59 protein-coding genes (2 of these 59 cut by a window edge) are annotated in these 55,320 nt (G+C 68.6%); 27 read left to right on the forward strand and 32 right to left on the reverse strand.

Going from position 1 to position 55,320, the window contains the following annotated elements; genetic code table 11:
* Together OG947_RS11760 and OG947_RS11765 are read right to left on the reverse strand one after the other, a co-directional pair.
* Positions 1 to 565, reverse strand: the beginning of a protein-coding gene (locus OG947_RS11760) for a stealth family protein (RefSeq protein ID WP_373425307.1). Its footprint begins 869 nt before the window's first position; only the first 565 of its 1,434 coding nucleotides appear in the window; it begins with the start codon at positions 563 to 565; the stop codon falls past the left edge of the window.
* 286 nt (positions 566 to 851) lie between these two features.
* Positions 852 to 1,550 carry a FadR/GntR family transcriptional regulator gene (locus tag OG947_RS11765; protein WP_027506059.1) on the reverse strand — a complete coding sequence of 233 codons (699 nt, stop codon included), beginning with the start codon at positions 1,548 to 1,550 and terminating at the stop codon, positions 852 to 854.
* A 189-nt stretch (positions 1,551 to 1,739) separates the two neighbouring features.
* Between OG947_RS11765 and OG947_RS11770 the strand changes: the two genes are divergently transcribed.
* Positions 1,740 to 2,729, forward strand: coding sequence for a malate dehydrogenase (locus OG947_RS11770; RefSeq protein WP_027506060.1), 990 nt, complete (start codon positions 1,740 to 1,742; stop codon positions 2,727 to 2,729).
* Here the strand turns inward: OG947_RS11770 and OG947_RS11775 are convergent.
* Positions 2,701 to 3,276 (reverse strand): hypothetical protein, encoded by a 576-nt coding sequence (locus tag OG947_RS11775; protein ID WP_027506061.1) that lies wholly within the window; start codon positions 3,274 to 3,276, stop codon positions 2,701 to 2,703. The genes OG947_RS11770 and OG947_RS11775 overlap by 29 nt on opposite strands.
* 63 nt (positions 3,277 to 3,339) lie before the next feature.
* On the opposite strand from OG947_RS11775, the gene OG947_RS11780 reads away from it, so the two are divergent.
* Both OG947_RS11780 and OG947_RS11785 read left to right on the forward strand, forming a co-directional pair.
* Positions 3,340 to 3,939 (forward strand): TetR/AcrR family transcriptional regulator, encoded by a 600-nt coding sequence (locus tag OG947_RS11780; RefSeq protein ID WP_027506062.1) that lies wholly within the window; start codon positions 3,340 to 3,342, stop codon positions 3,937 to 3,939.
* An 11-nt stretch (positions 3,940 to 3,950) separates the two neighbouring features.
* On the forward strand, positions 3,951 to 4,331 hold the full coding sequence (locus OG947_RS11785; RefSeq protein ID WP_328811906.1) for a YchJ family protein: 381 nt from the start codon (positions 3,951 to 3,953) through the stop codon (positions 4,329 to 4,331).
* On the opposite strand, the gene OG947_RS11790 is transcribed toward OG947_RS11785, so the two are convergent.
* The 3 genes from OG947_RS11790 to OG947_RS11800 are packed head-to-tail and all read right to left on the reverse strand — an operon-like array spanning position 4,313 to position 7,235.
* Positions 4,313 to 5,239, reverse strand: coding sequence for an alpha/beta fold hydrolase (locus OG947_RS11790; RefSeq protein ID WP_222646409.1), 927 nt, complete (start codon positions 5,237 to 5,239; stop codon positions 4,313 to 4,315). The two genes, OG947_RS11785 and OG947_RS11790, sit on opposite strands and share 19 nt — an antisense overlap.
* 41 nt (positions 5,240 to 5,280) lie before the next feature.
* Positions 5,281 to 6,357 (reverse strand): PDR/VanB family oxidoreductase, encoded by a 1,077-nt coding sequence (locus OG947_RS11795; protein WP_328811907.1) that lies wholly within the window; start codon positions 6,355 to 6,357, stop codon positions 5,281 to 5,283.
* The gene (locus tag OG947_RS11800; protein ID WP_328811908.1) at positions 6,354 to 7,235 is read right to left on the reverse strand and encodes a metal-dependent hydrolase; all 882 of its coding nucleotides are present in this window, start codon (positions 7,233 to 7,235) and stop codon (positions 6,354 to 6,356) included. The genes OG947_RS11795 and OG947_RS11800 overlap by 4 nt, the downstream gene beginning before the upstream one ends.
* 215 nt (positions 7,236 to 7,450) lie before the next feature.
* On the opposite strand from OG947_RS11800, the gene OG947_RS11805 reads away from it, so the two are divergent.
* Complete coding sequence (locus OG947_RS11805; RefSeq protein ID WP_027506067.1) at positions 7,451 to 8,047, forward strand: Rv1733c family protein; 597 nt, start codon at positions 7,451 to 7,453, stop codon at positions 8,045 to 8,047.
* 23 nt (positions 8,048 to 8,070) lie between these two features.
* Here OG947_RS11805 and OG947_RS11810 read toward each other — a convergent pair whose 3' ends face one another.
* Entirely contained in the window at positions 8,071 to 8,946 is an 876-nt protein-coding gene (locus tag OG947_RS11810) for an alpha/beta fold hydrolase (protein ID WP_328811909.1), read from the reverse strand.
* Positions 8,947 to 9,001: 55 nt separating this feature from the next.
* On the opposite strand from OG947_RS11810, the gene OG947_RS11815 reads away from it, so the two are divergent.
* Positions 9,002 to 9,481: a MarR family winged helix-turn-helix transcriptional regulator gene (locus OG947_RS11815; protein ID WP_231476362.1), complete on the forward strand. Its 480-nt coding sequence runs from the start codon at positions 9,002 to 9,004 to the stop codon at positions 9,479 to 9,481.
* A gap of 18 nt (positions 9,482 to 9,499) precedes the next feature.
* Here OG947_RS11815 and OG947_RS11820 read toward each other — a convergent pair whose 3' ends face one another.
* A complete protein-coding gene (locus OG947_RS11820) occupies positions 9,500 to 9,976 on the reverse strand; it encodes an alpha-isopropylmalate synthase regulatory domain-containing protein (RefSeq protein WP_027506070.1) in 477 nt (158 codons plus the stop codon).
* A 239-nt stretch (positions 9,977 to 10,215) separates the two neighbouring features.
* On the opposite strand from OG947_RS11820, the gene OG947_RS11825 reads away from it, so the two are divergent.
* A complete protein-coding gene (locus OG947_RS11825; RefSeq protein WP_307108085.1) occupies positions 10,216 to 11,403 on the forward strand; it encodes an AAA family ATPase in 1,188 nt (395 codons plus the stop codon).
* 32 nt (positions 11,404 to 11,435) lie between these two features.
* On the opposite strand, the gene OG947_RS11830 is transcribed toward OG947_RS11825, so the two are convergent.
* Both OG947_RS11830 and OG947_RS11835 read right to left on the reverse strand, forming a co-directional pair.
* On the reverse strand, positions 11,436 to 12,644 hold the full coding sequence (locus OG947_RS11830; protein ID WP_328811911.1) for an acetyl-CoA C-acetyltransferase: 1,209 nt from the start codon (positions 12,642 to 12,644) through the stop codon (positions 11,436 to 11,438).
* Complete coding sequence (locus tag OG947_RS11835; RefSeq protein WP_051613430.1) at positions 12,641 to 13,246, reverse strand: TetR/AcrR family transcriptional regulator; 606 nt, start codon at positions 13,244 to 13,246, stop codon at positions 12,641 to 12,643. The genes OG947_RS11830 and OG947_RS11835 overlap by 4 nt, the downstream gene beginning before the upstream one ends.
* A gap of 223 nt (positions 13,247 to 13,469) precedes the next feature.
* Here OG947_RS11835 and OG947_RS11840 point away from each other — a divergent pair, with 223 nt between their 5' ends.
* From OG947_RS11840 to OG947_RS11855, 4 genes are all read left to right on the forward strand, one after another.
* Positions 13,470 to 15,716, forward strand: coding sequence for a putative bifunctional diguanylate cyclase/phosphodiesterase (locus tag OG947_RS11840; protein ID WP_222637903.1), 2,247 nt, complete (start codon positions 13,470 to 13,472; stop codon positions 15,714 to 15,716).
* A 92-nt stretch (positions 15,717 to 15,808) separates the two neighbouring features.
* Complete coding sequence (locus OG947_RS11845) at positions 15,809 to 16,792, forward strand: NADPH:quinone oxidoreductase family protein (RefSeq protein ID WP_027506074.1); 984 nt, start codon at positions 15,809 to 15,811, stop codon at positions 16,790 to 16,792.
* Between the two features lie 41 nt (positions 16,793 to 16,833).
* A complete protein-coding gene (locus OG947_RS11850) occupies positions 16,834 to 17,175 on the forward strand; it encodes a carboxymuconolactone decarboxylase family protein (protein ID WP_222638096.1) in 342 nt (113 codons plus the stop codon).
* Positions 17,176 to 17,184: 9 nt separating this feature from the next.
* Positions 17,185 to 17,949: a deoxyribonuclease IV gene (locus OG947_RS11855; protein ID WP_027506076.1), complete on the forward strand. Its 765-nt coding sequence runs from the start codon at positions 17,185 to 17,187 to the stop codon at positions 17,947 to 17,949.
* Position 17,950: 1 nt separating this feature from the next.
* Here OG947_RS11855 and OG947_RS11860 read toward each other — a convergent pair whose 3' ends face one another.
* The 6 genes from OG947_RS11860 to OG947_RS11885 form a co-directional block, all read right to left on the reverse strand.
* Positions 17,951 to 19,174: a multidrug effflux MFS transporter gene (locus OG947_RS11860; RefSeq protein ID WP_328814012.1), complete on the reverse strand. Its 1,224-nt coding sequence runs from the start codon at positions 19,172 to 19,174 to the stop codon at positions 17,951 to 17,953.
* 89 nt (positions 19,175 to 19,263) lie between these two features.
* Positions 19,264 to 19,749, reverse strand: a complete 486-nt coding sequence (locus OG947_RS11865; RefSeq protein WP_222632303.1) for a DUF309 domain-containing protein — start codon at positions 19,747 to 19,749, stop codon at positions 19,264 to 19,266.
* A 10-nt stretch (positions 19,750 to 19,759) separates the two neighbouring features.
* Positions 19,760 to 20,707: an aldo/keto reductase gene (locus OG947_RS11870; RefSeq protein WP_328811912.1), complete on the reverse strand. Its 948-nt coding sequence runs from the start codon at positions 20,705 to 20,707 to the stop codon at positions 19,760 to 19,762.
* Between the two features lie 61 nt (positions 20,708 to 20,768).
* On the reverse strand, positions 20,769 to 21,287 hold the full coding sequence (locus OG947_RS11875; RefSeq protein ID WP_027506079.1) for a VOC family protein: 519 nt from the start codon (positions 21,285 to 21,287) through the stop codon (positions 20,769 to 20,771).
* Positions 21,288 to 21,462: 175 nt separating this feature from the next.
* Positions 21,463 to 22,425: a DNA-3-methyladenine glycosylase family protein gene (locus OG947_RS11880; protein WP_442973059.1), complete on the reverse strand. Its 963-nt coding sequence runs from the start codon at positions 22,423 to 22,425 to the stop codon at positions 21,463 to 21,465.
* Positions 22,415 to 23,446, reverse strand: coding sequence for an oxidoreductase (locus OG947_RS11885; protein ID WP_328811913.1), 1,032 nt, complete (start codon positions 23,444 to 23,446; stop codon positions 22,415 to 22,417). Before OG947_RS11885 ends, OG947_RS11880 begins: the two co-directional genes overlap by 11 nt.
* Positions 23,447 to 23,582: 136 nt before the next feature.
* Between OG947_RS11885 and OG947_RS11890 the strand changes: the two genes are divergently transcribed.
* Positions 23,583 to 24,068 carry a ribonuclease H family protein gene (locus tag OG947_RS11890; RefSeq protein WP_328811914.1) on the forward strand — a complete coding sequence of 162 codons (486 nt, stop codon included), beginning with the start codon at positions 23,583 to 23,585 and terminating at the stop codon, positions 24,066 to 24,068.
* Between the two features lie 9 nt (positions 24,069 to 24,077).
* Here the strand turns inward: OG947_RS11890 and OG947_RS11895 are convergent, their stop codons facing one another.
* Positions 24,078 to 24,344: a hypothetical protein gene (locus tag OG947_RS11895; RefSeq protein WP_056695702.1), complete on the reverse strand. Its 267-nt coding sequence runs from the start codon at positions 24,342 to 24,344 to the stop codon at positions 24,078 to 24,080.
* Positions 24,345 to 24,392: 48 nt separating this feature from the next.
* Positions 24,393 to 24,950 (reverse strand): DUF4190 domain-containing protein, encoded by a 558-nt coding sequence (locus tag OG947_RS11900; protein ID WP_235578862.1) that lies wholly within the window; start codon positions 24,948 to 24,950, stop codon positions 24,393 to 24,395.
* Positions 24,951 to 25,068: 118 nt separating this feature from the next.
* On the opposite strand from OG947_RS11900, the gene OG947_RS11905 reads away from it, so the two are divergent.
* The 4 genes from OG947_RS11905 to OG947_RS11920 all read left to right on the forward strand — a co-directional run bounded on the left by OG947_RS11905 (position 25,069) and on the right by OG947_RS11920 (position 30,808).
* Complete coding sequence (locus tag OG947_RS11905; protein WP_328811915.1) at positions 25,069 to 25,884, forward strand: alpha/beta fold hydrolase; 816 nt, start codon at positions 25,069 to 25,071, stop codon at positions 25,882 to 25,884.
* A 43-nt stretch (positions 25,885 to 25,927) separates the two neighbouring features.
* Complete coding sequence (locus OG947_RS11910) at positions 25,928 to 26,323, forward strand: OsmC family protein (protein WP_222632294.1); 396 nt, start codon at positions 25,928 to 25,930, stop codon at positions 26,321 to 26,323.
* Between the two features lie 191 nt (positions 26,324 to 26,514).
* Positions 26,515 to 28,833 carry an endopeptidase La gene (lon, locus tag OG947_RS11915; protein WP_328811916.1) on the forward strand — a complete coding sequence of 773 codons (2,319 nt, stop codon included), beginning with the start codon at positions 26,515 to 26,517 and terminating at the stop codon, positions 28,831 to 28,833.
* A 100-nt stretch (positions 28,834 to 28,933) separates the two neighbouring features.
* Positions 28,934 to 30,808, forward strand: a complete 1,875-nt coding sequence (locus OG947_RS11920) for an ABC transporter ATP-binding protein (protein WP_328811917.1) — start codon at positions 28,934 to 28,936, stop codon at positions 30,806 to 30,808.
* A 10-nt stretch (positions 30,809 to 30,818) separates the two neighbouring features.
* Here the strand turns inward: OG947_RS11920 and OG947_RS11925 are convergent, their stop codons facing one another.
* The gene (locus OG947_RS11925; protein ID WP_328811918.1) at positions 30,819 to 32,027 is read right to left on the reverse strand and encodes a lipase family protein; all 1,209 of its coding nucleotides are present in this window, start codon (positions 32,025 to 32,027) and stop codon (positions 30,819 to 30,821) included.
* 193 nt (positions 32,028 to 32,220) lie between these two features.
* Positions 32,221 to 34,494, reverse strand: a complete 2,274-nt coding sequence (locus OG947_RS11930) for an ATP-dependent DNA ligase (RefSeq protein WP_328811919.1) — start codon at positions 34,492 to 34,494, stop codon at positions 32,221 to 32,223.
* A gap of 109 nt (positions 34,495 to 34,603) precedes the next feature.
* Here OG947_RS11930 and OG947_RS11935 point away from each other — a divergent pair, with 109 nt between their 5' ends.
* A complete protein-coding gene (locus tag OG947_RS11935; protein ID WP_056442173.1) occupies positions 34,604 to 35,032 on the forward strand; it encodes a type II toxin-antitoxin system Rv0910 family toxin in 429 nt (142 codons plus the stop codon).
* Here OG947_RS11935 and OG947_RS11940 read toward each other — a convergent pair whose 3' ends face one another.
* From OG947_RS11940 to OG947_RS11950, 3 genes are read right to left on the reverse strand one after another with little or no spacing between them, the layout of a single operon-like run.
* The gene (locus OG947_RS11940) at positions 35,033 to 35,473 is read right to left on the reverse strand and encodes a hypothetical protein (protein WP_222637914.1); all 441 of its coding nucleotides are present in this window, start codon (positions 35,471 to 35,473) and stop codon (positions 35,033 to 35,035) included. It lies immediately after the preceding gene.
* A complete protein-coding gene (locus tag OG947_RS11945; RefSeq protein WP_027506091.1) occupies positions 35,466 to 35,846 on the reverse strand; it encodes a hypothetical protein in 381 nt (126 codons plus the stop codon). The genes OG947_RS11940 and OG947_RS11945 overlap by 8 nt, the downstream gene beginning before the upstream one ends.
* Before the next feature lie 12 nt (positions 35,847 to 35,858).
* Complete coding sequence (locus tag OG947_RS11950; RefSeq protein WP_328811920.1) at positions 35,859 to 36,755, reverse strand: DUF3626 domain-containing protein; 897 nt, start codon at positions 36,753 to 36,755, stop codon at positions 35,859 to 35,861.
* Positions 36,756 to 36,925: 170 nt separating this feature from the next.
* On the opposite strand from OG947_RS11950, the gene OG947_RS11955 reads away from it, so the two are divergent.
* The 8 genes from OG947_RS11955 to OG947_RS11990 are packed head-to-tail and all read left to right on the forward strand — an operon-like array spanning position 36,926 to position 44,353.
* Positions 36,926 to 37,450, forward strand: coding sequence for an MSMEG_0572/Sll0783 family nitrogen starvation response protein (locus OG947_RS11955; protein ID WP_328811921.1), 525 nt, complete (start codon positions 36,926 to 36,928; stop codon positions 37,448 to 37,450).
* A 12-nt stretch (positions 37,451 to 37,462) separates the two neighbouring features.
* Positions 37,463 to 38,566 (forward strand): MSMEG_0568 family radical SAM protein, encoded by a 1,104-nt coding sequence (locus OG947_RS11960; protein WP_328811922.1) that lies wholly within the window; start codon positions 37,463 to 37,465, stop codon positions 38,564 to 38,566.
* 1 nt (position 38,567) lies between these two features.
* Entirely contained in the window at positions 38,568 to 39,965 is a 1,398-nt protein-coding gene (locus tag OG947_RS11965; protein WP_328811923.1) for an MSMEG_0567/sll0787 family protein, read from the forward strand.
* Positions 39,962 to 40,870, forward strand: coding sequence for a carbon-nitrogen hydrolase family protein (locus OG947_RS11970; RefSeq protein WP_328811924.1), 909 nt, complete (start codon positions 39,962 to 39,964; stop codon positions 40,868 to 40,870). Before OG947_RS11965 ends, OG947_RS11970 begins: the two co-directional genes overlap by 4 nt.
* A complete protein-coding gene (locus OG947_RS11975; RefSeq protein WP_307097080.1) occupies positions 40,863 to 41,147 on the forward strand; it encodes an MSMEG_0570 family nitrogen starvation response protein in 285 nt (94 codons plus the stop codon). Before OG947_RS11970 ends, OG947_RS11975 begins: the two co-directional genes overlap by 8 nt.
* Positions 41,144 to 42,397, forward strand: coding sequence for an MSMEG_0569 family flavin-dependent oxidoreductase (locus tag OG947_RS11980; RefSeq protein ID WP_328811926.1), 1,254 nt, complete (start codon positions 41,144 to 41,146; stop codon positions 42,395 to 42,397). Before OG947_RS11975 ends, OG947_RS11980 begins: the two co-directional genes overlap by 4 nt.
* 7 nt (positions 42,398 to 42,404) lie before the next feature.
* The gene (locus OG947_RS11985; RefSeq protein WP_056441078.1) at positions 42,405 to 43,268 is read left to right on the forward strand and encodes a carbon-nitrogen hydrolase family protein; all 864 of its coding nucleotides are present in this window, start codon (positions 42,405 to 42,407) and stop codon (positions 43,266 to 43,268) included.
* Positions 43,250 to 44,353: an MSMEG_0565 family glycosyltransferase gene (locus tag OG947_RS11990; protein ID WP_328811927.1), complete on the forward strand. Its 1,104-nt coding sequence runs from the start codon at positions 43,250 to 43,252 to the stop codon at positions 44,351 to 44,353. The genes OG947_RS11985 and OG947_RS11990 overlap by 19 nt, the downstream gene beginning before the upstream one ends.
* On the opposite strand, the gene OG947_RS11995 is transcribed toward OG947_RS11990, so the two are convergent.
* Entirely contained in the window at positions 44,354 to 44,503 is a 150-nt protein-coding gene (locus tag OG947_RS11995) for a hypothetical protein (protein WP_222637918.1), read from the reverse strand.
* A 199-nt stretch (positions 44,504 to 44,702) separates the two neighbouring features.
* Between OG947_RS11995 and OG947_RS12000 the strand changes: the two genes are divergently transcribed.
* Together OG947_RS12000 and OG947_RS12005 are read left to right on the forward strand one after the other, a co-directional pair.
* Positions 44,703 to 46,118 carry a sugar porter family MFS transporter gene (locus OG947_RS12000; protein WP_328811928.1) on the forward strand — a complete coding sequence of 472 codons (1,416 nt, stop codon included), beginning with the start codon at positions 44,703 to 44,705 and terminating at the stop codon, positions 46,116 to 46,118.
* Positions 46,119 to 46,155: 37 nt separating this feature from the next.
* The gene (locus OG947_RS12005; RefSeq protein WP_027506099.1) at positions 46,156 to 46,512 is read left to right on the forward strand and encodes a universal stress protein; all 357 of its coding nucleotides are present in this window, start codon (positions 46,156 to 46,158) and stop codon (positions 46,510 to 46,512) included.
* A 25-nt stretch (positions 46,513 to 46,537) separates the two neighbouring features.
* Here OG947_RS12005 and OG947_RS12010 read toward each other — a convergent pair whose 3' ends face one another.
* Entirely contained in the window at positions 46,538 to 47,143 is a 606-nt protein-coding gene (locus tag OG947_RS12010) for a lipocalin family protein (RefSeq protein ID WP_027506100.1), read from the reverse strand.
* The gene (locus OG947_RS12015) at positions 47,140 to 49,272 is read right to left on the reverse strand and encodes an MMPL family transporter (RefSeq protein ID WP_231476366.1); all 2,133 of its coding nucleotides are present in this window, start codon (positions 49,270 to 49,272) and stop codon (positions 47,140 to 47,142) included. Before OG947_RS12015 ends, OG947_RS12010 begins: the two co-directional genes overlap by 4 nt.
* Positions 49,273 to 49,455: 183 nt before the next feature.
* On the opposite strand from OG947_RS12015, the gene OG947_RS12020 reads away from it, so the two are divergent.
* Positions 49,456 to 49,887 carry a MarR family winged helix-turn-helix transcriptional regulator gene (locus OG947_RS12020; RefSeq protein WP_051613432.1) on the forward strand — a complete coding sequence of 144 codons (432 nt, stop codon included), beginning with the start codon at positions 49,456 to 49,458 and terminating at the stop codon, positions 49,885 to 49,887.
* Here OG947_RS12020 and OG947_RS12025 read toward each other — a convergent pair whose 3' ends face one another.
* From OG947_RS12025 to OG947_RS12050, 6 genes are all read right to left on the reverse strand, one after another.
* Positions 49,888 to 50,322 carry a VOC family protein gene (locus OG947_RS12025; protein WP_222646389.1) on the reverse strand — a complete coding sequence of 145 codons (435 nt, stop codon included), beginning with the start codon at positions 50,320 to 50,322 and terminating at the stop codon, positions 49,888 to 49,890.
* A 9-nt stretch (positions 50,323 to 50,331) separates the two neighbouring features.
* The gene (gene thrC / locus OG947_RS12030) at positions 50,332 to 51,777 is read right to left on the reverse strand and encodes a threonine synthase (RefSeq protein ID WP_328811929.1); all 1,446 of its coding nucleotides are present in this window, start codon (positions 51,775 to 51,777) and stop codon (positions 50,332 to 50,334) included.
* Between the two features lie 110 nt (positions 51,778 to 51,887).
* A complete protein-coding gene (locus OG947_RS12035) occupies positions 51,888 to 52,733 on the reverse strand; it encodes a type IV toxin-antitoxin system AbiEi family antitoxin domain-containing protein (RefSeq protein ID WP_328811930.1) in 846 nt (281 codons plus the stop codon).
* Positions 52,734 to 52,821: 88 nt separating this feature from the next.
* Positions 52,822 to 53,625 carry a DNA-formamidopyrimidine glycosylase family protein gene (locus OG947_RS12040; protein ID WP_328811931.1) on the reverse strand — a complete coding sequence of 268 codons (804 nt, stop codon included), beginning with the start codon at positions 53,623 to 53,625 and terminating at the stop codon, positions 52,822 to 52,824.
* A 1-nt stretch (position 53,626) separates the two neighbouring features.
* Entirely contained in the window at positions 53,627 to 54,718 is a 1,092-nt protein-coding gene (locus tag OG947_RS12045) for a spore photoproduct lyase family protein (RefSeq protein WP_222632262.1), read from the reverse strand.
* A 9-nt stretch (positions 54,719 to 54,727) separates the two neighbouring features.
* On the reverse strand, positions 54,728 to 55,320 hold the 3' portion of the coding sequence (locus tag OG947_RS12050; protein ID WP_051613418.1) for an adenylate/guanylate cyclase domain-containing protein. It continues 457 nt past the right edge of the window; the window shows 593 of its 1,050 coding nt (coding positions 458-1,050); its start codon lies off the right edge, out of view; the stop codon is at positions 54,728 to 54,730.

Consider the following 55,320-nt stretch of genomic DNA (forward strand, 5'->3'; position numbering starts at 1 on the left):
CCTCACGCAGCATCGCCGCGCGTTCCGCCTGCCACTCCACGTCGGTGCCGTCGACCCAGGAGAAGATCAGGTCGATGTCGAAGTCGATGTCCGACGCGTGGTCGGCGAACATGTTCTCGATGGTCGGCCAGTGTCGGCCGAAGCGCTCGACCGTGCCACGAACCGCCTCGTCCTGACGGATGGTGCGTCGGGTCAGCGAGTTCTCGACGGGGAGAACGATCGTGTCGTCCGAGAACTCCCACAGTTCGATCTGGATGCCCTTGCCGGATCCGTAGAAGAGCCCGCTCGGGCGGTGCGCACGAGGGCGGAACAACCGGAAGATCCGCGCCTGCGTGGCCGACGCCAGGAGCCCGTCCGCGATGAGCAGGGCCGGGGATCCCTTGACGTCCATCGGCTTGGAGTAGAACGGCTCGTCCGCGCAGGCCGCGACCAGGGCGTCGCGCAACGTCGGCCTGTCGTGCCTGTCGATGGCGATGACGGGCCGCTCGTCGTTGCCGCGGACGAGCAGGTACTCGATCGCGGTCGCGTCCAGCACATCGCGGACGAACAGGAGGTCCTCCACCATCGCCTCGTGGGGCGTCGTGGTGGTGATGGACAGTGCGAACTTGTCCTTGACCCACACGATGTCGGAGCGCTCGGTCAACCGATGTCGGGACGCCGCGGACGCGACGCGCGCCCGTTCGATCTCGCCGCTGTCGGGCGGGACGAGGTAGACATCGGGCGTCTCGACGTTCTGCAGGGCTGGCGGCTGTGTGATGGTGGACCTTCCCGACGTGCTGGTGGGCGAGCCTGTACGGCGCTGTGACCTGCTCATTCTAAGTGATGCCGAGGGTGGGTCCGGACCACGGGAGTCATCGGCCGCGAAGCTGGCCGAGTGCGTCCTGCACGTGCGTCAGGTGTCGGCTCATCGCCTCGGACGCGGCCTCGCCGGACCCCGAGTCGATGGCGTCGACGATGCTCTCGTGCTCGACGTTGGACCGGTGCCGACGGTCGGGCAGCAGGTTCACCATCTCGGACTGCTGCGACAGGGCCTCGCGGATCTCGGTGATGACGGCGGCGAAGACGTCGTTGCCGCTCGCGGTCGCGATGAGCAGATGGAACTCCGCGTCGAGACGGACCCACTCCTTGGGATCGTTCTCGGCGATCATCCGATTCAACAGGCTGCGGATCGCGTCCATCTGCTCCGGAGTCCGCCGTTCGGCAGCGAGTGCGGCGGCAGGAATCTCGATGTGCGGGCGGGCCTCGCGCAGGGACTCGACGGAATGGTTGCCGAAGACTCTGTCGGTCTCGACGGTCTTCGCCAGGACGAACGTTCCCTTGCCGGTGTGCGTCTCCGTCAGTCCGAGAGCCGTGGTCGAGCGCAGTGCCTCGCGGACCACCGACCGGCTCACACCGAAGCGCGTCGCGAGAGCGGCCTCGGACGGGAGCTTGGTGCCGACCTCGAGTTCGCCGCTCTCGATCGCCGAACGCAGCTCGCGCAGGACGGCCTCGGCCGCCCCCACGCGCGTCACCGTGGCCTGTTTGCTGGCCCAACTGTCCGACAGGGTCATGGCGTCACTGTGAACGAGGAATGGTGGTCAGGCAAATCGGACGTGCGCAGGACGATATTCATGTTTCTAGTCGCATCGCTAGAGAGCGAGAGAGAGCCCGATGGAACGGTGATCGGGTGCAGTCCGACACACATCCGTGCACTCGGTCGACTGCCGGATCTACGGTCGAGGGGGAACGAAGGAGTTCACATGGCGCACAGCATCGTCACCGTCACAGGCGCGGCCGGCAGCATCGGCTACGCGGCACTGTTCCGCATCGCATCGGGTGCGATGCTCGGTCCGGACACGTCCGTCACATTGCGGCTTCTCGAGATCCCGCCGGCACTGCGCGCAGCCGAGGGCACGGCCATGGAACTGCACGACAGTGCGTTCCCCCTGCTGCGGTCGGTGGAGATCCACGACGATCCGGTCGACGCCTTCGACGGCGCGAACGTCGCGCTGCTGATCGGCGCTCGCCCTCGTACCGCGGGGATGGAGCGCGCCGACCTGCTCGAGGCCAACGGGTCGATCTTCGGGCCGCAGGGCGCCGCTCTCGAGGCGGGCGCCGCGTCCGACATCCGGGTGGTCGTCGTGGGCAATCCCGCCAACACCAACGCGGCCATCGCCGCGGCGCACGCACCCAGCATCCCCGCCGATCGGTTCACCGCGCTGACCCGGCTCGATCACAACCGCGCCGTCGCGCAACTGTCCGCTCGTGCGGACGTCCCGGTGGGTGAGATCTCGCGGGTCAGCATCTGGGGCAACCATTCCGCCACGCAGTACCCGGACATCTTCCACGCGCGAGTCGGTGACCGGTCGGGCGCCGAGTTCGCCGCGGACACCACCTGGCTCGAGGACGTCTTCGTGCCGACGGTGGCGCGCCGCGGTACCGCGATCATCGAGGCGCGCGGTGCGTCGTCCGCTGCCTCCGCGGCGAACGCCACCATCGATCATGTGCGCGACTGGGTCCTGGGCACTCCCGCCGACGACTGGACATCCGTCGCACTCCCGTCGACGGGTGCGTACGGCGTGCCCGAGGGACTGGTGTCCTCGTTCCCCGTGCGGTCCTCCGGCGGCGCCTGGCAGATCGTGGAGGGCCTCGAGATCGGCGAGTTCTCCCGGCGCCGTATCGACGCATCCGTCGCGGAACTGCAGGCCGAGCGCGAGGCCGTCACGAGACTCGGGATGCTGCCGAACTGACTCGACCGTCCATGTCCCGCCGTCGAGGCTGTCGTGGCCACACCGTGTAGGTGATCGCGGCGACGACGTCGACGGCGAGCACGACGAGGGGCACGGGCATAAAGGCCGTCAGCGCCTCGGTTCGCTCGGGAGACCCGACCAGCGCGACGAGGCCGGCGAGCAGCCCGACGGTGACGGCCACGGCGATCAGGGTTCTGACCACGTCCGCCCAGCACGCTCTCGCATAGGCAGCGCCGTGGAGACGAACCGGCGCGGGCCCGCCGCGGAAGTGGTGGGCCACTCGCACGTCTGCCCAGCGAATCATGCGGTGTCCGTATGCGATCGAGAAGCCGATGTAGGCAGCGGCCAGCGCGTGATGCCACGTGGCGGTACTGCCCGACCGCAGGTCGATGACGGTGGCGCAGAGCAGGACGAGATCGACGACCGGGGCGCAGGCCAGAACCACGGCACCGGCACGAGGGCGCCGTGCGCCGTACCGGAGCGTGAGGCCGGCGGCGATGGCCACCCAGAATCCGATCTCGCACGCGACGATGACTGCCAGAACCATGAGCGCTCCTTGTTGGTACGATCGTGTTCACAACAAAGTAGCACAACTGTGTACATTCAGGGAGTGCCGAAACTGATCGATCACGACCAGCGGCGACGCGACGTCGCCGACGCCGCCTGGCGCATCATCGGTCGAGACGGCCTGCTCGATCTGTCGGTGCGCAACGTGGCCGAGGAGGCCGGGCTGGCGACGGCCTCCCTCCGTCGCTCCTTTCCCACTCAGGACGACCTGCGAGCGTTCTGCCTCGAACACGCAGCCGAACGCGTCGTCGAACGCCTGGAGCGCATCGACCCGCAGCTGTCACCCCGCGAGTACTGCGAGGCGAGCCTGCGAGAGTTGTTGCCGCTCACCGACGAGAGTCGTCTCGAGATGGAGGTGCAGATGTCGCTGGGCGCTCTCGCCTTCACGAACGCCGCGATGCGCGTCGCCTACGACCGGGCGCACCAGTACCTGGCCGCGGGGTGCAGGCGACTGGTGAACCTGCTCGCCGAGAACGACACCGACTACGCGTCACTGTCCGACCGGGTACCCGACGAGGCGCGTCGACTTCATGCATTCCTGGACGGACTCGCGCTGCACCTGGTCCACGCGCCACACGACGAGAACCGCGCGTGGGCCGAGGCGGAGCTGGCGGCACATCTCGACTCGCTGCGAGGGCCGTAGGGTCTACAGCCATGCCCGACACCTGCCCGTGCGGCACTCCCCTACCGACGTCCGAGTGCTGTGGACCCTTGCTCGAGGGACGGATCGGTGTGCCGACCGCCGAGCGGCTCATGCGCTCGCGGTACACCGCCTTCACGGTGCTCGACGCCGAGTATCTGCTGCGCACATGGCATCCCGATACTCGACCGTCGGCGCTCGACCTCGACGACCGCCGCCGGTGGACCGGGCTCGAGATCCTGGGCACCACCGGAGGCGGCATGCTGCACACCACGGGCACGGTCGAGTTCGTGGCTCACTTCCGTGACGCGGGTGCCCGGCGACCGGGTTCGCAGCGGGAGAACAGCACGTTCTCCCGCGTCGATGGAGCCTGGGTCTACGTCGACGCGGTCTGACGCCGCGACTCGATGCCGTCGACGAACTCGGACGTGATGCGCGCGATGTCCCAAGGATGCGACAGCGGCGACCAGTGTCCTGCATCGAGATCGGTTCGCGACAGGTCGGCCACCCAGCGCGGCGTGTCCTCGTAGTGGAACGGACGCACCGCCGCGTCACGGGTGTTGACGATCAGATGCACGGGCACGGTGACGTAGCGACGCCGCGGCGAGGTGAAGCGCGGCAGAAGATTTGCTCGATAGATGCGCAGGCCGTTCCACGCGTCGTCGAGAAGTGTCGGTGACTCCTCCACCATCGCGGCGGGGACGTCGGAGAACTCGCCGATGAACTGGGTCCAGCCCTTGCGCTTCATGCGGTACATCCGCACCCGAGCCAACGGCGGGACGTGGAAGGTGACCGTGTACCAGGACGCTCTCGTCTGGGCGAACACCTGTGCCAGGTTGCGCGGTGTGGGCCTGCGGAGTCGCGAGCGGGCCCACAGTGCGAGGTGGTCGAGGTTGGGTCCCGACACGGACGTGTAGGACGAGATGCGGAGCGGCGCATCGGCTTCGGCGACGAGCTCCCAGGCCTCCACCGCGCCCCAGTCGTGACCGAGCACGTGGACCGGGGCGTCGGGACTGACCGCGTCGATCACCGCTCGCAGATCGGAGGCCATCGCGTCGAGTCGGTACCCGCGGGTCTGTGCGGGGACCGTGGAGTCACCGGCGCCGCGTGAGTCGTAGGTGACGACGCGGTAGCGGTCGGCGAGCAGTCCGACGACGTGGTTCCAGAGGGTGTGGTTGTCGGGCCACCCGTGCACCAGCACGAGAGTGGGGCCGTCGGACACGCCGGCGGTGTACACGGCGAGCTCGACGTCACCGTTCCGCACGGTGGAACGCTCGGACTCGAACGGGCGGGTGACGGTCATGGACGCTCCGGAATCGGTGGACGTGGGGTGTGCGGGGGACATCAGACGTCGAGCGTGAGGTGGTCGGAGTCTGCCCGAGACACGCACGGCAGCATGTGTTCCTGCTGCTCGGTGGGACTCAGTCGAGTCTCGCGGTGCTCGGGCGTCCCCGCGAGAACACGCACCTTGCAGGTGCCGCAGAAGCCTTGGCGACACGAGTACGCGACTGTCGGGTCCTCGTCCACGATGACGGACAGTGCAGACCTGTCGGCGGGAACTGTCAGCGTGCGACCGCTTCTCGCGAGAGTGACCGTGAACGGCCGACCGCCCACCACGGGTGGGGCCCCGAAACGTTCGAAGTGCAGAGCAGACGCGCCGCAGCCCGCGAACGACGTGCGCACGGTGTTCAGCATCGGCGTCGGTCCACAGCAGTACACCGCGCCGCCACGGGCGGCCGGACCCAGAAGGTCCGTGACAGTGGGCAGTCCGTCCTCGACGTCGGTGCGGACGGCGACACGCGGCGAATTCCAGCTCTCGATCTCGTCGAGAAAGGGCATGCTCTCGCGGGAGCGTCCGCAGTAGACGAAGGTCCAGTCCAGGCCGAGATCGCGAGCGGCGCGGACCATCGGCAGGATCGGGGTGATGCCGATGCCGCCGGCGACGAAGTGCACCGAGCGTTCCTGCGCGAACAGGAAAGCGTTGCGGGGACCGCGCACCGTCACCGTGTCGCCGGGGCGCAGGGCGTGCATCCGCTCCGAGACGGTGCCGATGCGTCGGACGGCGATGCGGTACCGCGTCGTGTCGTCGGGGTCGCCGCACAGCGAGTACTGCCGCCGGAGCGGTCCCGACGTCGCGTCGCCCTCCAGGTGCACATCGATGTGGCAGCCCGGCTGCCAGCCCGGCAGTGACGATCCGCCCGCATCGACGAGATCGATCTGCGCGACATCGCCGTCGCTGGTCACCGGCGTGACACTCGCGACCGTCAGCGTGGCCGCGGTGTCCGGGGGACGCAGGGCCACCCGAGGGTCGTAGGGGACACGCGACATCGCACCGAGGTAGTTGCCGACGACCAGGCCGATCAGGCCGAGGGCCCGGTCGCCACGAGGCCGTCCGCGGAGGTCGCGTGGTGCGTCGATCATCGCGACGCTGCCCGCGCCGCGGGCGAGGAGGCCAGATAGGCGACGGCCTGCGCCGTCGAGCCCTCCTGACTGGGGTGGTAGCTGCGACGGAAGTAGCGCGAGAGCCGCAGGCCGAGATCGACAGGCCCCGGCACGGTGCCCTTCTTCGCCGCGCGGCGCCAGGCGAATGGCGTGGGACGGCGCCGGGACGCCGGTCCGTCGGCGAGAAGCGGATCGTTCTGCATGAGGAAGCGGGTTCCGCGGATCCACAGGTAGACCAGCAGCGGTGCCGCGAGTGCCTGGGTGCGAAGGCGTCGGACCTCGCGGCGATCGAAGTAGCGCATCGTCTCGTAGGCGACAGAGCGGTGCTCGACCTCCTCGGACCCGTGCCATCGCAGCAGGTCGAGCATGGTCGGGTGGATGTTGGCGCGGTCGAGCCCCTCGGCGTTCAGAACCCAGTCGCCGAGAAACGCGGTGATGTGCTCGATGGCCGCGATGATCGCCAGGCGCTCGACGAGGTAGTTCTTCTCGCGGCTGCTGGTGATGGGTCGAGGGCCGATGACCTTGCCGAAGACCCAGTTCATCTGGTCGGTGAACGGCGTCGGATCGAGTCCGCTGCGCTGCAGGTGCTCGAGGACGCCGGAGTGCGCCGACGAGTGCATGGCCTCCTGGCCGATGAACCCGATGACGTCCTCGCGGAGCTTCTCGTCCTCGATGAACGGGAGCGCCTGGCGGAACGTCTCGACGAACCATTCCTCCCCGGCGGGGAGGAGCAGGTGCAGCACGTTGAGCGCGTGTGTGGAGAACGGCTCACCCGGGATCCAGTGCATCGGCAGGTCGTCCCAGTCGAAGTGCACGTCGCGCGCCTGCAGCACGAGATTGTCGGCATCGGCGGTCATGTCGGGTCCTTCCGGTGTGGCTTCGTTCACACAAATCTTAGTATGACAACTGGTAACAGTAAAGCACCTCGGGTAAGCGAGAACACATGTGACGTGACGCGAACGACCTTGCCGAGGTCACACGCTGCGCGGACGCTGGACAGAAGGTCGGACACGCAGGACACCCGCCGCCGTCACGGCGCACGGGGTCCGTGACGCAGGCAGGACACGAGACGATGGCGGACAATTCCAAGAGGGCGGAGCGCGGGACCGACGACACTCGGCGGCCCGTGGCGCGCACACCGCGCAACCCGCTCGTTCGAGGCGTCGACCGCGCGGAGGCTCGACTGCACCGTCTTCTCGTGACGCTGTTCCTGCTCGCCGTCCCGTTCGTCGCCGTGATGGGCGTCAGCCTCTACCACGATCAGCAGACCATGGCGGCCGACGCCGTGACGTCGTCCTCGTCGGTGCTCGCCACGACCACCGCGGACGCCGTGGCGCCGGTGGCGTCGGACGAATTCGCGGCGGTCACTCCCACCGTGTTGGCTCCCGCGACCTGGTCCTCCGACGGCGTGAAGCACGTCGGGTCGGTTCCTGTTGCGGCGCAGAGTCCGTCGGGTACCGAGGTGACCATCACCGTCGACGCGGACGGTCGTCGCATCGCACCCCCGCCCACCGGGGTCGACGTCGTGGTGGTCAGCATCTTCGGCGCTGCAGCACTTCTCGCGCTCGTGGCGATCGTGCTCGTGATCGTGCGCAGCGTCTTCGCCCGCGTCTACGACCGTCGTCGGGACCGGGAGTGGGACGACGCGATCGCGCGATTCCTGTCCTGACGGACGTGTGCAGACGGCTGTCGCTACCTCGTCAGAGCGTCGTGAATCGCGACGCCGAGTTCTGCTCTCGGTGAGTCCGGGAACGTGTGATGGGTGGCGCCGTCGAGGATTCGGGTACTGATCGACGGCCAGTTCTTCTGGATGCGATCTCGCACCGCAGCACTGTCGTGAATCCGGCTGGACCCGGCGAGAACGACCGTCGTGGTCGCCTGGAGCGAGTGCAGCGCCGAAGAACTCGGCCGCCTCGGAACGATGGGCCGACGACGAGGGTGATGGGCTGTTCCGAGTTCGGACAGTCGGGACAGGTCGGCGTCGAGAACTGCGTCGCCCGTCTCCCACGCCGTGAATCGTCTCTGTCGCTCTTCCGACGGTCGCAGCAGGAGCGGTATCGCATGAGCCAGGTAGGCGGCGCGCATGCCGGCGAAGCACGAATTCGGATCGAGCAGGACGAGGCGGTCGACGTCGGCCGGCCGACGGAGAGCGAACGCCAGAGCGATCATCGCGCCGTACGAGTGAGCGAGAATCGACGGTCGCCGCAGTGCCGACCCGGCGAACACATCGTCCAACCACAGCATGAGGTCGTCGACGTTCCTCGCGGGTTCACCCGCCGGAACCGATCGCCCCACGTCACCGAGAATGTCCACCGCGACCACTCGGTGGCGACGACTCAGTTCGGTCGCCTGGCCGGTCCAGGCCATCGAGGTCGCCCCGGATCCGGGGAGCAGTACGACAGGACGACCGTCGGTGGGACCGGCCGAGGTGACATGGGTGTCGCCGAATCGTGTCGGCACCATCGTCGTGGTCGTTCCCGCCGGCCACGTTCCGAGGACGCGGTCGTAGGCAGCAGCGAACTCCCGCCCCTCGGGCGATCGATGGAACGTCTGCATCGCGTCTGTCATGCGGCACCCCGTTGTCTCGATGGTCGAGTAATACGATAGGTGACATACTGATGCCGTGGACGAAGTCGATGCAACCCCCTCGGTGGACACGGACGTCATGGACCTGGTGCACGGCCTGCGTGCGCTCGTCGTCGAGCTCGATCTGCTGGGTGCGGGATTCGCCGAGAAGCACCGCATGCACAGCACCGACGTGCGGGCATTGATCGTTCTTCTCGATGCTGCTCGTGCCGGTCGAACGGCTACTCCGTCCTGGCTGCGGACGCAGCTGGGAATCACCTCGGCGACCGCGACGGCACTCGTCGACAGGCTCGAACTCGCCGGCCACGTCGAACGGCAGTCGGTCGTCGGTGACCGCCGCAAGGTGGCCCTGAGGGTCACCGACAAGGCGCAGCGACTGGGCACAGAGTTCTTCGGCCCGCTGATCCTCAGGGCGGCCACGCAACTCTCCGAGTTGTCGGACGACGACCGAGCAACCATCCGTCGGTATCAGTCCGCGATGCTGGCAGCCATCAGATCGACTGCGCCGGGCTCGTGAGAGCGGTGTGATCGCCGACTACTGGTTCTGCATCCGATTAGCCGCAGCGACAAGGGCTTTGGCGGTCGACTCTGTCGGATCCGAGCCCGTCCCCATGGCCCACGCGGTGCGGTGATCCTGCTGTCCGCGGATGTAGGTGACGTATCCCGTCTCGGTGATCTGCTGGTGGAACGACAAGATCTCGAGGTTGACGCCGGCGTCGTAGAGCATCGACGTCATGGCCTCGGCGGGCCCGTGGCAGACGATCGACGAACTGCGGATGGTGTCGCCGATGGCGAGGGTGGCCGTGAACTCGAACCTGCCCGCACCCTTCGGCGCGCACTCTGCGGAACCGAGCCGGATGGGGCCCGAGGTGGGCGAGTAGGTGTGGACGAACTCCGCGAAGGACATGCCGTCAGCCTCCGCGCGCAACCCGTGCGGCAGAGCCGACGAGGCGTGAATGGCAGCGGAACTGTGTGAGAAGTGTTCGGTGAGGGAATGTGCGCTGGTGCTCATGTCGCTGGGGTCTTTCCGGTGAGAGGAAGGACCGACGGGCGCTCGTTCGACCCGCAGCGGGGGGTCGGTCCGAGATCAGACCCCGCTGCGGTGAACTACGAGAATGCGCGACATGGCCCCAGAGTAGCTGCGTCACGGCGTCACAGGCAAGGGTCCGGTTGTCGATTGCTCTCTGTTCGGTTCTAGGACACGCGCTAGAGAAGGGCAGAGAACGCTACCGACGTTGCTACCGTCACGCCATGGACCCCGTTCGCAATCCGTACGCACCCGGCGCCGGCCAGCGGCCACCCGAGCTCGCCGGCAGGTCCAAGCAACTCGACGCGTTCGACGTGGTGCTCGAGCGCATCGCGCGCGGTCGGCCCGAACGCAGTGTCGTGCTCACCGGGTTGCGCGGCGTCGGCAAGACGGTGCTGCTGAACCACCTGCGATCAGCGGCGATCTCGCGGAAGTGGGGAACCGGGAAGATCGAGGCCCGCCCCGACCAGGACCTGCGGCGACCGCTGTCGTCGGCGCTGCACATGGCAGTGCGGGAGATCGCGGTGGCGCATCGCGATCCCGAACGCGTGGACCAGTTCCTCGGTGTGCTGAAGTCCTTCGCTCTTCGTGCGTCCGCAGACAAGGGCATGCGGGACAAGTGGCAGCCCGGCATCGACGCGCCCGCTCTCAAGGGGCGCGCGGACACCGGTGACATCGAGATCGACCTGGTCGAACTGCTGCTCGACGCCGCGTCGCTGGCTCGGGACGTCGGCGTCGGTATCGCCCTCTTCATCGACGAGATGCAGGACCTCGCGGCGGAGGACATCTCCGCGATCTGCGGCGCGTGCCACGAACTGAGCCAGGACGCGGCGCCGCTGATCGTCGTCGGCGCCGGTCTTCCCCACCTGCCTGCGGTGCTGTCCGCGTCGAAGAGCTACTCCGAGCGCCTGTTCAGCTACCACCGCATCGACCGCCTGGACCGCGCTTCGGCGGACCGCGCCCTCATCGCACCGGCCGAGCGGGAGGACGTCGAGTACACGAGCGAGGCACTCGACGCGCTGTACGAGGCCGCGGACGGGTACCCCTACTTCGTTCAGGCGTACGGCAAGGCGACGTGGGATCTGGCCGCGGACAGCCCGATCACGGTCCACGACGTGCGGGTCGCAGCACCGACGGCCGAGGACGAGCTGGCCGTCGGGTTCTTCGGATCCCGTTACGAGAGAGCAACTCCCGCCGAACGCGAGTACATGCGAGCGATGGCCGACCTGTCAGGCGACGACGGTCCCGTCTCCACGTCGAAGATCGCCGTGGAACTCGGACGGAAACCGGCGTCGCTGTCCCCCGCACGCGACGGGTTGATCAAGAAGGGACTGATCTACTCCGCCGAGCGCGGGTCGATCGGCTTCACCGTCCCCCACTTCGGGCGGTACCTGAGGGCGCAGGCCGACTAGCGCCGACCTGCACGCTTTGGGTGTGGAACCGGCTACTCGGCTGCGGGGACCCGCAGGATGAGGGCGTCGCCCTGTCCACCGCCACCGCACAGTGCTGCGGCGCCGACTCCGCCGCCGCGTCGCTGCAGCTCCAGTGCGAGGTGCAGGGCGATGCGGGCGCCGGACGCGCCGAGGGGGTGACCGATGGCGATGGCGCCGCCGTTGACGTTGACCTTCTCGGGGTCGATGCCCAGTTCGCGGGTGGAGACGATGCCGACGGCGGCGAACGCCTCGTTGATCTCGACGAGGTCGAGGTCGGTCGGGGCGATGCCCTCCTTGGCGCAGGCGGTGGTGATGGCGTTGGCGGGCTGGGACTGCAGCGAGGAGTCGGGTCCGGCGACGACGCCGTGGGCACCGATCTCGGCGAGCCACGTCAGTCCCAGTTCCTCGGCCGTGGCGCGGCTCATGACGACGACGGCAGCGGCGCCGTCGGAGATCTGGGACGCGGAGCCGGCGGTGATGGTGCCGTTCTTGTCGAACGACGGGCGGAGCTTGGCGAGGCTCTCGCTGGTGGTGTCGGCGCGGATGCCCTCGTCGCTGGTGACGACGACGGGATCACCCTTGCGCTGCGGGATGCTGACGGGAACGACCTCGTCGTCGAAGACGCCGTTCTTCCAGGCTGCGGCGGCGCGCTGGTGCGACGCGGCGGCGAAGGCGTCCTGCTCCTCGCGGGTGACGAAGCGGGTGTCAGCGTTGCGGTCCTCGGTGAGGGCGCCCATGGCCTGGTCGGTGAAGATGTCGTAGAGGCCGTCGTAGGCCATGTGGTCCTTCATGGTGACGTCGCCGTACTTGAATCCGCTGCGGCTCTTCTCGAGCATGTGCGGGGCGAGGGACATCGATTCCTGGCCGCCGGCGACGACGATGTCGAACTCTCCGGCGCGGATCATCTGGTCGGCGAGGGCGATGGCGTCGACACCGGACAGACACACCTTGTTGATGGTCAGGGCAGGAACGCTGAGGGGGATGCCGCCGGCGTGGGCGGCCTGGCGTGCGGGAATCTGGCCTGCGCCGGCCGTGAGGACCTGGCCCATGATGACGTACTGGACCTGGTCACCGCTGATCCCGGCCTTCTCGAGGGCGCCGGCGATGGCGACGCCGCCGAGGTCCGAGCCGGAGAGGGTCGACAGCGATCCGAGCAGACGGCCGATGGGAGTGCGGGCACCGGCCACGATGACGGACGTGGTGCCGGAAGGTGCGGTCATGCTGTTTCCTCACTGGTGGGGGCAGATGTGATGGTGGATGCGGCGGGGTCGATCCCCAGAGCGGTCAGAGCCATGGTGGACAAACGGTGTCGGAGCAGCGACGCGGGCACGCGGCCCATCGACTGCGGAGTGGAGTTGAGCAGACCGAACGCCGCGTGAGCCTGGACACGAGCGTCGTCCTCGGAGCAGTCCGAGTCCAGTTCCCGCAGGGTGCGGACCCAGATCTCGACGTAGCGGCGCTGCAGCGAGCGCACCGAACGCTGGGCGTCGGTCGGCAGGTTCGCGAGATCGCGGAACTGGATCTCGATGAGGCGTGGCGAGGTCATGGCGAAGTCGAGGTGGAACGCGACCAGTTCGTGCAGCGTCGGCAGCGGTGCCGACCGTCGCGCCAGGACCTCTTCCCCACCGGCGTGGAGGTACTCGGAGATTCCCACCAGCAGTTCGACGAGGACGGCTTCCTTGTTCGGAAAGTGGCGATACACGGCGGGACCGCTGATCCCCACCGCGGCGCCGAGGTCCTCGAGTCGTAGACCGTGGTACCCGCGCTCCGCGACGAGGACGGCGGCGGCGTCGACCAGTGCGCTGCGGCGCTCGGCCTTCATCCGTGAACGTTCGGTGGACGCGGAGCCCGCCGCGATACGGTTCACCACCCGGGCCTCCCACCTGTCGTCGGTCGCGAGCAGCCAGTTTACCGTATTCGGTTAGTGACCATTCACTTGGTGACCGCGCTCTCTTCGCGGGATTTCCGCGATGCGCGCCCATCGGCGGCGGTACATTGATTCCGTCCATGTCGGTCGGGGTCACGAGAGAGGCAGCATGGTCTCGATGTCCTCGCCGACCCGTTTTCTCGTGGTCGGTGCGCTCGCGATCGCCGTGTACGCGACGCTTCCGCCCGGCGTGGTGTCCAGCGTGCTGTACTGCGTCATCGCCGTGGGTGCGGTGGCGTCCATTCCCGTCGGCATCCGCGCACACCGCAAGGTGAGCACCCATTCGTGGTGGATCGTCGCGTCGGCGCTGTCGTTCTGGGTCGTCGGCGACATCGCGATCGCGGTGATGGAGAACTCGGGCGGCGGCGTACCTCTCCCGTCGGTGGCGGACGCCGCCTACGTCCTGGGATACCTCCTCATCGTCGTGGCCCTGCTGTCGGTCCGCAGTTCGGGGACCCCGATGCTGAGTCCGGCGGACGGACTCGAAGCCGCGATCATGACCGCGGGGGTGGGTCTCGCGTCCTGGGTCGTGGTGTCCGGTCCCCGAGGCGAGCGCGTGCCCGACGCCGGAACGTGGCTCGGCATCTTCTACACCGAGATCGACGTCTTCCTGCTGGTATTGCTCGTCTTCGTCGTGTTGAAGCGACGCGCGGGCTCCACCACCCACTGGCTGCTGGGTGCGGCCACGGCACTGATGGTGGTCGCCGACTACACCTCGTACGTGGTGGTCGCGGACGGTCCCGCCGAGAGCACGATCCTCAACGTCTGCTGGCTCGCGTCCTACGTGCTCTTCGGTGCGGCGGCGTTGCGACACGACGAGCGTCCGCGTGTCAGCACCATCAGTCGTGCGCAGACGGGGATGGCTCGACTGATCCTGCTGACCTCGGCCGTGGCGATGACGCCGGTCGTCATGAGCATCGAACTGATGCGCGGCACTCCGGTCACTCGCTGGGGGCCCGCGGTGGTGATCGCCGCCTCGATCATCGTCGTCCTCGGCGCCGTGCGGATGACCTCGTTCCTCACACTGCTGCAACGACAGTCGCGAGCACTGCGCCTTGCGGCCGACACCGATTCCGTCACGGGGCTGGCGAACCGCGGCCGGCTCGGGCGTCGGCTGCACGAGATCCTCGGTCCGGAGGGCCGCGACGGAGTGGCCCTGGTGCTGGTGGATCTCAACCGGTTCTCCGACATCAACCAGACCTTCGGCTACGCGGTGGGAGATCAGGTGCTCACCGAGATCGGTCGCCGCCTCGTCGACACGGTGGACTCGTCGGCGACGGTGGGACGTCTCGGGGGTGACGAGTTCGCCCTCGTCCTGCCGGGCCCCGTCGACAGGCACGACGCCGTGGCGGTCGCGATCGCGGCGCAACGCGCGGTCGGGGCCCCGCTCGAGGTGCGGGACATGAAGCTGACGCTGGAAAGCAGTGTGGCCGTGGCACTGTCGACCGACACGCCGCACCCACGATCCGAGGAGCTGGTGCAGCGGGCGTACGCCGCCGTGGTGGCCGCGAAGTCCCGGCAACCGCGACTGGCCGTCTACGACCACACGATGGACATCGACAGGATCGATCAGCTCCGGAGGATGGGCGAGTTGGAGGACGCCATCACGGGAGGTGAGCTCGAGGTGTTCTTCCAGCCCCGCCTCGACCTGCGCACCGGAGCCGTGTCGGGAATGGAAGCCCTTCTGCGGTGGCGACATCCGCGCGAGGGGCTGCTGCTGCCGGCCGCGTTCCTGCCGAGTGCGGAGCAGACCGGCATGCTCCCGGCCGTCACCTCGTTCGTCATCGACACGGCGATGGCCGCGTGCCGACGCTGGCGGCTGGCGGGACTGGACATCGACGTGGCCGTCAATCTCTCCGTCCGGGATCTCGTGGACTCCTCCCTGGCGTCCCGAGTGCGAACGGCTCTGGACGACCACGGCCTTCCCGGGCACGCCGTCGTCTTCGAGGTCACCGAGTCGTCCGCGATGACCGATCCCGAACGATCCATCGACACGCTCGAAGCGCTTCGCGCGCAGGGAGTCTCACTCTCCATCGACGACTTCGGCACGGGGTACAGCTCCTTGACGTACCTGGCGTCGCTTCCGGTGCAGCAGCTGAAGATGGACCGGTCCTTCGTCACCTCGCTCGCGTCGGACTCCGCCAACCTCGCGATCGTCCGATCCACCATCGCTCTCGCGCACAGCATGGGTCTGCACATCGTGGCCGAGGGCGTCGAGGACGAACACACCCTCGACGTGCTGCGCGGACTCGGATGCGACGCGGTGCAGGGCTTCCACATCGCGCGGCCGGTTCCCGCGGGCGACGTCGTGCGCACGGTGAAGGCCGTGAACTCTGCAGTGGGCGCCGCTCGTACTGCTGTGTGACCCAGCGCACCGGCGACGGCGGGTTCTTTGTAACCTGAGGCCCGAGTCGACTCGCACCACCCCTCGACCGTCGACCGGCGAAAGGACAGTCCGTGCGCGCAGTGCAGGTGACCACCCTCGAAGGCCCCGAAGCCCTCACCCTCACCGATCTCGACGAGCCCACCGGCGACGGCGTGGTGATCGACGTGCGTGCGGCCGGCGTGGCCTTCCCCGACGCACTGCTCAGTCGTGGTCTCTACCAGTACAAGCCGGACCTGCCGTTCGTGCCCGGAAGCGAGGTCGCCGGTGTCGTGCGGTCCGCGCCCGAGGGCTCGGGATTCGCGCCCGGTGACCGAGTGGCGGCGCTGACCGGATTCGGCGGCGGTATGGCCGAGGTGGCGGTGGCGACCCCCGACCTCGTCTTCGCGCTGCCCGACGCCGTCTCGTTCGAGGCCGGTGCGGGACTGCTCTTCAACGATCTGACGGTGCACTTCGCCCTCCGCGAGCGCGGACGTCTGGCCGAGGGCGAGACCGTCCTGGTCCACGGCGCCGGTGGCGGCATCGGGACATCGACGCTGCGACTCGCCCCGGTACTGGGAGCGTCACGCACCATCGCGGTGGTGAGCAGCGAGGCCAAGGCCGAGGTCGCTCGCGCCGCGGGCGCCACCGATGTGGTGATGCTGCAGGGCCCGAACGGCGAGGGCTGGAAGGACACGGTCAAGGAACTCACCGGTGGCCGCGGAGTCGACATCGTCATCGACCCCGTCGGCGGGGATCGCTTCACCGACAGCATCCGATCGCTGGCGCCTGCGGGTCGACTCGTGGTCATCGGCTTCACCGGTGGCGACATCCCGACGGTCAAGGTCAACCGACTGCTGCTGAGCAACGTCGAGGTCGTCGGCGCCGGATGGGGTGCGTGGTGGATGAGCCGGCCCGGTTACACGACGACGCAGTGGGCCGAGCTCGAGCCGCTGTTCGCCTCGGGCGCGCTGGTGGCGCCGGAGCCGGTGGTGTACCCGCTCGACAAGGCCGGCGAGGCCATCGCATCTCTCGAGAACCGGACCGCCACAGGCAAAGTCGTGGTGACGCTGCAGTGAGTGATGCCTATCGGGACGGTCTCGCGGTCCGCCGCGAGGTGATGGGCGAGACCTTCGTCGCGGCCGCCCTCGAGAACAGCACGGGCACCGACTCGGAAGCGTTGCAACGCCACGTCACCGAGCACGTGTGGGACGCCGTGTGGAACAGGCCGGGCCTCGACCGACGGAGTCGGAGCCTGCTGAACATCGGCATGCTGATCGCCCTCCGGGCCGAGCAGGAGCTCGGCGGGCACATCCGGGGCGCACTCACCAACGGTCTGACCCGCGAGGAGATCGTGGAGTCCGTGGTCCACGCCAGTGGCTACTGCGGCGCGCCGGCGGCGCTCGCAGCGATGCGGGTGGTGCAGCGAGTACTCGACGAGGAGCTGGGTCCGCTCGAGTAAGGTCGGGACATGCGTATCGGTGCACACGTCCGCAACTCGGAGAACCCGCTCGGCGAGGCCGAGGATCTCGACGTCGACCTGGTGCAACTGTTTCTCACGGACCCGCAGAAGTGGAACAAGCCCGTTGTCGGTTCGGGGTTGGAGGCGGTCCGGGACAGTGCGGTCGACATCGTCGTCCACTCGTCCTACGTCATCAACGTCGCGAGCCTGAACAACCGCATCCGCATCCCGTCCCGCAAGGCCGTCGCGCAGCAGGCCGACGTGGCCGCAGAGATCGGTGCCCTCGGGTTGGTGGTCCACGGTGGACACGTTCGCGACGGGGAGGATCCCGCCGAGGGAGTGGCCAACTGGCGCAAGCTGTTCGAACGGCAGGCCGAGTCCGGTGGATTCGCGGTTCCGATCTGGATCGAGAACACCGCCGGCGGCGACTTCGCGATGGCGCGGCGCTTCGACGCCATCGCTCGCCTCTGGGACGCCGTCGGGGAGTTCGGAGCAGGGTTCTGCCTCGACACGTGCCACGCCTGGGCCGGCGGCGAGGACCTCGTGGACGCCGTGGAGCGCGTCAAGGCGATCACCGGACGCATCGACCTGGTGCACCTGAACAACTCTCGCGACGAGTTCGATTCGGCTCGCGACCGTCACGCCAATCTCGAGAGCGGCGAGATCGAGGCCGAGGTGCTGGCCGCCGTCGCCGCCGCGGCGGACGCTCCGGTGATGCTGGAGACGCCCGCCGACGGCATGAAGGACGACGTCGCGTACCTCCGCTCGCTCTGAGTCAGACCGCGTCGGCGGGTACCGGATTCTCGGACCGGACGCTCGCGAGAGCGAGCAGCGCGATGGTCGCGCCACCGGTCATCGCGATGGCCATGGCCGGGCCGTCGTTGCCGAGGACGCCCACCAGGGGCGCGATGAGCGCACCGATGCCGAACTGCGCGGCACCCAGCAGAGCGGCGGCGGTGCCGGCGGCCTCACCGTGGCGTGACAGGGCGAGCGCCGGGGAGTTGGGCATGACGAATCCTGCCGACGCCAGCACGAACAGCACGGGCACCATGAATCCGACGATGCCGCCGAATCCGGTGGTCGTGGTGATGATGAGGGCGGCGCCGGACACGGCCATCGCGACCAGTGCCACGGTGACGATCCGCTGCGGGGTGAAGCGCTGCAGCGCCAGGACGTTGAGTTGCGACGCGCTGATCAGTGCGACGGCGCCGATGCCGAACACCAGGGCGAACTGCTGCTCGCCGAGTCCGTAGCCGTCCTGCAGCACGAACGAGCTGCCGGAGATGTAGGCGAACAGCGCGGACATACCGAGGCCGGCCACGAGAACGAGAACCACGAACCGTCGGTCGCCGAGCAACGATCCGTAGGTGCGCAGGACGGGCAGGAACTCGTTGGGTCGACGACGCTCCTCGGGGAGCGTCTCCTTCAGCAGGAACATCGCCACGAGCATGAGGGCGGCACCCACGACCGCGAGCCCGGCGAACACGCCGCGCCACGACCCGTGGATGAGGACGAGGCTGCCGAGGCTGGGTGCCACGATCGGCGCGACGCCCATGACCAGGACCAGACGCGACATCACGGTGGCGGCGGCCCTGCCGTCGAACAGGTCGCGGACGATGGCGATCGCGATGACCATGGCGGCGGCGGCACCGAAGCCCTGCAGGGCTCGGGTCACACCCAGGACGCCGACGGTCGGAGCGATCATGCACAGGAGCGACGCGACGATGTGGATCATCGTTCCGGCGATGAGGGGCCGTCGACGTCCCAGGGAGTCCGAGAGCGGCCCGATCACCAGCTGTCCCACGGCCAGTCCGATGAGGGTGCCGGTGAGGGTGAACTGCACCGCGGCATCCGTGGACCCGAGGTCCTCGGTGATCGCGGGCAGCGCCGGGAGGTACACGTCGATCGTGAGCGGCCCCAGCGCGACGAGGGCGCCGAGAACCAGGATGGTGCGAAGCCTGGAGGGTGCGGCCGGCTGGTCGGAGGTACCGACTGCCATGCCGGGAGTCGCCGAGGTGGTGCGGGAGTCTGTCGTCACCCGGGGTGCAGCACCGTGCGGCCGCGATGTGTTCCCGATCCGTGTGACGGTCAGGTGAACTGTCGGCGATGCGTGAGGTGCGGGACTGTCGGAACGGGGGACTCCCCGCGGTCCAGCGCAGCCACCAGAAGGTCGGCCCACCGCATCAGGCCCGCGATGTCGATGTCGTGGGGTGCGTCGGCGTACGTCCCGATGCGATCACGTCCCTGCGTCAACAGCGAGGTGGCTCCCACGCTATTCCCCCGCAGCAGGTGGGTGAGACCGACGGCGAGCTGGGCCAGGCCCTGCCACAGTGCACGTTCCCCTGGCGTACTGATCTTCCACGTGCCTTCGAGGATCTCGTGCGCGTGGAAGGGCATGCCGTCGTCGAGGAGTTGCTGGGCACGGACCAGGGACTCGACCGGCGGGAGCTGGACGTCGTCCGGAATGCGCTCGACGCCCTCGGCTCCGCGGGGCAGGGGACGTCCGAGCCCGTCGCGGGGCCGGCCGTTCTGTGGCCGGCCCTCGGGGTTGCGCTCTCGTCTCGGCGTGACCACCGAGACGACGCTACTCGCCGACCTTGTCCGACAATGCGGTCAGACGGTCGAGCTCGTCGGCGGTCAGCGACAACGTCGGGGCGTCCGTCAGGGACGCGAGCTGTTCGAGACGGCTCGCGCTGGCGATGGGTGCCACGATGCCGTTGCGGGAGAGCAGCCACGCCAGTGCCACGGTGGGGATCGCGGAGCCGTGAGCGTCCGCGATGTCGGCGAGCGCCCCGACGACCTCGAGGCCGGCGTCACTGAAGTAGCCGGACGTCATCGCTGCACGGGGTGTGCCCTCGATGTCCTCGCGCGTGCGGTACTTGCCCGTCAGGAAGCCCGAGGCGAGCGCGAAGTACGGGAAGACGCCCAACAGATTCTTCTCGGCGACCTCCATCAGCTCCGGCTCGTAGCTGCGGCGATGCACCAGGTTGTAGTGCGGCTGCAGCGCCACGGGTGCGTCGAACCCCTCGCGCTGTGCGATGTCGATCCACTGCCGCGCGCGCTCCGCCGTGTAGTTGGAGATGCCTACATACCGCACCTTGCCGGCCTTCACGAGTGCGTCGAAGGCGGCCACCGTCTCCTCGAGCGGGGTGTCCGCGTCATCGAAGTGTGCGTAGTAGAGGTCGATGCGATCGGTCTGCAGGCGCTGCAACGACGCGTCGGCCGCAGCAGCGACCGTGCCCGCGGCCAGACCCTTGAACTGGGGGTGCTGGCTCACCTTGGTGGCCAGGACGACGTCGTCGCGCCGGCCCGTCGAGGTGAACCAGTTCCCGATCACCGTCTCCGACTCGCCGCCCGAGTTACCGGGGGCGAAGGCGGAGTACGAGTCCGCGGTGTCGATCAGCGAACCACCGGCTCCGAGGAAGGCCTCGATGATGCGGTGCGAGTCCGGCTCGTCGCTCGTCCATCCGAAGGTGTTGGCACCGAGTGCGAGCGGGAAGACGTCCAGGTCCGAGGTTCCGATACGAGTCATGTTCGGTGCAACACCTGTGAGCCGTCGCTATTTCCGCCCGGCACCGGGTGAGAGGCGTCCGTCAGGACAGCGCCGCCGTGCTGACGCCGATGCCGCCCGTGGTGTCGGCGCCGTAACGAGCGATCTCCGCGTCGAGGTCCAGCGGAGCGATGCTGGAACGACCGTGGAGGACGGCGTCGTCGATGCGGTCCGCGGGCACGAGCCAGGCGATCTCGAACTCGATGCCGTCGGGATCCTGGCCGTAGAGACTCTTGGACGTCGAGTGATCGGATGCGCCGACCAGTGCGCCCGCGGTGGCCAGCTTCTCCCGCAGGTCGACGAGATCGGACAGCGTCTGCACCTCCCAGGCCAGGTGGTAGAGCCCGACGGTGCTGCGGCCGGCCGGGGACGCGCCCGCTCCGTCGCCGACGGAGAACAGGCCGAGGTCGTGGTCGTTCGTGCTGTCCGGCGCCTGCACGAACACGGCGCGATCGCCCATGGACATCACGACGCGGAAACCGAGCACGTCCGAGTAGAAGCGTGCGCTGCGCTGGGCGTCGCGCACGTAGAGCACGGCGTGGTTCAGACGGGAGATGGCCATGAGAGGTCCCTTCGGATCGAGGCGTTGTCGCTAGCTTGAAGCTTCAACTTCAACTGTACCCCGGTTGTTCCCGCAGCCGCGTGGACACAGCCTGCGTGAACCGAACACCCGCTCCTGCGTGCGGGAGATCGTGTGGGCTCACCAGTACCTGTGTGCACACACCTCGCAGCGTCCGTCAGTGATGGCGGTGGTCGGTGACCACGGTGCGCGGACCGAACTTCGGGCGCAGGGCCGTTCCGCTGACCTCGAGCAGACGTACCGCGCGATAGCGGTGCGGCCGGATCGGCGCCAGGTACTCGAGCATCTCGTCGTCCGTCATCGGTGCCCCCGTCAACGTCCATCCGATCACCGACGCCAGGTGGTAGTCGCCGACGGACAGAGCGTCCGCATCTCCCAGCGCCCGTTGCATCACCTCGGCCGCGGTCCACACGCCGATTCCGGGAACGTGGCGCAACCGGCGCTCGGCATCCTCCCTCGTCATGGACACGATCGGTTCGAGCTTGTCGGCCAGGGCGGCGCTCCGCACGATCGTCTTGGAGCGCTTCGGATCCACGTTCGCCCGGTGGAACTCCCAGGACGGCACCCGCCGCCAGACCTCGGCGGGCGGCGGTACCCGCATCCCCGCGGGCGCCGGTCCCGGTGCCGGCTCGCCGAACTTCGAGAGCAGGTAGCGCCATGCCGCGAAGGCAGCGACCCCGTGCACCTTCTGCTCCAGAACGGCCGGGACCAGCGCCTCCATGACCTGCCCGGTGCGGCCGATACGCAGGTGGGGAAATCGACGATGCGCCTCCGCGAGGATGCGGTGCTCGGGCGCGAATCCGTCGGCGTCGTCGTCCATGCCCACGAGCCCCGGAAGAGAGTCGAGGAACTCCGCGGAGCCGGCGCCCCAGGCCTCGCAGGTCACCTCGAACCGGTCCACCTGGCGCAGGCGATACGTCACCGGCCCCGTGCGAAACCGTGAGGTGCGCCAGATGGATCCGTCGGCCTCCACCCGATGGGCGGGATCGCCCGCTCCGCGGCGGTGTGGCGACAACGAATACCGCAGGGCGAGTGGGCGATCCGAGGTGAGCGTGATCTCCACCGCGCCGCCGCGGGAAGTGTGTCCGGGGTCGAGCACGGGAAACGAGCTAGCCGACACGGACGAGGGTGCGACCGATGGTGGCCCCGTCGCGCAGGGAGTCGAGCACTCCCGCCACCTCGTCGAGAGTCACCTCGGTGGTGACCTCGGCGAGCCGACTCGGGCGCAGGGAACCGGCCAGGTCGTTCCACAGGGTGCGTCGGGCCTCGATGGGCAACTGCACCGAGTCGATGCCCAGCAGGGCCACTCCCCGGAGAATGAAGGGCAACACCGTGGTCGAGAGCCCGGCTCCCCCGGTGAGCCCGCTGGCGGCGACCGCGCCGCCGTACCTCGTGGTGCTGAGTACGTGCGCGAGGGTCTTGCCGCCGACACAGTCGACCGCGGCGGCCCACTGCGCCTTCCCGAGGGGACGCGGCGCCGCGTCGGGGTCCTCGGGGAGGCGGCCGATGATCGAGGACGCGCCGAGTGTGGTCAGCAGGTCGTGTGCCGACTCCTTGCCGGTGGAGGCGACCACCTCGAACCCGGCCTGCGACAACAGGTCCACGCTGACACTGCCGACCCCGCCGCTCGCTCCGGTGACCAGTACCGGACCGTCGGACGGGGTGAGGCCACGCGCCAGCAGGGCCTGCACGCTGAGTGCGGCGGTGAAGCCCGCGGTGCCGATGGTGGCGGCGTCGGCCGTCGACAGTCCGTCCGCGAGCGGTACGACCCACTCGGCCGGAACGCGCGCGTACTCGGCGTAGCCGCCGTGACGTCCGGTGCCGATCTCGTAGCCGTGTGCCACGACGCGGTCACCGACCGACACCCCGTCGTACGTCGAGGAGACCACCACACCGGCGAGGTCGATGCCGGGGACGATGGGGTACTCCCGCACCACTCCGCCCTTCGGGGTGACGGCCAGGGCGTCCTTGTAGTTGGCGCCCGAGTACTCGACGCGGACGACCACCTCGCCCTCCGGCAGGAACGACAGGTCGACCGTCTCGGACGTCAGATCCACACCGTCGTCGGTCTGCCGGGCGACCAGGGCGCGGAAGTTCTCCGGGATCTCGGTGGCGGATCGATCGTCGGTCGGCGAGGTCACGTGGCGTCTCCCTGTGTCGGTCCAGATCGAAGTCTGGGCTGATGGTTCACGTTCGAGAGTAGGCCGAGCCGTGGACAGGGTGTGCGCTCGGCGCGGGACCACGGAATTGTCGGTCCTCGGCCGTACTGTCTCGAGGGTGATCATCGTGAGTACCGACGGTTCGTGCCTGAAGAACCCCGGCGGGGCCATCGGCTGGGCCTGGGTCGACCACACCGGCCCGTCCGCCTCCGGCGGAGAAGCGTCCGGCACGAATCAGATCGCCGAGCTCAGGGCGTTGTACGAGGCCGTGGCCGCGCATCCGGGTCCGGAGCCGATGCTCATCGAGTCGGACAGTCAGTACGCCATCAAGTGTGCGTCGGAGTGGCTCGCCGGGTGGAAGCGCAAGGGCTGGCGCACGTCCACGGGTGGGCCGGTGCGCAATCTGGAACTGGTCCGCGCGATCGACCGTGCCATCACCGAGCGCGAGGGTCCGGTGCGGTTCCGCTGGGTCCGCGGACACGTGGGCAACCAGTTCAACGAGATGGCGGACGAGCTGGCAGGAATCGCTGCGCGCGGGATCCGAGACGGTTCGCTGACGCCGTGCGAGCCGGTCGGCGCACAGGAACCCGTCACGCTCTTCTAGAGCAGAGGCTCATTCCTGGCGAGCGGTCTGCTTGTCGTCCTTGTCGCCGGCGGTCACGTCGCGCGGACTCGGGGCGGGCAGATCCTTGCCCTCGTCCACGGCGGCCTCACTCCGATCGAGGGTCGGCGCCGGCTCGGCCTCGGCATGGTTGTCGAACTCGCGCACGGCCTCGTCGCGCTCGTCCGGACTCTGTGCAGTGTCCGCACCCGTGCCCTTGGACTCCTCGCGCGGGTCGATGGATGCGGTGTCGACGGGCTCGTTCACGGAATCACTCATGAGCACCGGTGTGCCCGATCGACCGCGCGGTCAACCCTTCCGCACCTGTCACGGCGTCGGAGCGGGCGTCAGGGTCACCGAGAACTGGTTCTCCAGATTGTCGGTGAACTGCTGCTGGCACTGCTCGACCCGTGTCGCGTCGCCACCGGCGTCGCTGAGGCAGGTCGCGAGGTCGCCGACTCCCACCTCGTTGAACACCCACACGGTCAGGGCGATGAACACCGCGCCACCGATGATGCCGAGGACACCCAGCACCAGCCCCGTCGTGGCGACGCCGCCGTTCGTGGCTTCGCGGCGCTTGACTCGGCCGCGGCCGAGCACGCCGAGCACCACGGCGATGATGCCCAGGAAGATGCCGAATCCGAAGGTCCAGAAGGCCAGGATCGACAGGATGCCGAGAATCAGCGCCGCGATTCCCACGCCGTTCTTCGGGCTGACCGGGGGCTGGCCGTAGCCGCCGTCGTAGCCGCCGGGTGGTGGGTACTGCCCGCCGGAACCGGGCTGCTGACCGTACTGAGGCTGCTGACCGTACTGAGGCTGCTGACCGTACGGCGGTTGCCCGCCGTACTCGGGCTGCTGGCCGTACTCGGGCGTGGGACCGCTCACTGGTCTCTCCTGACGGGCGACTCGGCTGGTGTCTCGCACTGTAGCGCCGGACGGCACCTTCGGCGTGGGTGCGTGATCGCACCGTTACCGCAGGTGTCCGGTGGGGTATCTCAGCAGGATGAGTACGTGGACCGTCAGCGACGGCACAGTCCTGCACTACACCGACCAGGGAACGGGACAGCCGCTCGTGATGCTGCACGGGTGGGGATTCAGCGGCCGCTTCTTCGACGGCAGTGTCGATCGGCTCGCCGAGCATGCCCGTGTGATCACCGTCGATCTGCGCGCACACGGTGATTCCGAGGACCCGGGCCACGGTTACCGGGTGTCGAGGTTGGCCAAGGACCTCCGCGATCTGCTCGTGGGGCTGGAGCTGACGGACGTCACCGTTCTGGGGTGGTCACTGGGTTGTCCCGTGATCTGGAGCTACCAGGAGCTGTTCGGCACCGACATGCTGGCGCAGGCGATCTACGTCGCGCAGACTCCTCGCCAGTACCGGACGCCCGAGTGGACCCTGGCGCACACCAGCATCTTCGACGACGCGTCGCTGGCCGCGGTGCAGGGCCGTGTGACGTACGACCGCGAGAACTTCGACCGCGAACAGCTCGACGAGATCACCGCCACCGACCTCCCCGCAGAGCGTGTCGAGGTCCTCCTCGCGGAGATGACGAAGATCTCCTCGGAGGCGCGCAACGCGGTGATGGCGGACCACACCCATCACGACTGGCGCGATCTGCTGCCGGCACTCGAGCTGCCGTCGCTGGTCATGGTGGGCAAGCACGACAAGGCGTTTCCGTGGGAAGCGGCACAGTACGTGGGTGACACGATTCCCGGCGCGCGCACCGTCGTGTTCGAGAACAGCAGTCACGCACTGTTTCTCGACGAGCCGCGGAAGTTCGAGGACGAGGTGCTCGGCTTCCTCGCCGAGCACTCCTGACCTCGGTGGTTTGCGGACAGCGGTTCGCGGACACCCGGCAGGCATGAGTCAAGACCTGTACACCGCCACTGTCACCGCCACCGACGGATCGATCTCCTCGAGCGACGACGTGCTCTCCCTCGATGTCCACGAGCCCTCCGACCTCGGGGGTCCGGGTGGGGCGACCAACCCCGAACAGTTGATGGCCGCTGCGCTGAGCTCGTGCCTGCTCGAGTCGCTGCGCATCGCAGTCGGTACCGCGGGTGGATCCCTCGAGGGTGCATCGGTGGAGGGACAGGTGACGTTGTCCTCCGCGGACGGCGCGGGCTACGACGCGGCCTACCGCCTCGGCGTGACACTGCCGGGCGTCGACAACCCGGGCGACGTGCTCGAGCAGGCACGGTCGATCTGCCCGTTCCTCAAGACCGTCACCGGCGTGGACGTGACGCTGAGCGAGTGAGCGCCGCCGGCTGACCGTTCCCGCGGGTGTTCCGCCTCGCCGTAGTGGTTGCAGCCGCTGCGGGAGCATGGAACGCCTGCGGGAACCACTCTCGGGCCCGCCATGTCCGCCTCCAGCGAACGCCCTCATCTGCGGGAACACCGGGGCCCACCGCCAAGTTGAGCTGATCACGCGCAACCTTGGAGGACCCCATGAGCGAATCGACTCGCTTGCCCGTTCTGTTCCTGACCGACCCCGTCGTCCTGCCCGGCATGGTCGTGCCGGTCGAACTGGACGACGCTGCCCGCGCTGCGGTCGACGCCGCGCGGACCAGCGCCGACGGCACTCTGCTGATCGCCCCACGACTGGACGACCGCTACCCCGCCTACGGTGTCGTGGCGACGATCGTGCAGGTCGGCCGTCTCGCGACCGGTGAGCCGGCTGCGGTGCTGAAGGCGGAGAAGCGTGCGCACATCGGGTCCGGCGTGAGCGGCCCCGGCGCGGCCCTCTGGGTGGAGGCCGAGCTCGTGTCGGAACCCGAGCCCACCGAGGAGGTGCGCGCGCAGGCGGCCGACTACAAGAAGCTGGTCCTCGCGATGCTGCAGCGTCGCGACGCCTGGCAGGTGATCGACACCGTGAACCGGATGACGGATCCGTCTGCGCTGGCCGACACCGCCGGTTACGCGTCGTGGCTCACCGACGTCCAGAAGCGGCAGTTGCTCGAGACCCCCGACGTGGCGACCCGACTCACCGTTCTCACCGGCTGGATCACCGACCACCTCGCCGAGATCGAGGTGACCGACAAGATCGCCGGCGACGTCCGCGACGGCATGGAGAAGACTCAGAAGGAATTCCTGCTGCGCCAGCAACTCGCCGCCATCCGCAAGGAGCTGGGCGAGGGCGAACCCGACGGTGCCGACGACTACCGCGGACGCGTCGAATCCGCAGACCTGCCCGACTCGGTTCGTGAGGCGGCGCTGCGCGAGGTGGGCCGGCTGGAGCGCTCGAGCGATCAGAGTCCCGAGAGTGGTTGGATCCGAACGTGGTTGGACACGGTCCTGGAATTGCCGTGGACGGTGACGACCGACGACAGCACGGACATCGTGGCAGCGCGCGCCGTTCTCGATGCCGACCACCACGGACTCGACGACGTGAAGGACCGCATCACCGAGTACCTGGCCGTCCGGTCGAGGCGCGCTTCACGCGGTCTGACGGTGGTGGGCGGACGTGGATCCGGTGCCGTCATGGTGCTGGCCGGTCCTCCCGGCGTCGGCAAGACCTCGCTGGGCGAGTCGGTGGCGAAGGCTTTGGGCCGCAAGTTCGTTCGCGTCGCCCTCGGTGGCGTGCGCGACGAGGCCGAGATTCGCGGACACCGGCGTACGTACGTCGGAGCCCTGCCGGGCCGGATCGTGCGTGCGATCGCCGAGGCAGGCTCGATGAATCCCGTCGTCCTGCTGGACGAGATCGACAAGATCGGATCGGACTTCCGCGGTGACCCCGCGGCGGCGCTGCTCGAGGTCCTCGATCCGGCTCAGAATCACACGTTCCGTGACCATTACCTGGACCTCGATCTCGACCTGTCGGACGTGGTGTTCCTGGCGACCGCCAACGTGATCGACCAGATTCCGACAGCGCTGCTGGACCGTATGGAACTGGTGACCATCGACGGCTACACCGAGGACGACAAGGTCGTCATCGCACGGAACCACCTGCTCCCGCGGCAGGTCGACCGCGCTGCACTGACCGATGCCGAGGTGACCGTCACGGACGCTGCACTCCGCACGATCGCCGCCGACTACACCCGTGAGCCCGGTGTCCGTCAGTTCGAGCGACTGCTGGCGAAGGCGTTGCGCAAGGTGGCGACCGTGCTGGCGCAAGACGAGCGGCCCATCACGGTGGACGAGCCCGATCTGGTCACCTACCTCGGACGGCCCCGCTTCACCCCCGAGGCACACGAACGCACCGAGGTCCCCGGTGTCGCGACGGGCCTGGCCGTGACCGGTCTGGGCGGCGACGTCCTGTTCATCGAGGCGAGCTCGACGGGTGACACCGCCGGCCTCGCCCTCACCGGTCAGCTCGGCGATGTCATGAAGGAGTCGGCGCAGATCGCGCTCTCCTACGTGCGGTCGCACGCGGCGGAACTCGGGGTGGACCCCACGGCGCTGGACAAGGCGATCCACATCCACGTGCCGGCAGGCGCCGTACCGAAGGACGGCCCGTCCGCGGGCGTCACGATGGTCACCGCGCTGGTGTCGATGGCGACGGGCCGTCCCGTGCGGTCCGACGTCGGCATGACGGGCGAGGTCTCCCTGAACGGTCGGGTACTCCCGATCGGTGGGGTGAAGCAGAAATTGCTCGCCGCTCAGCGCGCCGGACTCACCACCGTGTTCGTTCCCGCGCGGAACGAGCCCGATCTCGACGACGTGCCGGCCGAGGTACGGGCTGCCGTCGACGTCCGGCCCATGTCGGACGTCGCCGATATCGTCGCGCAGGCTCTCGAACCTGCACGGGAGCAGGTCGCCGCGGCCTGACCACGGAATGAGCGGGGCAGCGCGGGGGTTGCCCTCAGTGCAGGTGAACGGGCCGCGCCGTGGGTGTGCAGAGATCGTGACGAGTAACAGGAGGTTCCACATGAGTATGGAAATGACCGCGTGGAACCAGATGTACCGATCGATGCACACCAACGGCGACGATCACCGACCGTTCTCCCGGGTGACCGTGCGGCGGATCATGGTGTTCGCGCGACCCCTGCGCTCCCTGCTCGTCGGGTTCCTGATCCTCAGCGTCGTCGCGGCGGTCCTGGCCGTTGCGACGCCCGTGCTGGCCGGCCGTGTCGTGGACGCGATCGTGCAGGGCCGCGCGTACGGGACGGTCCTCGTGCTGGCCGTCATCATCGCGATCGTGGCGTTGCTCGATGCCGGTACGGGGCTGATGAACCGGTGGCTCTCGGCGCGGATCGGCGAGAACCTCATCCTCGACCTTCGTACTCGCGTGTTCGACCACGTGCAGAAGATGCCCATCGCCTTCTTCACACGCACGCGCACCGGTGCCCTGGTCTCGCGGCTGAACAACGACGTCATCGGGGCGCAGCGCGCCTTCAGCGGCACGCTGTCGGGTGTCGTCAGCAACCTCGTGACGCTGCTGCTCACCCTCGTCGTCATGCTCGGGATCTCCTGGCAGATCACCCTGCTGGCACTGTTGCTGTTGCCGATCTTCGTGCTCCCGGCCCGCAGGATGGGCACTCGGCTCGCCCGTCTGCAGCGTGAGGCCGCCGCGCACAACGCGGCCATGTCGACGCAGATGACGGAGCGTTTCTCCGCTCCCGGCGCGACACTGATCAAGCTGTTCGGACGCCCGGACCACGAGTCGGCCGAGTTCGCGCTGCGGGCGGGCCGCGTCCGCGACATCGGCGTGCGGTCGGCCATGGTCCAGACCGTCTTCGTGACGGCGCTGACCCTCGTGTCCGCGCTGGCACTCGCGCTCGTCTACGGCCTCGGTGGCTTCTACGCGCTGCGGGGGCAGCTCGACGCAGGGTCGGTCGTGACTCTCGCGCTGCTTCTGACCAGGCTGTACGCGCCGCTCACCGCACTGGCGAGCGCCCGCGTCGACATCATGAGCGCCGTGGTGAGCTTCGAGCGGGTCTTCGAGATCCTCGACCTCGATCCGCTCATCACCGACAAACCCGACGCCCGGGCGGTTCCGGAGGGCCCGGTCACCGTCGAGTTCGACGACGTCCGCTTCGCCTATCCGTCGGCCGACAAGGTGTCACTGGCGTCTCTGGAGGACGTGTCCGTCCTGGATGCTCGCGGCGGCGAGGAGGTGCTCCACGGGGTGTCCTTCCGCGCCGAGCCCGGACACATGGTGGCCCTGGTCGGCTCGTCCGGTGCAGGAAAGTCGACCATCGCGCAGCTCGTCTCGCGGCTGTACGACGTGGATTCCGGTGCCGTGCGCATCGGTGACGTCGACGTGCGGGATCTGACGGCCGAATCGATCCGGCGCACCGTCGGCATGGTGACGCAGGACGGCCACCTGTTCCACGAGACGTTGCGCTCCAATCTCACCCTGGCGCACCCGGATGCGACGGAGGAGGAGATCTGGTCCGCGCTGCGGCGTGCGCGTCTCGAGGAGTTGGTGCTGTCGCTGCCGGACGGCCTGGACACCGTGGTCGGCGAGCGCGGCTATCGCTTCTCCGGTGGTGAGCGTCAACGCGTCACCATCGCTCGCCTGCTGCTGGCGCGTCCCACCGTCGTCGTGTTGGACGAGGCCACCGCGTCACTGGACTCCACTTCCGAGGCCGCGGTGCAGGAGGCACTCGCCGAGGCACTGGAGGGACGGACGTCCATCGTCATCGCGCACCGGCTCTCCACCATCCGGGCGGCCGATCTCATCCTGGTCATCGAGAACGGCCGCGTCGTCGAGCGCGGTACGCACACCGAACTGCTGGCGAACTCGGGTCGTTACTCCGAGCTCTACCGCACGCAGTTCGACGAACCGGTCCGCGCCTGACCCTCCGCGATCAGCAGGTGCTGGGTGCAGGCAGGCCGGCGAAGCGATCGTTCAGCCACTGCAGTGCGGACGGCAGCCCGAGCAACGCGCCACTGAGGTGGTCGGGTGTCGGGGTGAGCAGCGTCTGCACTCGAGCGCCGGCGCTGCAGTACCGGGCGGTGGTGCTGTCGATGGCGTCGACGGGGATGAGCCCGTCGGTCGGGCTGTGCCACTCGAAGATCGGTGCGCGCGGAACGCCGGGGTAGAGCTCGACACTGTTCTCTTCCACGACGGCACGGCCCTGCGGATCTGCGAACACCGACTTGTTCGCGGTGATCTCTGCGGCGCTGTGGTTGGCGCCCACGGCCAGGATGTCGTTGGTGCAGGAGTCGGCGATCTGATTCATCATCGACGTGCCCTGGGGAGTCAGGTTCTGCGACACGGGCATCCGGTCCGGGTACTCGCGACCGAGACCGATCGCCGCGGCCAGTGCCAGCCCGAACACGGGGTGCGGTGTGTTCTCGCCGAGCATGTAGGCCATCTTCAACAGGTTCATCGGAACGCCACCCTGGGCGCTGCCCACGATGTTCAACTCGGGTGCGTACGAGGGTGCCAACGCGGCTGCCCAGGCGGTGGCCATGCCGCCGCCGGAGTAGCCGCCCATGCCGACGGGGCTGTTGCGCAGCTGCAGCGGATCGAAGTTCTTGGCAGCGCGGATACCGTCCAGCGTGATCTGACCGCCCAGCTTGGCGGCACCGTAGGCACTGTTGGGGCCGAGGTGGTCCGGCATCGAGACCGACCAGCCGCGGGTGAACACCGCGTTCAAGGCGGCGGCGTCGCGGATGACGACGTTCGGGTCGGTCGACCACAACGCCTGCGAGGGCGCGCACTTCAGGCCGAGAGCATTGACGATCTGCTGGTAGGAGAGCAGCGGGCCGTCGGGCGCCTTCCCCAGTGGGACGAAGACGGTGGTGACACCGACGATGGGGTTGCCCTCGCTGCCGGTGCTGCGGAACGCCAGTTGCCACGTCGACACGCCGATGAAGTTGGGCGGGTTGGGCATCGGACGGCTGGCGAGAATCGTGCCCGGTGCGAGCCCGGCGATGTCGCCCGGCACGGAGTAGAACGGGTCGGCATTGGGGGTCGGGTACTGGGCGTCTGCGGCTGCGGTCCCCGGAAGGGCGGCAGCGACGACGGCTGCGGTGACCGCGGCGAGCACGAGGCGACGAATGGATCTCACTGGAACACTCCTACGAACCGACTGTGCGGTTATCGAACGACAGCCACATTGAACACTGCCCGAGCGCACGGTTCCACTCGGGAAACGGCGCCCCGGCCCCGTGATCGAACCGTAAGCAAGCGACACGACGGCGACAACCGTATTCGAGGGTTCTTGTGTAAGGTCCAAACTTTGCCCACTCGAGTGGGAGCGCTCAGTCCTCGCGGTGAACGTCCTCGACGGTCTTGTCCTCACGCAGGCCCCGCCAGCTCGGATGGCGCAACGAGCCGCCGTCCGTCCACTCGAAGAACCGCACCTCGCCGACGACGGTGGGGGCCACCCACGTCGCATCGCGGCGGTCGGCGGTGGGGAGAGGTTCGTCGAACGGTGACTCGTCGACGACGCTGGGGCGCAGCAGTGTCAGCAGGTCCGCGCGCTGGCGCTCGGTGAACCCGGTGCCGACGCGCCCGACGTAGTGCAGTCCGTTCTCCGACGGGATGCCGAGCAGGAGCGACCCGATGCTCCCGGTGCGGGAACCCTTGCCGGCGCGCCATCCGCCGATGACCACCTCCTGCGTCCGCCAGTTCTTCACCTTGATCCACGAGGTGCTGCGTCGGCCCACCTCGTAGGTCGAGTCCCGCCGCTTCGCGACGATGCCCTCCCACCCGCGGCGTTCGCTCTCGGACAGTGCTCCCGCCGCTGTGCCGGGCAGGAGCGGCGAGACGGTCGCCGTCTCGAGGCCGGTCAGGAGCAGTTCGAGGATCTTGCGCCGGTCGGTGAACTTCTTGCCCGTCAGATCCGTGCCGTCGAGGTGGAGGATGTCGAAGCAGATGAACTGCACGTCGTCGGGATGCGCGTCCTGCAGTGCCTGGAAGCTGGTGACTCCGTCCGCGCGGTAGACCACGGCCTCACCGTCCAGTACGACCGCATGGTCGGACAGATCCGCGGCGAGCGCCGTGATCCCCGCGTAGCGGCGCGTGAGGTCCTGTCCGGTCCGACTCTCGAGCACGACGTCCCCGTGGTCGAGGGTCGCGACGATGCGGACGCCGTCCCACTTCCCCTCGAACGACCACTCGTCGGCTTCGAGTCCGGACAGCGTTCCGGCGGACGCCAGCATCGGCCGCAGGTGCTGGGGCAGTTCCGTGCGTGTCGGCTGGGGGCGCGATGTCATCCGGTGCACGAGCCACTGGTCCCGGTCGGTCCGGATCAGTGCGTACCGGCCCGCGACGCGCTCACCCGCGAGTTCGACGATGACCTCGTCGTCCCGCCACTTCTCGGTGATGAAGGTGCCGTGATCCCAGACGCTCACCTCGCCGCCGCCGTACTCGCCCTGCGGGATGGTCCCCTCGAAGGATGCGTAGTCCATCGGATGGTCCTCGGTGTGCACGGCGAGATGGTTCTTCTTCTCGTCCGTCGGCAGATTCTTCGGGACCGCCCACGAGACCAGCACGCCGTCGCGCTCGAGTCGGAAGTCGTAGTGGAGTCGACGTGCGTGGTGTTCCTGGATGACGAAGATCGGGTCCGCGGATTCCCGAGTCGTCGATGTCGTCGGGACGGGTTCCGGTGTGCGCGAGGCAGTCCGCTTGCCGCGGTACGGACCGAGGCTGTCGGTGATCGTCGACGCCTCCGGCTCCGGATCGAGGCCGGCGAGCAGATCGCCGTCCCGGTGGAAGCGAGCGAGCACCTCCTCGAAGCTCAGTTGGGCGAGACCGCCGCCGGAGAGCTCGTCCCACGTCCGCGGAGCCGCGACGGTAGGGCGGTCGCGTCCGCGCAGCGAGTACGGCGCGATGGTGGTCTTCTTGCCGTTGTTCTGACTCCAGTCCAGGAAGATCTTCCCGGGCCGCAGAGCCTTCGACATCGATGCGGTGACCAGATCGGGCATCTTCTCCTCGAGAAGCGTCGCAACGCGTTTCGCGACGGTCGAGGCACCGGACGACGAGACCGGCTTCTCCAGCGGGACGTACAGGTGTATGCCTTTGCTACCACTGGTGAGGGGGTGGGCGGTGAGCCCGATGTCGGTGATCATCGCTCGTACCTCACAGGCCACGGTCGCGCAGGTGTCGAGGTCGACGCCCTCGCCCGGATCGAGATCGAAGACGATGCGGGTGGCTTTGCCCTGCTCGTCGCCGTCGAAAGTCCATTGCGGCACATGGGCTTCCAGCGCAGCCTGCTGTCCCAGCCACGCGAGATCGGCGGCGGTGTGGAAGACGGGGTAGACCACGACGCGGTCCGAGTGGTGCAGACGTCGTCGATCGAGCCAGTCCGGAGCCGACGCGGCGAGGTTCTTCTCGAAGAACGAGCCTGCCTGGACCCCGTTCGGCCATCGCTTCCGCGTGACCGGGCGTCCGAGAAGGTGGGGGAGCATCGCGGGCGCGATGTCGACGTAGTAGTCGATCACCTCGCCCTTGGTGGTGCCCGTCTCCGGCCACAGCACCTTGTCGACGTTGGTCAGGGCGATCTGTCGCCCCGCGACCTCCAGCGATGCCATGGGTTCAGGATAGATTGCGTGCTTCGCGAGCTGGGTATGTTCGAGGGCGGTGCCACGCTCGGTGGCAGGACCCGCGCGCGGGACCGACGAGGCAGGAAGCGAGGGCCGCGTGGCCGGAGTGAACGTGACGGTGGATTCGACGATGACACCGGACGAGGCGTGGGCCAGGGCGTCCGATCTGTCCAGCTTCCAGGAGTGGATGACCATCTTCGGTGGATGGCGCAGCCCCGTGCCGGACACGTTGAAGGAAGGCGTCACCATCGACTCGCTGATCAAGGTCAAGGGTTTCCGCAACGTGATCACCTGGACGATCACCGAGTACGACAAGCCCTACGAGATCGCGCTGCTCGGCAAAGGCAAGGGCGGTATCAAGATCGATCTGAAGATGTCCGTCGCGCCGAAGGGCGCCGGATCGGAGTTCACCCTCGACGCGAACTTCCGCGGCGGGTTGCTGTCCGGCCCGATCGGCGGGGTCGTCGCAAAGGTGCTGGAGTCGGACGTGCGCACGAGTGTGACCAACCTGGCGAAGCTGGGGTAGTCACGCCACGGGTGTGGTCCCCGCCCTACCGGTGTCCGTCCGGCGCAGCCACCACAGCGCCGCGATCGGCAGGATCACCGGGATGAACAGGTAGCCCGATCCGAAGTGCGACCACACCGTGGGCTCCGGGAACTCCTGCGGCACGGCGTAACTGGCGATCGAGACGGCGAGCACACCGACTATCTCGACGACGCAGGAGATGGTCGCGATGCGGCGCGACACCACGGAGGCTCGTGCGAGACACACGGTGCCGACGATGTAGACCAGGGCGGCGAACGCGGACAGCAGGTACGCGACCGGTGCGTCGTCGAACCGGGTCCCGATCTGCACCGCCGAGCGCGACGCGGCGGCGACGGAGAACAGGGCGTAGAGGGCGATGAGGACGCGCCCGATGCCGGACCGGGTGGCCGTCTGCAGGTCCGTGCGTGCGGTGTCAGGCATGGCCGGCCCAGATCTGGTTCAGACGCAGCACCATCACCGCGAGGGTGAGGGTGACGACGATCAGGACGGCGGTGCCGCCGCGACTGCGGTCCCCGAGAGACCACCACACACCGATGGGCAGCAGCAGTGCGAGACCGATGAGGTACGCGCCGAAGGTGACGGTGTGCACATCGCGGTCGGTGGTGGCCAGGGCGACGAAACCGACCACGGCCTGCGCGAGCACGAGCAGCTCGATGCCGACGAGGAACCGGAAGAACACGCGGTCACCGCGGTTCGCGAGGAGCAGCGCCTGATTGCGGATCAGCTTCACCAGTGCCCAGACCGCGGCGACGAGTGGCAGCACGTAGAGGGCGACCGTGATGGGTGTGAGCATGGTGAGCCCAGTTTATCCCCGTCCGATTCGTCCCTCGGCAGGTGAGGTTGCGGCCCCCGGACGGTCGGACCAGTCGTGTCCGAAGCGCGCGACGCAGTGCCAGAGCTGTTTGATGTGCTGATCGTCGTGCTCACCGGTGTTCGCGGCCTGACCGACGATGCACGCGGTGAGACGCCCGTCTCTCGCCACGGACCGTGCGAGGTCGGCGATGTGTGGTCCGCGGTAGTCGGCGCAGTGATCGAACCGACTCGATGTCAGCTCGAACCCGTGGTGCCACCGCACCGGAACGGGTGCCCGGCATACGATCGCGTCCAGCTCGGTCCCGCGGAACGACGGGTCGAGAACGAGTGCCTCGACATCGGTGTCGAGTCGTAGCGGTCCGTGGACATGGGCCTCGATGTAGTCGTCGAGCACGTCGACGTCGTGGTGGGAGAGTGCCGTCTCGACGAGTGGCATGCGCTCACCGGTGCCGAAGGCTGTCGGCTCGTGGACGGAATCGGGGTAGCAGAAGGTGGTCCGGGGCAGCACGTCTCCGCGGAGCACCAGGTGGGAGGAGCCGAAGCGCACCGATCCGCCCGCGGGCTCCAGGCGGTGATTCAGCGAGCCGTAGATCGGGCGCTCCGATGCCGGGCCGTGGTCGTACGCCCCACCGAACATCCGGGACTCCCATGCGTGGCGACGACCGCCGGGCGCAGGATCGAACCCGCCGTTGCTCGTGCCGGTGACGAACTGCGATCGGTACAGGTTCTCCTCGATCAGCACCTCGAGCAATGGTCGGCCGGCCACGAGCCGATCGGGATGGAAGTGCACGGTCACTCTCGTCGCCGGCGGCACGGGTGGGCCCGCCTCGACTCGCGACGCGACGTGCGCGAGTGCGAGGAGGCGTCGGGCACCCGAGGCGTCGACCACACTCCGACGGTAACGCGGCGGTGTGTCGTCGGGGTTACGCGAGTGAGCAGGACGAAACAGGGCGTTGTTCCGCGGGTGACCATCCGGACATCGAGCGGGCCTGTACTGGTGTCAGCGGGACGGACGTCTCCGCACCCGAGTACTCGCTCACTCATCTTCCGGAGGTTCCCGTGGCCGCGTTCGATCAGACCATCCTCGAAAACATGTCCGCCTCACTCGCCGAGATCCCGCACCCGTCACTCCCCAAGGGCAGCAACATCTACGGCGGAACCAAGATCTTCCCGGACTACAAGGCGGAGGACGGCGAGTCGTACTTCACCCTCGTGCACGGCATCGCCCACGAGTCGTCGGTGAGCTTCGTCGCCGTGCTGCAGGCGACGCGCGCTCTGCGCAAGGGCTACGAGTCGGCGATGTACTTCTACGGTCCCGGTGCCATCAACTGCCTGGCGACCCGCGGCTTCCCCACCACCGGAGACTCCGGTTTCCCCGGCGAGCAGAACATCAACGACGCTCTCGCGACGTTCATCTCGGAGGGCGGCACCGTGTTCTGTTGCCGATTCGGGCTCGCGCTGCACGGCGGCCGCGAGGAAGACCTCATCGAGGGCGTCGTGCCCGCGCACCCGCTGGACGTGCAGGACGCGTTGATCCACTACGCCCGCAAGGGCGCGATCATCAACTCCACGTACATGGTCTGAGGTGAGACGGCGATGTCCGACGTTCGACTGCAGACCCCGACCGGCCTCCGGCCTTCCCGCTCGACCAGGAACCACCGGGTCGATCTGGCCCTGCTCGGTATCCGTGGGACCCCACCGGTGCGCCGCACCGCGGGTGCGGGACCGAGCGACGACGGCCACGTGAGCATCGACGGACTCGGTGCAGCGCTGCCCCGCAATCCGTCGAGCCCCTACGTCCTGGACGGCGATCGGGTGCTGTTCGACGGGGACGACATCGGACTGGACATCGCCGCCATCGCCCGGCCGGCCTTCTACGACCTCACCACCGACGACGGTGTGCCCTACGAGAAGCTCGCCAAGCTCCACGGCAAGGGGGTGCTGGCCACGACCGTGGTCCAGACCTGCATTCGCTACGACGAGTCGCAACGGTGTCGGTTCTGCTCCATCGAGGAGTCGTTGCGCAGCGGCGCCACCGTGGCGGTGAAGAAGCCCGCCGATCTCGCCGCCGTGGCCGAGGCGGCGGTGCGACTCGACGGCATCACCCAGATGGTCATGACGACCGGGACCTCGGCGGGCCGAGATCGCGGGGCGTTGCACCTGGCACGCTGCGTCCGCGCGGTGCGCGCCGTGCTCCCCGACCTGCCGATCCAGGTGCAGTGCGAACCGCCCGGTGATCTCGCGACCCTCACCGAGTTGTACGACGCCGGCGCACGGTCCATCGGTATCCACGTCGAGTCCCTGGACGAGGACGTGCGGCGCCGCTGGATGCCGGGCAAGGCGTCGGTCTCGCTCGACGAGTACCGCGCGGCATGGGTGGAGGCGGTGCGTGTCTTCGGACGCAACCAGGTGTCGACGTATCTGCTGGTCGGGCTCGGCGAGGACCCGGACGAGGTGGTTCGCGGCGCCACCGAGCTGATCGCGATGGGGGTCTATCCCTTCGTCGTCCCGTTCCGGCCACACCCGGGGACCCTCGCGGTGGACGTCGACGGGGCCGGGGCGCCGTCCGCCGAGCTGTTGACGGACGTGAGCACTCGGGTGGCCGCGGCACTGGTGGACGCGGAGATGCTGGGGACCGACCAGAAGGCCGGGTGCGCAGCGTGTGGTGCGTGCAGCGTCCTGCAGACGATGGGTGGCTGACATGAGCACCGAACTGTCGATCCTCACCGGGGCACCCACCGTCGGCGCTGCCCCATTCCTCGTCCGGCCGGCCGAGTCGGCGGCCGATCTCGCCGCCTATCACCGTCTTCGACGCGAGTCGTTCGTCGTCGAGCAGGGCTTGTTCTCGGGTACCGACCGGGACGGCGTCGACGACGATCCGCGCGCGGTCGTCCTTCTCGCGACCGCCCCCGACGGCACCGTCCTCGGCGGGGTCCGGGTGGCTCCCTGCACGGACGTCGACCTGGGATGGTGGTCGGGCAGCCGCCTCGTCGTCGCGCGGGAGAAGCGTAGTCGCGCAGTGGGACCCGCTCTGATCCGAGCCGCCTGCGCTCATGTGGAGACGGCCGGGGTGGTGCGGTTCGACGCCACCGTGCAGTCTCGCCACGTCCCGATGTTCACGGCGCTCGGGTGGACCGCCACCGGCCCCACCGTGCTGGCCGGCGCCCCGCACGAGACGATGCGCTGGACCATCGACACGGTGGCACGTCTCGTCCGGTCGACCAAGGCCGTGCTCGCAACTGTGCTGGCGCCCCTGGCCACTGCGCCACTGGGGTTGGGGGCGAGTGGTTTCCGAGGCGACGACGGAGTGCCGGTGCCCGGCTCCGACATCATCGCCGCGTGCGACGCCATCGTGCCCTCGATGGTCGAGCGCGACCCGGAGTGGGCCGGATGGTGTGCCGCCCTGGTGAATCTGAACGATCTGTCCGCCATGGGTGCGACCCCGGTGGGCATGCTGGACGCCGTCGGCGCTCCGACGACGTCGCTCCTCACCCGCGTGATCCGGGGCCTCGCCCGCGCCAGTGACGCGTGGGGGGTTCCCGTGCTCGGCGGCCACACCCAGGTGGGTGTGCCGGCGGCGCTGTCGGTCACGGCACTCGGACGGACGTCGTCGCCGGTGCGTGCGGGCGGCGGTGAGGTCGGTGACGAGCTGAGTCTCACCGCCGACCTCGGGGGCGGCTGGCGACCCGGTTACCACGGCCTGCAGTGGGATTCGACCTCCGCACGCTCCGGGTCGGACCTCCGCGAGATGGGCTCGTTCGTGGCCCGGGCAGCTCCTCGTGCGGCGAAGGACGTCAGCATGGCGGGGCTCGCGGGCACCGTCGGCATGCTGGCCGAGGCATCCGGTACGGGCGCCGAGATCGACGTCGCCCGCATACCCCGACCCGGCGGTGCCGACCTCGGCCGATGGATCACGTGCTTCCCCGGGTTCGCGATGATCACCGCGGACCGCCCCGGACGTCGGCTCCCGCCGGCCGGTCCGGCGACATCGGCCGCCTGCGGCCGCCTCACCTCGGAGCCGGGATTCACCTTGCGGTGGCCCGACGGCGCCACCACCTCGGCGGTCTCCGCCGCAGTCACAGGATTGGGACCAGCATGAACGACGTAACTCTCTCGGTGGCGTCCGAGCGCTTCGGCCGCGACATGGACGAGTCGTACGCCACCATCGAGCGCACCATCGCGGAAGCACGGCGACGCGGCAGCGCGCTGCTGGTCCTGCCGGAGGCGTGCCTCGGGGGCTACCTCCCGAGTCTGGGAGGCGGAGACGAGTCGGAGGAGAAGCGCCGCACCCGGCTGCAGAACCTGCCGCCGGCCCTCGAGCTGGACGGTCCGGAGATCGCGCGAGTGTCGGCGATGGCCGGGGACATGGTGGTGACCTTCGGTTTCTGTGAGGCGGACGGTCTCACGCGGTACAACGCCGCGGTGACGGTGCACGGTGACGGGGTGCTGGGCTCGTACCGCAAGGTGCACCAGCCGCTGGGCGAGAACCTCTGCTACTCGGCGGGATCCGAGTACCGCGCCTTCGACACCCCGGTCGGCCGGATGGGCATGCAGATCTGTTACGACAAGGCGTTTCCCGAGGCGGCGCGGGAGATCGCACTCGACGGGGCCGAGATCATCACCTCGCTGTCGGCATGGCCGACCTCGCGAACGGGTCGCGCTGCGAACATGGCCGACGATCGATGGAAGCTGCGCTTCGACATCTACGACCAGGCGCGAGCACTGGAGAACCAGGTCGTGTGGATCGCGTCCAATCAGGCCGGGTCCTTCGGGTCGCTGGACTTCGTGTGCAGCGCCAAGATCGTCGGTCCGGGAGGGGAGATCCTCGCCGGCACGGGCGTCGAACCCGGCCTGGCGACAGCGACTCTCGATGTGCAGAAGGCGATCGCGGCGGCTCGTGGAGGTGGCATGTACAACCTTCGGGACCGCCGTCCGTCCGTGTACGGGACCCTCGTCGACGGCGACAGCATGTCTCGGGTGGACCGGGTGATGAGCCGTGCCTGAGATGACCTTCACCGTCCAGTGGCCCAACGGGTGCCGCCAACAGTGCTACTCACCGTCACTCGTCGTCCGTGACCATCTCACGGTCGGGACGCGCTACGAGATCTCCGACTTCGTGCAGCGCAGTCGACTCGCGCTCACCGAGGCCAGTGACCGGGTGCGGGCCAAGTACGGCTTCGCGTGTACCTCGGCAGCGGCGACTCTGCGCGAGATCGAGACCACCGCAGCGGCGTTCGACCGCGGCACCGTGCACGTGCTCGACCTGGGAGGAGCGCGATGACCGAGCATCACACCGTGATCGTGATCGGCGCGGGCCAGGCGGGGCTGTCCATGAGCTGGCACCTGACCCGACGCGGTGTCGACCATGTCGTCCTCGAACGGGACACCATCGCCCACGAGTGGCTGGACGGGCGGTGGGACAACTTCACCCTGGTGACACCGAACTGGCAGTGCGTCCTGCCCGGGTACGCCTACGACGGCGACGATCCCGACGGATTCATGACCCGAGACCTGGTGTACGACTTCGTGCGTCGCTACGCCGACTCGTTCGGCGCTCCGGTCCGCGAACACGTCGCGGTGCTGTCGGTGCAGCAGGCACCCGGCGGCGGCCACGTCGTGTCGACCTCCGCCGGGTCGATGACCGCGGATCAGGTCGTGGTGGCCGTCGGTGGCTACCACGTCCCGTGGATTCCACGCCTCGCCGAGCGAGTGCCGGAGACGATCACGCAGATCCACTCGTCGGGGTACCGCAGCGCGGCGGCGCTTCCTCCGGGTGGGGTCCTGGTGGTCGGTACCGGGCAGTCCGGCGCGCAGATCGCCGAGGATCTGCACCTCGAGGGCAGGCAGGTGCACCTCGTCGCGGGGTCCGCGCCTCGTGTCGCCCGCTTCTACCGCGGACGGGACTGCGTCGCGTGGCTGCAGGACATGGGGGTGTACGACGTGTCGATCTCCGAACACGCCGGCGGACTCTCCAAGCGGGAGAGCACGAACCACTACGTGACCGGGCGGGACGGCGGACGCGACATCGACCTGCGTGCCTTCGCGCTGGACGGGATGCGGCTGTACGGGCGGTTGACCGACGTCGGTTCGGACGGTGTCCTGCGTTTCGCGCCGACACTCGAACAGTCACTCGACGCGGCGGACGCGGTGTCGGAGGGCATCAAGAACGACATCGACGCCTACATCGCCAGGGCGGGACTCGACGCTCCCGTCGAGGAGCGCTACACACCGGTCTGGCGGCCCGAGTCGGAACCCACCGAGCTCGATCTCGAGGCGGCGGGCGTCACGTCCGTCGTGTGGGCCGTCGGCTTTCGCCGGGACTACCGCTGGCTGAAGGTCGGGGTGTTCGACGGTGAGGGCCACCCGGCTCACACCCGCGGTGTGACCGCGGCGGAGGGCCTGTACTTCCTGGGTCTGCCGTGGCAGAACACCTGGGGCTCGGGCCGATTCGCGGCGGTGGCACGGGATGCGGAGTACCTCGCGGAGCAGATGTCCCCGGCGGTCGGCGCCCGCGTGCCCGCGGCGGTCTGACCGCGAGATGGCGCCGATCCGGGCGGCGGCGCTCGCGGGACACTTCGGCCGTGACGTCGAGCGGTCCGTCGAGAAGATCGTGGGCATCATCGAGCAGGGCCATCAGCGGGGCATCGACCTGTTGGTCCTGCCCGACGCCTGCCTCGGCGGTTACCTCGGTGATCTCGCGCGGCCCGATCTCGAGGAGCTGCCGCCGGCGCTCGACGAGGACGGACCCGAGCTCGCGGTGATCGCTGCTGCGGCCGGTGCGATGACCGTGTGCGTGGGGTACACCGAGAGGGCGGCCCTGGTCCGTTACAACGCCGCCGTGTGCCTCACGGGCGACGGTGTGTTGGGTCGTCATCGAAAGGTGCACCAACCGGCGGGGGAGTCGTTGGCCTATGCGGCGGGAGATCGGTTCTCGGCGTTCGACACGCCGGTGGGCAGGATGGGCATGCTGATCGACTACGACAAGACATTCCCCGAGGCGGCGCGCACCTTGGCTCTGGACGGTGCGCGCATCATCGCGGCGCTGTCGGCGTGGCCGGCCAGTGTGACGGACAGGGCGTCGAAGTTGGCCAACGACAGACAGTCTCGCCTGTTCGACCTCTACGACGCCGCCCGGGCAGCCGAGAATCAGGTGGTGCTGCTGTCGTCCAATCACACGGGGGTGACGGGATCTCTGCGCTTCCTCGGGCAGGCGAAGATCGTCGGTCCCGGCGGCGAGGTCCTGTGCCGGACGCGAGACAAGGGTGGCCTGGCGTGCTGCGACATCGATGTGGACGCGGAGGTGGACCGGGCCCGTCGGGTGCTGCGTCACCTCGACGAACGACGACCGGACACCTACCACTCACAGGCATCGAAGGAGACCACGTGCGTGTCGCCCTCCTGACCTACTCGACGAAACCGCGAGGGGGAGTGGTCCACACCGTCGAACTGGCGGAAGCACTGGCGCGCGCGGGAGCGGACGTGACGGTGTGGTCCCTGGCGCGCGGCGGCGACGAGGGCTTCTACCGTGCGATCGATCCCGCGGTGACGGTTCGTCTCGTTCCGTTCCCGGCGCGCGAGGACGAGTCGGTGGGCGATCGCATCCTGCGGTCGATAGTACTGATGCGCAGTGCATTCGACCCGGGTGACGCCGACGTCGTGCATGCCCAGGACTGCATCACCGCGAACGCCGTCGGACGCTGTGTCCGCACGATCCACCACCTCGAGGAGTTCACGACACCGGAACTCGCCGCCTGCCACGAGCGCGCGGTCGTCGAGCCCCTCGCCCGCATCTGTGTCTCGCGCGCCGTGGCCGACGAGGTGCGTGCGGGATGGGGGCTGTCGCCGACGGTCATCCCCAACGGGGTCGACCATGCTCGGTTCGCGGCGGCACGCGGCGACGAGTGGCGCACCCGTCTCGGCCGATACGTCCTCGCGGTCGGTGGCATCGAGCCGCGCAAGGGGAGCATCGACCTGCTCGAGGCCCACGCCGCGCTTCGAGAGCGGTGTCCGGACGTGGGTCTGGTGTTCGCCGGCGGTGAGACGTTGTTCGACTACCGGGGGTACCGGGCGGAGTTCGACACCCGACTCGCGGAACTGGCGGGCAGGCCGGAGGCCGGTCGGTCGACAGGCGACGAGGGGCCCGTACCGCGGGTGCTCGGCACCGTCGACCACGACGTGCTCCCGTCTCTCGTCGCGGGCGCGTCGGCATTCGCGTTCCTCTCCACCAAGGAAGGCTTCGGGCTGGCCGCGATGGAGGCTCTCGCCGCCTCGGTTCCCGTCGTGGTGCGGGATCTCCCCGTGTTCCGCGAGGTGTTCGGGGACGCGGTGCGCTACGGCGGCGACGCGGAGGGGACGGCTGCCGCACTCGAGGACGCTCTGACGTCGGACGACCGTGCCGCTGCCGGGCGCGCACTGGCTGCCCGCACGAGTTGGGACGACGCCGCGGCCGCTCATCTCGCGTTCTACGCAGGGCTCGCGCATCGCTGATCAGCGCAGGGGCGATGTGCCCGCGTCGTCGGGTCCGTCGTCGGGGAGGTGTCCCGGCGACGTGGTGTCGACCGTCGCGTCGAAGAACAACTGGACGAACGACAACGGAGACGCGCGTTGCTCGCTGTCCCGCTCGGGCTCGTCGGACATGGTGGCACTCCCTTCTCGACGTGGATCGCCGGACCGATCATCTCAGATTCTGAATAGTTGAACAACTGAGAGATACATCGGTGTCGAGGGGAAAATGATGTGATCCACTTCTCAGGGCGCGGAAACTATGTTAAGACATACAGACATGGTTCGAGCGTCGCTGGGCGGCTCGGACCCGCCACGCCGACGATGGGATGTCATGTCTTCGCAAGTCAGCAGCACGGGAAGTGCACTACCGCCGGACGCACCCGGTCCCCACTCGCGTCGCCTCGGCGTCATCGCCGTGGTGGCGACCTTCGGTGGCCTGCTGTTCGGATACGACACGGGCGTCATCAACGGCGCGCTGGAGCCGTTGAAGGAGGACCTGTCGCTCACGGCCTTCACCGAGGGCTTCGTCGTCAGCATCCTCATCTTCGGGGCGGCCATCGGCGCACTGGTCGGGGGCCGACTGTCGGACAAGTACGGCCGTCGGCACAACATCCTGATGCTGGCCGGCATCTTCGTCCTCGGCACTCTGGGCTGCGTTTTCGCCCCGTCGTGGGAGGTGCTGGCGGTGTTCCGCTTCATCCTCGGCCTCGCGGTCGGCGGAGCGTCCGCGACCGTGCCGGTGTACCTCTCGGAGGTCTCACCGTTCGAGCGCCGCGGTTCCCTGGTGACGCGCAACGAGGTCATGATCGTCAGCGGCCAGTTCGCGGCCTTCGTGATCAACGCCCTCATCTTCAACATCTGGGGCGAGCACGACTCCGTCTGGCGCTACATGCTGCTGGTCGCCGTGTTGCCCGCGTTCGCACTGTTCTTCGGCATGCTGCGGATGCCCGAGAGTCCGCGCTGGCTCGTCTCGCAGGGCCGGGACGACGACGCCCTGGCGGTGCTGAAGCAGGTGCGGTCCCCCGAGCGTGCGGAGGCCGAGATGGCCGAGGTGCACGCGCTGGCCGAGGAGGAGAAGCTCTCGCAGACCGGCGGCGCGGCCGACCTGTCGGTGCGGTGGATCCGACGGTTGATCTACATCGGTGTGGGACTCGGTGTTTTCCAACAGTTCACGGGCATCAACTCGGTGATGTACTACGGCACCCAGCTCCTCGGCGACGCCGGATTCTCGAGCAGCTCCGCCATCATCGCGAACACGCTCAACGGCCTCTTCAGCGTCCTCGGCATCACGGTCGGCCTGCTCATCATGAATCGGATCGATCGCCGAACGATGCTGATCGCGGGCTTCTCACTGACGACGCTCTTCCATCTCCTGGTCGGACTGTCCGCACTGCTGCTGCCGGACGGCACCGCCAAGGCATACTTCATCCTCGTCTTCGTCGTGCTCTTCGTCTTCTGCATGCAGGGCACGATCGGGCCGCTGGTCTGGTTGATGCTCGCAGAGATCTTCCCGCTCAAGATCCGCAGCTTCGCCATCGGTGTCTGCGTGTTCATGCTGTGGATCGCCAATGCTGCCGTTGCACTGGCCTTCCCGCCGGTGGTCGACGCGCTCGGCATCGCGCCGACGTTCTTCATCTTCGTCGGACTGGGCATACTGGCCCTGGTCTTCATCATCACGCAGGTGCCGGAGACCCGCGGTCAGAGCCTGGAGGAACTCGAGGCCCGGTTCCGCCGCGAGTACTCCTGACACGATCACCCCACTTCGAGAAGGACGGCGAGACATCATGGCAGTACTGGTGGCAGTGACCGACAGCGACGAGGGCCGACACGCACTGTCGGAGGCGGTGTCGGAGGCGCGCATGCTCGAGACCGACGTGATCGCGGTGAACCTGACCCTCGGCGCGCTCGACACGAGCGACGTGGGCGGTGACGTGGCGGTGCGAGTGATCGACCGGGCGGGGCGCGAGGACCGCGACCCGGTGATCGCGGTGATCGACGAGATCGAGGCGCACCCGGAGGTGACGCGACTCGTGATCGGGATCAAGAAGCGCAGTCGGGTGGGAAAGGCGTTGCTGGGCAGCGTCAGTCAGCGTCTGCTGATGACGTCACCGGTGCCGGTGCTCACCGTTCGACCCAGCTGAGCCGAACGGTGAGCGGTGGCGGAGGTCAGACGGTGCAGAGCGGGCGGATCTCGTTGCTGCCCTGAGTGGTCGGCGACGTCAACAGCAGGCAGGCGTTGTAGCCGCGGCTCTCGACGACGCTCCGGATCTGCTTCCACTGATCGGCACTCACCTGCGGCGACCTCGACAGGACGAAGCCGGACGTGCGGAACGGGTCGCCCACCAGCGCCCACGAGTAGTCGTCGGCGATGTAGGTGACGATGTAGTTGGTGGGACCCTCGGGATTGTCCTGGGTGGGCACACCGGGGAAGCTCACGTGCAGCTGCGCCTGCGTGACCGGATCGTTCACCCGGGCGTTGCCGATGATCTCGTTGGCTCCGCCGTCCCAGCGGGTGCAGTTGTTCTGCACGCGCACGTTGCTGGGGTCGAGCACCTGGTAGTTGGCCCGGGTGTCCTTGGCGCAGTTCAGGTTGAACGGCTGCGGGACGGCCGCGATCTGCCACCAGTCACCCGCGTAGCGCTGGACGTCCAGCTGAGCGATGGGCTGCAGCGGCTCGAACAGGGGCTGCGCGGACGCGGCGCTGCCGCCGGCGAGCAGAGCTCCGGTGACCAACGCTCCGGCGACTGCCGTGCGGATGATGCTGCGGATCATGAGGTGACTCCTTCTTTCGTGGCGTTCGGACTGTCTTCGGAGTGCGGGTCGAGTTCGGTCGGCCACCAGATGCGGGGACCGATCAGGGTGAACAGGGCCGGAATCACGATCGTGCGGACCACGAAGGTGTCGAGCAGGATGCCGAGGCCCACGACGATCCCGAGCTGCGTGAGCAGAATGAGTGGCAGGACGCCCAGCACGGTGAACACCGCGGCGAGCACGATGCCCGCACTGGTGATGACCGCGCCCGTCGACGCGACGGCGCGCACGATGCCCGTCCGCGTCCCGTACGACGGTGTCTCCTCACGTGCCCGGGTGACGAGGAAGATCGTGTAGTCCACACCCAGGGCCACGAGGAACAGGAACCCGAACAGCGGCACGTTGTCGCCGAGGGCGGGGAAGCCGAAGATGTTCTCGCTGGCCCAGCTGCCGATGCCCAGAGCCGCCAGCGTGCTGAGCACCGTCGTGGCCACGAGCACCAGGGGTGCGAGGGCCGACCGGAGCAGAACGAACAGCACCAGCAGAACCACCAGCAGGATCACCGGGATGATCACCAGGCGGTCGCGAGCTGCGGCATCGGACGTGTCCAGCGCCTGCGCATCGCTGCCGCCCACCAGAGCGTCGGCACCCGTGATCGGAGCGACAGATGCACGCAGGTTCTCGACCGCGGCGAACGCGCCGTCGGAGGACGGTTCCGCGTCGAGCACGACGGACCACTCGGTGAGACCGGTGTTTGAGGTGCCGGGCCGGGAGTCCGCAGTTCGGGACACCGACACCACGCCGTCGGTGTCCTGCAGCGCTGCCTCGACCTCCGAGGCCGCCGCGGTCCGGGCGACGACGACGGTCGGATCTGACTGCCCCGCCGGGAAGTGCTCGGCGAGCGTGTCGATGCCGGTGACGGATTCGGCGGTGACGCGGAACTGCTCGGTCTGCGACAGGCCCACGTTCGTTCCGACGAGGCCGAGAATGCAGACGGCCAGCGCGACCAGCGACACCGCCGCGGCGCGGCCGGGTCGACGACCGACGGCGTTGGCGACGCGGAAGAACACGCCCTTGTCCGTCGGCTCGGGATCGCCCACGCGAGGAACGAACGGCCAGAACAGCTTCCGGCCGAACAGCGAGAGCAGTGGCGGAAGAACGAAGAGCACGAAGACGGCGGCGACCACGAGACCGGCCGCGGCCAGACCGCCCAGGCTGCGCGTACTCGGCAGAGTGCCCAGCAGCAGCGTCAGGAGCGCGAGCACCACCGTCGCGTTGCTCGCCACGATGGCCGGGCCGGCGCGTCGCACGGCATGGTGGAGGGCGACCCGGTGGTCGCTCTCGCGGCGCAGTTCCTCGCGGTACCGGGAGATGAGCAGCAGCGCGTAGTTGGTCCCGGCGCCGAACACCAGGACGCTGGTGATGCCCGAGGTGCTGCCGTCGAACGAGAGCCCGGTGAGCCCGGACACTGCGGTGCCGACCGTCGAGGCGACCCGGTCACCGAAGCCCACGACGGCGAGCGGCACGAGCCAGAGAACCGGTGACCGGTACGTGGCGATCAGCAGCAGGGCCACCACCAGCGCGGTGACGCCGAGCAGCGTGACATTGGCCCCGGAGAAGGAGTCGGCGATGTCGGCGGCGAACGCGGGACCGCCCGTGACCTGCGCCGTCAACCCGTCGGGGAGGCCGTCGGTGGCAGAGGTGCGCAGCTCGGTGACCAGATCGGCCAGTCCCGTTCCGGACTCCGACGTCGACACCTGGACGGGGGCGATGGCCGCCTCGCCGTCGGGTGCGGGAACGACCGGGGCGTCGGGCGCACCCGCGTCCACCCCGCGCTCGACACCGTTCATCCGCATCCTCGCGGCAGCGACGTCGGCGAGGTCCTGTTCGGACAGGGCGCCGCCGTCGGCGCGCGTCACCACGAGGATCACTGGCGAGAGGTCGGAGTCGGGGAATTCCTCGAGCAGGGCGTCGACCCGTGCCGATTCCGCGTCCGAGGGGAGCGATGTCGGCGAACTCTCGGCGGCGGAGTTGCTCCCGACGCCGCCGATGAGCGCGCCGGCGGCAAGGACGACGAGCAGGGCGACGATCCAGGACCGAGGCCCCGAGACGAGGCCGGCCACGCGGTTCCACACAGAGTTGTCGCTCACCGGAAAAGTGTCTCAGTTAGTTGATCGTTAAGCAACTGAGACATTGCTCGGAGGTCCGGCGAGTACGCTGACACCCGAGTTTTCGAAGGAGAATCTGTGTCAGCACACGAACGGTCGGAGCGGTCCGACGCGACCGACGCCGACGGTGCCCGGCGCGATCTCGAATCCACGATCGCCGCCGACATGCGCGCCATGACAGCCGAGTCGGATCAGCTCGGCCGTGTGTTCGGCTCTCGACACCACCTCAGCGCGAACGACTTCCGAGCCCTACTGCACATCATGGTCGCCGATGTCGGTGGACGTCCGGTGTCGCCGGGCGAGCTCGGCTCTCTCCTCGGACTCTCCTCCGCCGCCATGACGTATCTGGTGGAGCGGATGATCGCGTCGGGTCACATCCGCCGCGAACCCGACACGCGGGACCGACGGCGGGTCATCCTCCGCTACGACGAGCCGGGAATGGACGTCGCACGGCAGTTCTTCGGCCCGCTCGGACAGCACGTCCACGAGTCGCTGTCCGCGCTGCCGGACACGGATCTCGCTGCGGCGCACCGTGTGTTCGGAGCTCTTACCGACGCCATGCAGACCTACCACCAGGAGATCAAGAGCACCGGGTGATCAGGCCCCGAGCTTCTGAGCGAACATGACGATGATGCCGCTGGGTCCGCGCACGTAGGTCAGTGCATAGACACCCTCGTAGTTCGCGACACCGCGCAACGGGTGGCAGCCGTGCCGAGCGGCCACTGCCAGAGCCTGCTCGAGGTCGTCGACCTCGAAGGCGATGCGGTGCATGCCGATCTGATGCGGGAGCGTCGGTTCCGTTTCGATCATGGTGGGATGGCGGTTCTGGAACAGCTCGATGCGGCCCGCCCCGTCCGGCGTCTGCAGCATCGCGATGTCGGCGTGATTGCCGTCCAGACCCACCGCCGTGTCGGCCCACTCGCCCTGGACCGTGTCACGGCCGAGGAGTGTCAGACCCAGATCGGTGAAGAACGCGATGGCCTCGTCGAGGTCGCGTACCGCGATCCCGACGTTCTCGAGTCGTATCGACATCGCTCGACTCTAACGACCGGTGTGCTCCACGATGACGTCCTTCACGCGATCGACGTCCGCGGGGACGACATCGAAGCGCTGCGGCAGGTCCTCGATGCCCTCGAACGCCGGCGGACGCTCGGGTTCGGTTCCCAGTGCCTCCCGCACGATGTCCGCGAACTTCGCGGGCAACGCGGTCTCGAGCACGATCATGGGCACGCCCTCGCGCAGGTTCCGGCGGGCGACACTCACGCCGTCGGCGGTGTGCGGGTCGATGGTCACGCCGTAGCGCTCGGCCACGTCGCGGATGGTCTCGACGCGGTTCGCGTGCGTGCTGCGGCCGGACACGAAGCCGAACTCCTGGATGCGATCGAACTCGGGAGTACCGGAGAAGTCGAAGCCGCCGTCGGTGTCGAGCGCGCGGAACAGCTCACCGAGCCGGACCGCGTCCTGATCGACGAGGTCGTAGAGGAAGCGCTCGAAGTTGGACGCCTTGGAGATGTCCATGCTGGGGCTCGAGGTGTGGTGGGTCTCGGCGGCCGCGCGGGGACGGTAGACACCCGTGCGGAAGAACTCGTCGAGGACGTCGTTCTCGTTGGTCGCGACGACGAGCTGGTCGATCGGCAGGCCCATGCACCGGGCGATGTGCCCGGCGCACACGTTGCCGAAGTTGCCGGACGGCACCGAGAACGACACGCGCCGGCCCGGCCCGTCCGTCGCGAGGAGCCACCCGTGCACGTAGTAGACGACCTGCGCGACGACTCGACCCCAGTTGATCGAGTTGACGGTGCCGATGGCGTGGTGCGCCTTGAACTCGGCGTCCTTGGAGACGGCCTTGACGATGTCCTGGCAGTCGTCGAAATTCCCCTCGACCGCGAGGTTCACGATGTTCTCGTCCTGCAGGCTGAACATCTGTGCCCGCTGGAAACTGCTCATCCGGCCGTGCGGGCTCAGCATGACGACGCGGATGTTCTTCTTGCCGCGCATCGCGTGCTCGGCGGCGCTGCCGGTGTCACCCGATGTGGCGCCCAGGATGTTGAGCTCCTCGCCGCTGCCCGCGAGGGAGTACTCGAACAGGTTGCCCAACAACTGCATCGCCATGTCCTTGAATGCCAGCGTCGGGCCGTTGGACAGGCTCAGGAGATGGAGCGAGGTGCCCTGCTCCTCGCCGAGTGGACGCAGCGGGGTGATGAGTGACGTGTCGTCGCCGGGCCGGCCGTTCGAGTAGACCTCGGCGGTGTACGTCCGGCGCGTGATGTCGCGGAGGTCCTCCGCGGGAATGTCGTCGGCGAACTTCGAGAGCACCTCGAAGGCGAGGTCGGCGTAGGACAGTGAGCGGAACGACTCGAGCTCGTCGGCGGTCAGCTGCGGGTACTCGGCAGGCAGGTAGAGACCACCGTCGGGGGCCAGGCCGCCGAGGAGGATGTCCGAGAAGTGCTGGGGCAGGTTGTGACCCCGCGTCGACTGATACTGCATCTTCGTCTCTCTCGTCCGGTGGCGCGCCCGGCTGACAACTGTGCCACATCCGCCGGTCCGGACCGGATCTGGTGCAGTGAACCGTGGAGAGCACGGGTAGCTGCACCGGATCATCCGGTGACGAAGCGTCGCACCTCGGCCGCCACCTCGTCGGGCCGTTCGACGAGGTCCCGCCACGTGTACCGCAACACCGTCCACTCCCTGCTGAGGACGTTCTGCCGGATCCGGTCGCGGTGGAACGCGGCGCTGTCCGAGTGGAAGGCCCACCCGTCGATCTCCACGCAGACCCTGGCGTGCGGGAACGCGAAGTCGAGGATGTAGCCCGAGTACGGCAGGTTCACCCGCAGTCCGGTGATGTGTGCGGATCTCATGATCCTGCGGAACAGCCGTTCGGCCTCGGACCGGGCACCGCCCTCGGCGGCGCGCAGGAGCTGCTCCGCTCGCACGTACCCGCGACGTCCGGGGTTGCGAGCGTGCGCTCGTCGGAGATGGTCGAGGGTCATCGTCTTCTGCAGGGCGCGATCCATGACCTCGGGGCCCAGCACCGTGGACGCCTCCAGAACGGTCAGCGGCGTCCTCGTCACGAGGACACGGCGCACGATCACGACGTCGATGCTCGGCAGGTCGCGCCGGCGCACCCGGACGCCGGTGATTCCGCGACCGGAGCCTGTCCGGGGCACGGTCACCTCGATCGTCTCCGGGGCCCGCGGAAGCATGCGATACCAGTACGCGGCTGCAGGACCGGACAGCGCGCCCGTACTCGTGGACCACACCGCGCACCGGATCCGCGCGTCGTCGGTGAACGGTCGGTCGACGGCGAAGAACACTCCGCGACTCGTGCGCCGCCAGCGGCCGGTGTGGACGCGCCACTCGATGGCCTCGGGGGTGAGTCCGGCGGTGCGGGCCTGCGCGGTGGTCACCACCCCGTCCTGCTCGGCCAGCAGTCTCTCGATCATCTCGCACTGGACGCGCGCGCCTCCGCGGCAGTTCCGTGGATCGGATCCGGTGCAGTGAACCGGGTACAGCACGGTCGGCTGCACCGGATCACGGCCGCTCCGGCCCCGGCTGGCAGTGCGGGCACCACCAGGTCCGCCGTCGTTCCGGATCTCCCGGCACCTCGGCGACCACGCGGACGGTGGTGCCGCATCGCAGGCACGGCTTGCCCGCGCGACCCGCCACCCAGTGCTGCCGACCTGGCCGGGTGTCTCCGGTGGTCACCTGCATGGCCCGCGGGGTGGACACCGAGTGGCGCATCGCCTTGCGAGTGAGGGCGACCAGTCGAGTGGCATCCACGTCGCACGCCGGCACCCACGGCCCGAGACCACGAAGGAAACACAGTTCGTTGGCCCACAGGTTGCCCGGACCGGCCATGACGCGCTGATCGAGCAGTACCGCGACGATCGGGCGCGGGTCCCGCGCGATGTTCGCCGCCGCCTGCGCGGCGTCGAAGTCGTCGTGCAGCGGATCGGGGCCGAGATACGACAGCGCCGCGTCGGCGTCGCGAGTGGTGAAGAACTCGACCACCGGGAGCAGCAGCCCGTACGCGGTGGGCCCGTCGCGCACGGCCAGCCGCACGCGCACGTCGGGATCGAGGCGACGGGGCAGTCGTCGGCCGGGGGCGGTGACGGTCCACGATCCGGTCATCTTCAGATGCGTGTGGAGCGTCAGGTCGCCGTCGAGATCGGTGAGCAGGTGTTTGCCGTGCGTCCGGTGCCGTTGGATCGTGCGTCCCGCGAGGTTCTCCGTCGCATGTGCGGGGACGTTCAGGCGGCCCTCGGCCAGTTCCCGGCCGTCCAGCGCCGCCCGCAGACGTGCTGCGAGCGCGTGGACCGTGTCCCCCTCCGGCACGTCAGGTCCAGTACAGGAGCTGCGCCGCGGGCAGGACGTCCCGTAGTTCCTCGGTGAACCAGCTCTTCATCTCCGCCATGGTGTCCTTCGGGTAGACGTACTTGACGCCCCCGAACTTCGAGCGCTTGGCCGAGCGCGAGTCCTCGTCCATCTCGAGCTTCGTGGCCGGGTACCAGCTCAGCAGCACGTCCTTGCTCGACGGAGTGAACCGGTGCGTGATGATCTCGGCGGTGAGGTCGACGTCCGGGACGTCGGCCAGCGCCGCCGCGATGTCGGCGAGGAGCTCGCCGTACTGCTCGCGCCAGCCGGGCACGGGCATGATCGGAGCGATGGTCACGCCCACCGGGTACCCCGCCTGCGCCAGCGCACGCAGCGCCGCGATGCGGGCGGGCATCCGAGCCGTGCCGCCCTCGAAACGGTTCCCGATGTCGCGGGCGTTGACCGACAGTCGCACCCGGGTACGCCCGCCGTGGTCGAGGCCGACCAACTCGGTGACATCGTCGAACTTGGTCGTGAAGCGGAGGGAGGCGCCGGGTCCGAACTCGCCGGCGCCGACCCGCGAGATGGCGGCGGCCAGTGATCCGGTGACGTGCTCGATGCCGAGAGGGTCGGTGTAGCAGGACATCTCGAAGGTGGTGCCCTCGTGTCCACGCTCGGCGGTGCCGCTGGTGATGGTGCCGCGGCCGACATGCGTCGCGATCGGGGCCAGGACGTCGTCGAGATTGGCGTACACCCGAGTGACAGGTGGGCCCGACAGCGAGCCGGCGAGGTAGCAGTACTGGCAGTGCGCCGGGCAGCCCTTCGCCAGGTCGATGCGCCAGTCGGCGCTGGGTGGGATGGGTTGCGGCTTCAGTGCACTGGGCGGAGCGACCACGACCGCGAGCGTCGACTTCGCCCGCGCGTAGGTCTCCCGCTCGGACTCGCCGCGCAGCCCCGTGAGGCGATCCGCCGGGAGGACGTCGATCTCCGACACACCCGCCGCCTCGCACCGCCGCACGATCTCGGCGGTGTGTGGCAGTTCGGCGGCCGACTTGGTGATCATCACCCGCCGGGGTGTCCACAGGCGGGTCGGAGTGAGCAGCGCATCCGTCACCACCTGACGTCAACGCTCGGTGTCGCGCGATCCTTCCCGCTGGTGATCGCGATTGCGACGCAGCGCGTAGGTGCGTAGCTTGCTGAAACCGCGCACCCGCAGGGGGCGTAGCGACTTGAGGTAGAACTCGTCCTCGCCCGACAGCGCGTCGGCCGTCTCGCTGTCCACCAGCACCGTGCCGGGGTGCGCGTTGCTGGTCAGGCGGGCGGCCATGTTGACCACGGACCCGTACAGGTCGCCGAAGCGGGCGAGCACCGGACCCACGGCGATGCCGACGCGCAGCGCGGGAACGTCGTCCCGGTCGGCGAAGGCGTCGTGCAGCTCCAGGGCGATCCGTGCCGCGTCCCGGGGGTCGGTGGTCTGGAACATCACCTCGTCGCCGACGTTCTTCACCACCGATCCGTGGCCGCGGGCGATGATCGTCGTGGCCACCGACTCGAACTCCTCGAGCAGCGAGGTCAGCTCGGAGACATCGAGTCGACGGGTGAGCGAGGTGTAGCCGACCATGTCCGCGAAGCCGACCGCGAGCACCGTGTCGGTCTCCCCGCTCGACTCGACGGACAGTGCGCGCCCGGCCACCGCGGCGAGATGGCGCCGCCACA

The organism is Rhodococcus sp. NBC_00297 (assembly GCF_036173065.1).
Classification (GTDB): Bacteria; Actinomycetota; Actinomycetes; order Mycobacteriales; family Mycobacteriaceae; genus Rhodococcoides.

What these genes read in the sequence shown, in the direction of transcription:
- OG947_RS11905 (WP_328811915.1), top strand. Translation starts at nt 25,069, where the DNA reads ATGAGTACGTGGACCGTCAGCGACGGCACAGTCCTGCACTACACCGAC.
- OG947_RS12025 (WP_222646389.1), bottom strand. Translation starts at nt 50,322, where the DNA reads ATGTCGATACGACTCGAGAACGTCGGGATCGCGGTACGCGACCTCGAC.
- OG947_RS11940 (WP_222637914.1), bottom strand. Translation starts at nt 35,473, where the DNA reads ATGCCTGACACCGCACGCACGGACCTGCAGACGGCCACCCGGTCCGGC.
- OG947_RS11920 (WP_328811917.1), top strand. Translation starts at nt 28,934, where the DNA reads ATGAGTATGGAAATGACCGCGTGGAACCAGATGTACCGATCGATGCAC.
- OG947_RS11810 (WP_328811909.1), bottom strand. Translation starts at nt 8,946, where the DNA reads ATGACAGACGCGATGCAGACGTTCCATCGATCGCCCGAGGGGCGGGAG.
- OG947_RS11860 (WP_328814012.1), bottom strand. Translation starts at nt 19,174, where the DNA reads ATGGCAGTCGGTACCTCCGACCAGCCGGCCGCACCCTCCAGGCTTCGC.
- OG947_RS11870 (WP_328811912.1), bottom strand. Translation starts at nt 20,707, where the DNA reads ATGACTCGTATCGGAACCTCGGACCTGGACGTCTTCCCGCTCGCACTC.
- OG947_RS11970 (WP_328811924.1), top strand. Translation starts at nt 39,962, where the DNA reads ATGAACGACGTAACTCTCTCGGTGGCGTCCGAGCGCTTCGGCCGCGAC.
- OG947_RS11995 (WP_222637918.1), bottom strand. Translation starts at nt 44,503, where the DNA reads ATGTCCGACGAGCCCGAGCGGGACAGCGAGCAACGCGCGTCTCCGTTG.
- OG947_RS11795 (WP_328811907.1), bottom strand. Translation starts at nt 6,357, where the DNA reads ATGATCGACGCACCACGCGACCTCCGCGGACGGCCTCGTGGCGACCGG.
- thrC (WP_328811929.1), bottom strand. Translation starts at nt 51,777, where the DNA reads ATGCAGTATCAGTCGACGCGGGGTCACAACCTGCCCCAGCACTTCTCG.
- OG947_RS11790 (WP_222646409.1), bottom strand. Translation starts at nt 5,239, where the DNA reads ATGACCGTCACCCGCCCGTTCGAGTCCGAGCGTTCCACCGTGCGGAAC.
- OG947_RS11785 (WP_328811906.1), top strand. Translation starts at nt 3,951, where the DNA reads ATGCCCGACACCTGCCCGTGCGGCACTCCCCTACCGACGTCCGAGTGC.
- OG947_RS12035 (WP_328811930.1), bottom strand. Translation starts at nt 52,733, where the DNA reads ATGATCGAGAGACTGCTGGCCGAGCAGGACGGGGTGGTGACCACCGCG.
- OG947_RS12005 (WP_027506099.1), top strand. Translation starts at nt 46,156, where the DNA reads ATGGCAGTACTGGTGGCAGTGACCGACAGCGACGAGGGCCGACACGCA.
- OG947_RS11875 (WP_027506079.1), bottom strand. Translation starts at nt 21,287, where the DNA reads ATGGCCATCTCCCGTCTGAACCACGCCGTGCTCTACGTGCGCGACGCC.
- OG947_RS11855 (WP_027506076.1), top strand. Translation starts at nt 17,185, where the DNA reads ATGCGTATCGGTGCACACGTCCGCAACTCGGAGAACCCGCTCGGCGAG.
- OG947_RS11945 (WP_027506091.1), bottom strand. Translation starts at nt 35,846, where the DNA reads ATGCTCACACCCATCACGGTCGCCCTCTACGTGCTGCCACTCGTCGCC.
- OG947_RS11805 (WP_027506067.1), top strand. Translation starts at nt 7,451, where the DNA reads ATGGCGGACAATTCCAAGAGGGCGGAGCGCGGGACCGACGACACTCGG.
- OG947_RS12000 (WP_328811928.1), top strand. Translation starts at nt 44,703, where the DNA reads ATGTCTTCGCAAGTCAGCAGCACGGGAAGTGCACTACCGCCGGACGCA.
- OG947_RS11895 (WP_056695702.1), bottom strand. Translation starts at nt 24,344, where the DNA reads ATGAGTGATTCCGTGAACGAGCCCGTCGACACCGCATCCATCGACCCG.
- OG947_RS12020 (WP_051613432.1), top strand. Translation starts at nt 49,456, where the DNA reads ATGCGCGCCATGACAGCCGAGTCGGATCAGCTCGGCCGTGTGTTCGGC.
- OG947_RS11985 (WP_056441078.1), top strand. Translation starts at nt 42,405, where the DNA reads ATGGCGCCGATCCGGGCGGCGGCGCTCGCGGGACACTTCGGCCGTGAC.
- OG947_RS11910 (WP_222632294.1), top strand. Translation starts at nt 25,928, where the DNA reads ATGAGTCAAGACCTGTACACCGCCACTGTCACCGCCACCGACGGATCG.
- OG947_RS11850 (WP_222638096.1), top strand. Translation starts at nt 16,834, where the DNA reads ATGGGCGAGACCTTCGTCGCGGCCGCCCTCGAGAACAGCACGGGCACC.
- lon (WP_328811916.1), top strand. Translation starts at nt 26,515, where the DNA reads ATGAGCGAATCGACTCGCTTGCCCGTTCTGTTCCTGACCGACCCCGTC.
- OG947_RS11765 (WP_027506059.1), bottom strand. Translation starts at nt 1,550, where the DNA reads ATGACCCTGTCGGACAGTTGGGCCAGCAAACAGGCCACGGTGACGCGC.
- OG947_RS11820 (WP_027506070.1), bottom strand. Translation starts at nt 9,976, where the DNA reads ATGAGCACCAGCGCACATTCCCTCACCGAACACTTCTCACACAGTTCC.
- OG947_RS12010 (WP_027506100.1), bottom strand. Translation starts at nt 47,143, where the DNA reads ATGATCCGCAGCATCATCCGCACGGCAGTCGCCGGAGCGTTGGTCACC.
- OG947_RS11960 (WP_328811922.1), top strand. Translation starts at nt 37,463, where the DNA reads ATGTCCGACGTTCGACTGCAGACCCCGACCGGCCTCCGGCCTTCCCGC.
- OG947_RS11840 (WP_222637903.1), top strand. Translation starts at nt 13,470, where the DNA reads ATGTCCTCGCCGACCCGTTTTCTCGTGGTCGGTGCGCTCGCGATCGCC.
- OG947_RS11980 (WP_328811926.1), top strand. Translation starts at nt 41,144, where the DNA reads ATGACCGAGCATCACACCGTGATCGTGATCGGCGCGGGCCAGGCGGGG.
- OG947_RS11965 (WP_328811923.1), top strand. Translation starts at nt 38,568, where the DNA reads ATGAGCACCGAACTGTCGATCCTCACCGGGGCACCCACCGTCGGCGCT.
- OG947_RS11930 (WP_328811919.1), bottom strand. Translation starts at nt 34,494, where the DNA reads ATGGCATCGCTGGAGGTCGCGGGGCGACAGATCGCCCTGACCAACGTC.
- OG947_RS11775 (WP_027506061.1), bottom strand. Translation starts at nt 3,276, where the DNA reads ATGGTTCTGGCAGTCATCGTCGCGTGCGAGATCGGATTCTGGGTGGCC.
- OG947_RS11830 (WP_328811911.1), bottom strand. Translation starts at nt 12,644, where the DNA reads ATGACCGCACCTTCCGGCACCACGTCCGTCATCGTGGCCGGTGCCCGC.
- OG947_RS11825 (WP_307108085.1), top strand. Translation starts at nt 10,216, where the DNA reads ATGGACCCCGTTCGCAATCCGTACGCACCCGGCGCCGGCCAGCGGCCA.
- OG947_RS11800 (WP_328811908.1), bottom strand. Translation starts at nt 7,235, where the DNA reads ATGACCGCCGATGCCGACAATCTCGTGCTGCAGGCGCGCGACGTGCAC.
- OG947_RS11770 (WP_027506060.1), top strand. Translation starts at nt 1,740, where the DNA reads ATGGCGCACAGCATCGTCACCGTCACAGGCGCGGCCGGCAGCATCGGC.
- OG947_RS11835 (WP_051613430.1), bottom strand. Translation starts at nt 13,246, where the DNA reads ATGAAGGCCGAGCGCCGCAGCGCACTGGTCGACGCCGCCGCCGTCCTC.